This window comes from Streptomyces sp. NPDC087420, from assembly GCF_044744165.1.
Classification (GTDB): domain Bacteria; phylum Actinomycetota; class Actinomycetes; order Streptomycetales; family Streptomycetaceae; genus Streptomyces.
In genome coordinates, this window is record NZ_JBIUXU010000008.1 from 227,065 (window position 1) to 283,133 (window position 56,069).

Sequence of the window (56,069 nt, forward strand, 5' to 3'; positions counted from 1 at the left end):
TCGACCAGGACAAGATCGACCGGGTCCGGGGCATGGACATCACCGTGGTGACCACGGCGACCAACGACGACGAGGGTCGTGCCCTCCTTCGTCACCTCGGCTTCCCGTTCAAGGAGAACTGACCGTGGCGAAGAAGGCTTTGATCGAAAAGGCCGCCCGCAAGCCCAAGTTCGCGGTGCGCGGTTACACCCGCTGCCAGCGCTGCGGCCGGCCCCACTCCGTCTACCGCAAGTTCGGCCTGTGCCGTGTGTGCCTTCGTGAGATGGCCCACCGCGGCGAGCTGCCGGGCGTCACCAAGAGCTCCTGGTAATCCTCGTCAGAGGATCGACCTGGAACTCTCGGTAAGTACCTGGTTGGCGGGAGCCCTCCCCCAAATGCCGTAGGCTTGTGGGGTTGGGCGCCCGCCGTCCATAACGACTTACTACGCCGTAGGTCCCCGCACCGCACCCGTCCCGGCTCTGATCGGGGAGAGGGATGGCGCATACAGGAAACCCCGGCGAGAGAGGCCGAAGGCCAATACATGACCATGACTGATCCCATCGCAGACATGCTCACGCGTCTGCGTAACGCGAACTCGGCGTACCACGACGATGTCGTGATGCCGCACAGCAAGATCAAGTCGCACATCGCGGAGATCCTCCAGCAGGAGGGCTTCATCACCGGCTGGAAGGTCGAGGACGCCGAAGTCGGCAAGAACCTCGTCCTGGAGCTGAAGTTCGGCCCGAACCGCGAGCGTTCGATCGCCGGCATCAAGCGCATCTCCAAGCCGGGTCTGCGTGTGTACGCGAAGTCCACCAGTCTGCCGAAGGTTCTCGGCGGCCTGGGCGTGGCGATCATCTCCACGTCCCACGGCCTCCTGACCGGCCAGCAGGCGAGCAAGAAGGGCGTAGGTGGGGAAGTCCTCGCCTACGTCTGGTAGTCGGGAACGGAGAGGAAAGCTCATGTCGCGAATCGGCAAGCTCCCCATCCAGGTTCCCGCCGGTGTGGACGTCACCATCGATGGCCGCACGGTCAGCGTGAAGGGCCCCAAGGGCACCCTCTCGCACACCGTCGTCGCGCCGATCGAGGTCACCAAGGGCGAGGACGGCACCCTTCAGGTGCTGCGCCCCAACGACGAGCGTCAGAACAAGGCCTTCCACGGCCTGTCCCGCACGCTGGTGGCGAACATGATCACCGGCGTGACCCAGGGTTACGTCAAGGCGCTCGAGATCAGCGGTGTCGGTTACCGAGTCCAGGCGAAGGGCTCCAACCTGGAGTTCGCCCTGGGCTACAGCCACCCGATCCTCATCGAGGCCCCCGAGGGAATCACCTTCAAGGTGGAGACACCGACGAAGTTCTCCGTCGAGGGCATCGACAAGCAGAGGGTCGGCGAGGTCGCCGCCACAATCCGCAAGCTGCGGAAGCCCGACCCCTACAAGGCCAAGGGTGTCCGGTACGCGGGCGAGGTCATCCGCCGCAAGGTCGGAAAGGCTGGTAAGTAGCCATGGCATTCGGTGTGAAGATCGCCAAGGGCAAGGCCTACAAGGCCGCTGCCATCAAGCGCCGTCACATTCGCGTCCGCAAGAAGGTCTCGGGCACGCAGGAGCGCCCCCGCCTCGTTGTGACGCGTTCCAACCGCCACATGGTGGCTCAGGTCGTCGACGACATCGCGGGCCACACGCTCGCTTCGGCGTCGACTCTGGACACTTCGATCCGCGGGACCGAGGGCGACAAGAGCGCCCAGGCCAAGCAGGTCGGGGCCCTGGTCGCCGAGCGTGCGAAGGCCGCCGGTATCGAGGCCGTCGTGTTCGACCGTGGTGGCAACCAGTACGCCGGGCGGATTGCCGCTCTGGCTGACGCCGCCCGCGAAGCCGGGCTGAAGTTCTGAGCCCCGGTTCCGGAGCTAGCGGACGTAACAGAGAGAGGTAGATCCAATGGCTGGACCCCAGCGCCGCGGAAGCGGTGCCGGTGGCGGCGAGCGGCGGGACCGGAAGGGTCGCGACGGTTCGCCGGCCGAGAAGACCGCGTACGTTGAGCGCGTTGTCGCGATCAACCGCGTTGCCAAGGTTGTGAAGGGTGGTCGTCGCTTCAGCTTCACCGCGCTGGTCGTGGTGGGCGATGGTGACGGTACCGTCGGCGTCGGTTACGGCAAGGCCAAGGAAGTTCCGGCCGCCATCGCCAAGGGCGTCGAAGAGGCCAAGAAGGCCTTCTTCAAGGTTCCCCGTATCCAGGGCACCATCCCGCACCCGATCCAGGGCGAGAAGGCGGCGGGCGTTGTCCTGCTCAAGCCTGCTTCCCCCGGTACCGGCGTGATCGCCGGTGGCCCGGTGCGCGCGGTGCTCGAATGCGCGGGCGTCCACGACATCCTGTCGAAGTCGCTCGGCTCGGACAACGCGATCAACATCGTGCACGCGACCGTGGCGGCCCTCAAGGGCCTGCAGCGTCCCGAGGAGATCGCGGCCCGCCGCGGTCTGCCCCTCGAGGACGTCGCCCCCGCCGCCATGCTGCGTGCGCGTGCTGCGGGAGCGGGTGCGTAATGGCCCGTCTCCAGATCACGCAGACCCGGTCGTTCATCGGAAGCAAGCAGAACCACCGCGACACCCTGCGTTCGCTCGGCCTCAAGCGAGTGAACGACACGGTTGTCAAGGAGGACCGCCCCGAGTTCCGCGGCATGGTGCACACCGTCCGCCACCTCGTGACGGTTGAGGAGGTCGACTGACATGGCTGCAGACAAGCCGCTGAAGGCCCACGACCTCCGTCCTGCCCCGGGCGCCAAGACCGCCAAGACCCGTGTGGGTCGTGGTGAGGCGTCCAAGGGTAAGACCGCTGGTCGTGGAACCAAGGGCACCAAGGCCCGTTATCAGGTTCCGGCACGCTTCGAGGGCGGGCAGATGCCCCTCCACATGCGTCTGCCGAAGCTCAAGGGCTTCAAGAACCCGTTCCGCACCGAGTACCAGGTGGTGAACCTGGACAAGCTCTCCGACCTCTACCCCGAGGGCGGCGAGGTCACGGTGGCCGATCTGGTCACCAAGGGTGCGGTGCGCAAGAACAGTCTCGTCAAGGTCCTGGGCCAGGGCGAGATCTCCGTGGCGCTGACGGTTTCGGTGAACGCCGTTTCCGGCTCCGCCAAGGAGAAGATCGCCGCCGCGGGCGGCTCCGTCACCGAGCTCGTCTGAGACGACCCGATGACCTGAACACCCAACCGGGGGTGCCTCTCAAAAGGGGCATCCCCGGTTGGTCGTTCCATGGGAGGCACAGTCGCCGGTAAGGTGGCGTGCATTATTGCTGTATTGAAGCCGGGAGCCCGCTTCCGGTCCACCACCGCGGGATGTGTCCTCACGGGCACTTCACGCGGTGGCCGCTCGTTGACCCGCAGGACCCGCTCGTCCCTTATCCGTCGATCCTCAATACCGTCACCTCTGACGCAGTAGCGCGGGGGTCGCAGGAGGCACCGTGCTCACCGCGTTCGCCCGGGCGTTCAAGACGCCCGACCTGCGCAAGAAGCTGCTCTTCACACTCGCCATCATCGTGCTGTACCGGCTCGGGGCGCACATCCCCGTCCCCGGGGTCAGCTACGAGAATGTCCAGACATGTATCGACGCGGCTCAAAAGGGCAACAACAGCCTCTTCGGGCTCGTGAACATGTTCAGCGGCGGCGCGTTGTTGCAGATCACGATCTTCGCGCTCGGCATCATGCCGTACATCACGGCGAGCATCATCCTTCAGCTGCTGACCGTGGTCATCCCACGGCTGGAAGCCCTCAAGAAGGAAGGCTCGTCCGGCCAGTCGAAGATCACGCAGTACACCCGGTACCTGACCGTCGCTCTCGCCGTGCTCCAGGGCACCGGCCTGGTGGCCACGGCCCGAAGCGGCGCGCTCTTCAGCGGCTGCCCGGTGGCCGGGCAGATCGTCCCCGACCAGTCGATCTTCGTCACCGTCACGATGGTGATCACGATGACCGCGGGCACCGCGGCCGTCATGTGGCTCGGTGAGCTCATCACCGACAAGGGCATCGGCAACGGCATGTCCATCCTGATGTTCATCTCGATCGCGGCCGGCTTCCCGGGCGCCCTCTGGGCCATCAAGCAGAGCGGCACGCTCGCCAAGGGCTGGATCGAGTTCGGTACGGTCATCCTGATCGGCTTCGTCATGGTGGGCCTGGTCGTCTTCGTCGAGCAGGCGCAGCGCCGGATCCCCGTCCAGTACGCGAAGCGCATGATCGGCCGGAGGTCGTACGGCGGTACGTCGACGTACATCCCGCTCAAGGTGAACCAGGCGGGTGTGATCCCCGTCATCTTCGCCTCGTCGCTGCTCTACATCCCCGCTCTGATCGCCCAGTTCTCCAGCTCGCAGTCGGGCTGGAAGACCTGGATCGAGGCGCACTTCGTCAAGGGTGACCATCCGTACTACATCGCGACCTACTTCTTGCTCATCGTGTTCTTCGCGTTCTTCTACGTGGCGATTTCCTTCAACCCCGAAGAAGTAGCGGACAACATGAAGAAGTATGGTGGCTTCATCCCGGGTATCCGGGCTGGTCGCCCTACCGCTGAGTACCTGAGCTACGTGCTCAACAGGATCACTTGGCCGGGCTCGCTGTACCTGGGTCTGATTGCTCTTGTCCCGACGATGGCGTTGGCAGGCTTCGGCGGTGCGAACCAGAACTTCCCGTTCGGCGGGACAAGCATCCTGATCATCGTGGGTGTGGGTCTGGAAACCGTGAAGCAGATCGAGAGCCAGCTTCAGCAGCGCAATTACGAAGGGTTCCTCCGCTGATGCGAATCGTCCTCGTCGGGCCGCCCGGTGCCGGCAAGGGTACGCAGGCTGCGTTCCTCGCCAAGAACCTGTCGATCCCACACATTTCCACGGGCGACCTTTTCCGCGCCAACATCAGCCAGGGCACAGAGCTCGGCAAACAGGCGAAGTCCTACATGGACGCGGGAAACCTGGTACCCGACGAGGTCACGATCGCGATGGCACGAGACCGGATGGGCCGGCCGGACGCCGAGAAGGGCTTCCTGCTCGACGGCTTTCCGCGCAACGTGTCGCAGGCGGAAGCACTGGACAAGGCCCTGGCGGCGGACGGCGTGAAGCTGGACGCGGTGCTGGACCTGGAGATCCCCGAGGACGAGGTCGTACGGCGCATCGCGGGGCGGCGCATCTGCCGCAACGACAGCGCCCACGTCTTCCACGTCGCGAACCAGCCTCCTAAGAAGGAGGGTGTCTGCGACATCTGCGGGGGCGAGCTGTACCAGCGCGACGACGACTCCGAGGAGACGGTGCGCAGACGGCTGGAGGTCTACCACACGCAGACCGAGCCGATCATCGAGCACTACCAGGCCCAGGGCCTGGTCGTGACGATCTCCGCGCTCGGCAAGGTCACCGAGGTGACCGAGCGCGCGATGGAGGCGCTCCAGCGGGACCGGGCCTCGCAGGCCTGAGTCGCAGCACGATTCACGTGGGTAAGGCCGTGGCATCCCCAGGGACGCCACGGCTTTACTGTTGAGTTCCGGTCGTACGAGTCAGGTGGAAGGCAGCAGAGCCATGGTGGAGATCAAGACTCCCGAGCAGATCGCGAAGATGCGCGAGGCGGGGCTGGTCGTCGCCGCCATCCACGCGGCCACGGCGGAGGCCGCGGTGCCGGGCGCCACCACCAAGGACCTCGACATGGTCGCCCGCAAGGTGCTGGCCGCGCACGGCGCGAAGCCGAACTTCCTCGGGTACGGCGGGTTCCCCGCGACGATCTGCACGTCGGTCAACGAGGTCGTCGTCCATGGCATCCCCGACGAGAAGACCGTCCTCAAGGACGGGGACATCATCTCCGTCGACGCCGGCGCGATCGTGGACGGCTGGCACGGCGACGCGGCCTTCACGGCGTTCGTGGGCACCGGTCACGCTCCGGAGCTGATCGAGCTGTCCCGGGTGACCGAGGAGTCGATGTGGGCCGGCATCGCGGCGATGAAGGCCGGCAACCGCCTGGTGGACGTGTCCCGGGCGATCGAGACGTACATCCGCAGGCAGCCCAAGCCGGGCGGCGGGAAGTACGGCATCGTCGAGGACTACGGCGGCCACGGCATCGGTACGGAGATGCACATGGACCCGCACCTGCTGAACTACGTCTCCCGCAAGCGCGGCAAGGGCCCCAAGCTGGTCCCCGGCTTCTGCCTGGCCATCGAGCCCATGGTCTCGCTCGGTACGCCCCACACGGAGGTGCTGGCGGACGAGTGGACGGTCATCACGACGGACGGCACCTGGTCCTCGCACTGGGAGCACTCGATCGCCCTCACGGAGGCCGGCCCGCTGGTCCTGACGTCCCCGGACGGCGGCAGGGCGAAGCTCGCGGAGCTGGGTGTGACAGCGGCGCCGGATCCTCTGGCGTAGAGCCGGGGACCCCTGGCGCGGAGCCGGGCACGGGCGCTGTGAGGCCTTGTGCCGCTTAAGGATCTCGGGGCATGGGCAGACTGCACGGATTCGTCTTTTCGAGTGGGCTGCCGTAGACTGACGCGTCGGCTCTGGTGTACCCGTGTGTCCGCATACGGCCGCCGGAGACGATCAAGGTAGCCGATTCGAAGGGCGAAGCGTGGCCAAGAAGCAAGGTGCCATCGAAATTGAGGGCACCGTGATCGAGTCCCTCCCGAATGCGATGTTCAGGGTGGAGCTCCAGAACGGTCACAAGGTCCTCGCGCACATCAGCGGCAAGATGCGGATGCACTACATCCGAATTCTGCCCGATGACCGGGTTGTGGTGGAGCTGTCTCCGTACGACCTGACGCGTGGCCGGATCGTCTACCGATACAAGTAGATCTTGCAGTCGTCCCTGTCCAGGGGGCGTCCGCACTGACCCGGAGAACCTCAATTCCATGAAGGTCAAGCCGAGCGTCAAGAAGATCTGCGACAAGTGCAAGGTGATCCGCCGTCACGGCCGGGTCATGGTCATCTGCGACAACCTGCGCCACAAGCAGCGCCAGGGCTGACGCACGACCGCCTGCCTCTCGCAGTACTTCGCGTGACGCGAGCAACTCGTAATTACGCAGTGTCCGGCTCCTCGTAAAGAGGACCGACACCTCCGGCGGAGGCCGGGGACCCGGACCGTACGTACGCGTACGGCAGCCGGGACAGAGACTGCGGAAGACCTCCGAATCATCAGGAGCCATGAATGGCACGCCTCGCAGGCGTTGACCTCCCGCGCGAAAAGCGCGTCGAGGTCGCCCTCACCTACGTCTTCGGCATCGGGCGCACCCGGTCCAAGGAGACCCTCGCCGCCGCAGGTGTCAACCCTGACATCCGCGTCCGCGACCTTGCCGAGGAAGACCTCGTCAAGATCCGCGAATACGTGGACGCCAACCTCAAGACCGAGGGTGACCTTCGTCGCGAGATCGCCGCCGACATCCGCCGCAAGGTCGAGATCGGCTGCTACCAGGGTCTGCGTCACCGTCGTGGCCTGCCGGTGCACGGACAACGCACCAGCACGAACGCTCGTACCCGCAAGGGTCCGCGTCGCGCCATCGCCGGCAAGAAGAAGCCGGGCAAGAAGTAGTCCTCAGCGGACGCTCACCAGCGGTCTTCGCTGTAGGACCGATCACCTCCACGCAGGAGTAAATACATGCCTCCTAAGGGCCGTCAGGGCGCAGCCAAGAAGGTGCGCCGCAAGGAAAAGAAGAACGTCGCTCATGGGCACGCCCACATCAAGAGCACGTTCAACAACACGATCGTCTCGATCACGGACCCTTCGGGCAATGTGATCTCCTGGGCCTCCGCCGGTCACGTCGGCTTCAAGGGCTCGCGCAAGTCCACGCCCTTCGCCGCGCAGATGGCCGCCGAGTCGGCCGCCCGTCGCGCGCAGGAGCACGGCATGCGCAAGGTCGACGTCTTCGTGAAGGGTCCCGGCTCCGGCCGTGAGACCGCGATCCGCTCGCTCCAGGCCACCGGCCTGGAGGTGGGTTCGATCCAGGACGTCACCCCCACCCCGCACAACGGCTGCCGCCCGCCGAAGCGTCGCCGCGTCTGACTCCGTGCCCCCTCTGAGGGGGTGTGGCGCATGACTCGCGGGCGGTACTGCGCATTCGCGCCGTGCCGCCCGTACGCTTGTTCCGTTGGCATCAAATAGTGGGTGCCAAGACTGGAAGGTCAACAGAATGCTTATCGCCCAGCGCCCGTCGCTGACCGAAGAGGTCGTCGACGAATACCGCTCCCGGTTCGTGATCGAGCCGCTGGAGCCCGGTTTCGGTTACACCCTCGGAAACTCCCTCCGCCGTACGCTGCTCTCCTCGATCCCCGGTGCCGCTGTCACCAGCATCCGGGTCGACGGGGTCCTGCACGAGTTCACCACCGTGCCGGGCGTCAAGGAGGACGTGACCGACCAGATCCTCAACATCAAGCAGCTCGTCGTCTCCTCGGAGCACGACGAGCCCGTCGTGATGTACCTGCGCAAGCAGGGCCCCGGCCTGGTCACCGCCGCCGACATCGCCCCGCCGGCCGGTGTCGAGGTCCACAACCCGGACCTCGTCCTGGCGACGCTGAACGGCAAGGGCAAGCTGGAGATGGAGCTGACCGTCGAGCGCGGTCGCGGCTACGTCTCCGCCGTCCAGAACAAGCAGGTGGGCCAGGAGATCGGCCGTATTCCGGTCGACTCCATCTACTCGCCGGTGCTCAAGGTCACGTACAAGGTCGAGGCGACCCGTGTCGAGCAGCGCACCGACTTCGACAAGCTGATCGTCGACGTCGAGACCAAGCAGGCCATGCGGCCGCGTGACGCCATGGCGTCCGCCGGTAAGACGCTGGTCGAGCTGTTCGGTCTGGCGCGCGAGCTCAACATCGACGCCGAGGGCATCGACATGGGCCCGTCGCCGACGGACGCGGCGCTGGCCGCGGATCTGGCGCTGCCGATCGAGGAGCTGGAGCTCACCGTTCGGTCGTACAACTGCCTCAAGCGCGAGGGCATCCACTCCGTGGGTGAGCTCGTGGCGCGGTCCGAGGCGGACCTGCTCGACATCCGCAACTTCGGTGCGAAGTCGATCGACGAGGTCAAGGCGAAGCTGGCCGGCATGGGCCTGGCGCTCAAGGACAGCCCGCCCGGATTCGACCCGACCGCTGCCGCGGATGCCTTTGGGGCGGACGACGACGCGGACGCCGGGTTCGTGGAGACCGAGCAGTACTGAGCCCGGGGCCCCGGGGGTGAGGCTTTGTCCTCAATCGCCGGACGGGCTGGAAACAATCTTCCGCAGGGCGGCCGCCCTGGGGGAACTGACACCGGTACCTGATACGGCCGGTGCAGATATGAAGGAGTAACACCATGCCGAAGCCCGCCAAGGGTGCCCGTCTGGGCGGCAGTGCCGCGCACGAGAAGCTGCTTCTCGCGAACCTCGCGAAGTCGCTCTTCGAGCACGGCAAGATCACCACGACCGAGGCCAAGGCCCGTCGTGTCCGCCCGATCGCGGAGCGTTTCATCACCAAGGCGAAGAAGGGCGACATCCACAACCGTCGCCTGGTGCTTCAGTCGATCACGGACAAGAGCGTCGTGCACACGCTCTTCACCGAGATCGCTCCGAGGTACGAGAACCGCCCCGGTGGTTACACGCGTATCACCAAGATCGGCAACCGTCGTGGCGACAACGCACCGATGGCGGTCATCGAGCTGGTCGAGGCCCTGACCGTGGCGCAGGCCGCCACCGGTGAGGCCGAGGCGGCGACCAAGCGCGCGGTCAAGGAAGACGCCCTGAAGAAGGACGCGTCCGACGAGGCCGTCGAGGACGCCAAGCCGGTCGAGGACGCGAAGCCCGCCGAGGCGGCCGACGAGTCCAAGGACGCCTGAGCACACAGCACAGGCCGATGGCTGACGGACGGGTCCGCTCCCCACGGGAGCGGGCCCGTTCCGCATGAGGGGCTGAGGGACTGAGGGGCTTGGGAGGAACTTCGCGTGAGCGGTGACCTGGAGGCCGGGTCCGTACGGGTACGGCTGGACCTCTCGTACGACGGCAAGGACTTCTCCGGGTGGGCCAGGCAGGCCACCCGGCGGACCGTCCAGGGCGAGATCGAGGACGCGCTGCGGACCGTGACCCGCTCCTCGCGTACGTACGACCTGACCGTCGCCGGGCGCACGGACGCCGGGGTGCACGCGCGCGGGCAGGTGGCGCACGTCGACCTGCCCGAGGACGTGTGGGCCGAGCACGCGGACAAGCTGCTGCGGCGGCTCGCGGGGCGCCTGCCGCACGACATCCGGGTGTGGAAGGCCGAGGAGGCGCCGGCGGGGTTCAACGCGCGCTTCGCGGCGGTCTACCGGCGGTACGCCTACCGCGTGGGCGACCACGTCGGCGGGGTCGATCCGCTGCTGCGCGGTCATGTGCTGTGGCACGACTGGCCGTTGGACGTCGACGCGATGAACGAGGCGTCGGCCGGGCTGCTCGGGGAGCACGACTTCGCCGCGTACTGCAAGCGGCGCGAGGGCGCGACGACGATCCGTACGCTCCAGAGGCTGGAGTGGGTGCGGGGCGGCGACGGGATCGTCACGGCCACCGTGCGGGCCGACGCCTTCTGCCACAACATGGTGCGCTCCCTGGTGGGCGCGCTGCTGTTCGTGGGCGACGGGCACCGGCCGCCGGAGTGGCCGGCGAAGGTCCTGGCCGCCGGGGTACGGGACTCGGCGGTCCATGTCGTACGGCCGCACGGGCTCACGCTGGAGGAAGTCGGCTACCCGGCCGACGAGTTGCTGGCGGCCCGCAGCCGCGAGGCCCGCAACAAGCGCACGCTGCCCGGCGCGCCGCCCGACAGCTGCTGCTGAGGGGGAGACTGCGCCGGTCGCAAAGGGGCGGGGCCTGTGGGCCCCGCCCCTTTGCCGTGTCAGCCGCCTGCCGTGTCAGCCGCCTGCCGTGTCAGCCGCCTGTGGTGTCAGCCGCGTGTCGTGTCAGCCCCGGCGCAGGCGGCGGCCGAGGCGGTTCAGGAGGCCCGGCGCGGGGGCCGGGACCTTCGGGGCCGGGGGCGCGGCCACGCGCAGGGCCAGGTCCCGGTGGGGATTGGTCCAGTACGGCGTGACGAGCCGGTCCGGGGTGGCCGGATGGGGGACGGGGGTCAGCTCCTCGGCGACCTCGGGGGCGCGGTACGAGCCGAGCTTGGCGGTCTTCGTCCAGCCGAGCGCGGTCAGGCGTACGTACAGGTCCCAGGCGCCGTCCCGGAGCGGGGCGCCGCCCGCGGCGGTCGCCGGGTCGAGGGAGGCGCTTCCCCCGACGGTGAGCGTGCCGTCGGTGGGGTGGACCGTGGTGTCCGTCGTGAGCCGGTACTCGGCGCCGCCCGCGCGCTCCCGCAGCACGAGGACCGCGGACGCCGCGTCGGGCGCCGCGCCGCCGGTGAGCGGTTCGCGGGCGAAGCGGGCGACCAGGTCGTCGGACAGGCCCGAGGGGACCAGCGCCGCCGGTCCCTCGGCGGGGGAGGTGGCCCCCAACGGGCCCTCCGTGGCGAGCAGTTCCGCCGTGAAGGCCGTACGGAGCGTGCCGTCGTCCTGCCAGGACACCGCGTCCAGCCGGGCCCGGCACGCCACGGACGTCTCCCAGCGGGCCAGCGCCACCAGGTCGTCGAGGCGGTTGTCGGTGACCAGGCCGACGGCGACCCGGCGCGGGGCGGTCAGGGCCGCGATCGCCGTGTCCGAGATGCCGCCGTCCAGGAAGACGTCCCGGATCGCGTCGAAGAGCGCGCGCCGGTCGTCCTCGTCCCTCTCCAGGAAACGCTTGCCGGTCAGCTGGTCCAGCAGCTCCACACGCAGCCAGCGCCGGTGCAGACGGTCCCGGGTGCCGCCCGGCTCGGTGAGGCCCTCCACGGTGCCCACGAGGGCGCGCAGCGCCCGGTAGACGTCGGCGTGCGGGACGGCGGGGGTCTCGGGCTTGGGCCCGTAGTGGTAGCAGACCTCGCCGCCGAGGACGGCGGTGCGGCCCGCGCGCAGGGACGCCTCCGCCGTGAACGCCTGCTCGCCCAGGGGGAGGCCGGCCGCCGGGAAGCGGAGGCCGTGCTCGGCGAGGAACGCGCGGTGGAAGAGCTTGTTGGCGGTCAGGCTGTCCGCCAGCGGGTCCTTCGCGAACGTGGCGCGCGGCCGGTCCCGTACGAACAGCTCACGGGGGACGGCCCGGTCCTTCCCCGCCATCCGGCCGACGACGATGTCCGCGTCGTGCTCGACGCCGTACCCGTACAGCCGCTCCAGGGCGTCGGCGGCCAGGCGGTCACCGGCCCCCATGTACAGCAGGTACTCCCCGGTGCCGTGCTCGCCGGGGCCGTCGGGCCGCGCGGCCCGGGGCACCTGGAGGACCTCGAACTCCGCCGCCGGCAGCGTCTGCGCGGTGAGGGAGTCGAGCGTGTCCTGTACGGCGGCGGGCTCCGCGCCCTCGGTGGGCACCACCACGGTGACCTTCGGCGGGCGGGGGCCGGGGGGCGTGTCCGTCGTCCGTACGGTCAGGGTCAGCCCGTCCTCCAGGGAGCCGGCGACCTCCAGGCCGCCCAGGCCTTCCAGGACGGCGGGGGCGGGCAGGACGAGGTCCGGCCCTGCCTCGGGGCGCCCGAAGCGGTTCAGGCCCGGGCCCATGAGCCGTACGTGCACCTCCCAGGCGCCTTCGTCCAGCGGCCCGCCGCCCGCCGCGCGCGCCGGGTCGACGGCGACCGTGCCGCGCACGACGGGGCGGACGAGGACGTCACCGTCCTGGTGGCCGGCCCGGGTGTCCCGTACCGGCTCCTCCTCGAAGGACACGGAGATCTCGCGCGGCAGCAGCCACACCACCGAGGTGTCCCGGTGGCGCAGGCTCACGTCCGCGCGGAAGAGCTTCAGGTCGTCCGTGAGGTCGACGGGCCCGACCAGGCCGTCCGTGAGGGAGGGGTCGAGGAAGTAGCGGTCGCCCCGGCGCAGGAGGGTCAGGGGCGTCCCCTCGCCATCCGTTGCGAACCGCGCCTCGAACCGCGTCAGCAGCCGCCCCCGCCGCCACTCCGCCGACGTCAGCCGGACGTCCGCGTCCAGCCCCGCCGCCCGCCCGGTCAGCTCCAGCAGGGCGTCCGGCCGGTCGGTGCGTACGAGGTCGGCGCGGGCCCGCTCCAGGCCGGCCAGCCCCTCGTACACCTCCTCGGTCAGGTACTCCTCCGCCACCTCGCGCAGCGCCCGGAAGAGCGCGCCGCGCTGCTCCGGCCCGTACGTGGGGAAGATCGGCTCGCTCAGGTACTTGACCATGTCCGCGCGCCAGAAGCGGCGCAGCCACTTGTCGCGCATCGGGCCCGGCCCGGTCTCGGCGCGCAGCGCGTCGAAGATCTGGCGGAGGTTGGCGCTGTAGCTGACCGGATCGAGGTGATCGGGCGTGGTGTGGCCGCCGTCCTCCCGCTCCAGGTAGTAGTAGCAGGGGTAGTCGCCGACGACGGAGACGGACGCCGCGCGGAACACGGCGGGCACCATGAACAGCAGGTCCTCGCCGACGAAGTGCCCGACGGGGAACCGGATCTCCTGCTCCCGCAGGAAGGCCGTCCGGTACATCTTGTGGACCGTCAGGCTGTCGTGCAGGGGGGCCGTCTCGAAGGTGCACGACTCCCGCGTCCTGCTCATCAGGGCGTGCGGGATGCCGCGCAGCCGGAAGTTGCTGACGACCTTGCCGATGACGATGTCGGAGCGGTTGGCGTGGCCGAGGTCGTACATCCGCCGGAGCGCCTCGTCGCCGAGCAGGTCGTCGTGGTCGATGAACTGCACGTACTCACCGCGCGCCAGCTCGATCGCGACGTTGCGGGGCTTGCCGGGCCAGCCGGAATTGGGGATCTCGGTGAAGCGGAAGTTCGGGTGCTCCGCGACGAGGGCGGCGAGCTGGGCGGGGGTGTTGTCCGTCGAGCCGTCGTCGACGAAGAGCACCTCGAATTCCCCGGGGGGCATCGTCTGCCGGAGCATCGACTCGACCAGCGGTTTGATGAGCGGCCCCGAGTTGTACGTCGGGACCACCACTGTGACTCTGACCGCCATGCGCCACGCCTCCGGCTGTTCGACCTTGGGCCCCCAGTGTGACAGCGGGGCCCGGCCGCGAGCCTGCGAGCCTTACGCGTCGGGCTGTACCGCCGCCGCGGAGGCCTGGAGGCGCCCGCGCTGGTAGATCTGGCGGAAGGTGAACTCCGAGATGTCGTCGCCGGTGGTGAAGACGTCCTTGTCGGACTTGGTGACGTCCTTGCCCGAGGTGAAGCCGCCGACCGTGAAGTACACGTACCGGCCGAACGAGTTGGTCGTCTTGCGGCAGATCACGCCGTCCCGGCAGAAGGTCGGGACCCCGCCCCCGGACAGGGAGGCGATGCCGTCCCTGGCCTCGGCCTTCGCCTTGAGTGCCTGGGACTCCTTCCCGAAGACCGCGACACCGATCGTGACGGCGACCCCGCCCTTGCTGTACGTGGCGCGGATCACCTCGTCACAGCTGTTGGAGGCGAGGATCGAGCCGAGGGAGCCCTGCGCGGAGGCCGCGCAGTTGGTCGTACGGGTGGTCGCGCCCTTCTTGTACTCGCGGCCCTCCATCGTCAGCTTCGCGCCGGGGAACAGCGTGTCCGCCGACAGCGGCGCGGTGTCCTTGTCGGCGCTGGAGACGAAGTCCTTCGGGTCCGGCGGCGGCAGCGGGGACGCCGAGGGGAAGGACGGCTCGGGATCGGTCGCCTCGCTCGGAGTCGCGGCGGCGGGCGGCACGTCCTTGGACGCCTTCCCGGCCGTGCTCGTACCGCCGTCACCGCTGTTCATGGACACGATGACGGAGGCCACGACCGCGACGACGGCGGCCGTCGCGAGACCGCCGCCGCCCAGCAGCAGCCATCGCTTACGGCGGGCACGGCCGGCGGAGGCGTCGGCGAGCGCCGCCCAGTCGGGTGTCTGGGTGCCGTACGGGTCGGGTGCGGCGTACGGGTCGGGTGTGCCGTACGGGTCGTGAGGGTTCTGGGATCCGTGCGGGCTCTGTGATCCGTAAGGATCCTGCGATCCGTAAGGATCGTGTCCTGGTGTCGGTGAACCGGGGCTGCCCCAGGAGGGTCCCCCTTGCCCAAAGCTCATGCCGGGAGTTTAAGGCCGAGCGGGGCCCCCTCGTACCGGCGTGCGGCAGAAAACGATTGGGCCTGGGCCGCCGGGGGCCCGACAATGCGGACCATGGGACATCTTGAGGCAGGGCACCTGGAGTACTACCTCCCCGACGGACGGGTGCTGCTCGGCGACGCTTCGTTCCGCGTGGGGGAGGGCGCCGTCGTCGCCCTCGTCGGGGCCAACGGCGCCGGCAAGACCACGCTGCTGCGGCTGATCGCGGGGGAGCTGCAACCGCACGGCGGGACGGTCACGGTCAGCGGCGGGCTCGGCGTCATGTCGCAGTTCGTCGGCTCGGTGCGCGACGACCGCACGGTACGTGACCTGCTGGTCTCCGTCGCCCAGCCGCGCATCCGTGAGGCGGCGCGCGCGGTGGACGAGGCCGAGCACCTGATCATGACCGTCGACGACGAGGCCGCGCAGATGCGGTACGCGCAGGCGCTGAGCGACTGGGCGGAGGCGCGGGGGTACGAGGCCGAGACGGTCTGGGACATGTGCACGATGGCGGCGCTGGGTGTCCCGTACGACAAAGCCCAGTTCCGCGGGCTGACCACGCTGTCCGGCGGTGAGCAGAAGCGGCTGGTGCTGGAGGCGCTGCTGCGCGGGCCCGACGAGGTGCTGCTCCTGGACGAGCCGGACAACTATCTGGACGTCCCCGGCAAGCGCTGGCTGGAGGAGAAGCTCAAGGAGACCCGTAAGACGGTCCTCTTCGTCTCCCACGACCGGGAGCTGCTGGCCAGGGCCGCCGAGAAGATCGTCAGTGTCGAGCCGAGCCCGGCGGGCTCGGACGTGTGGGTGCACGGTGGCGGATTCGGTACGTACCACCAGGCGCGCAAGGAGCGCTTCGCGCGCTTCGAGGAGCTGAAGCGGCGCTGGGACGAGGAGCACGCCCGGCTCAAGGCGCTGGTGTTCCGGCTGCGGCAGCAGGCGGCGATCAGCCCCGACATGGCGTCGCGCTACCGGGCGATGCAGACGCGCTTCAAGAAGTTCGAGGACGCGGGACCGCCGCCGGAGCCGCCGCGCGAGCAGGAGATCACCATGCGGCTGAAGGGCGGCCGGACCGGCGTGCGGGCGGTGACCTGCAAGAACCTGGAGCTGACCGGGTTGATGAAGCCGTTCTCGCTGGAGATCTTCTACGGCGAGCGGGTGGCGGTCCTCGGCTCGAACGGCTCGGGGAAGTCGCACTTCCTGCGGCTGCTGGCGGGGCAGGACGTCCGGCACACGGGGGAGTGGAAGCTGGGCGCGCGGGTCGTGCCGGGGCACTTCGCGCAGACGCACGCGCATCCGGAGCTGCTGGGGCGGACGCTGGTCGACATCCTGTGGACCGAGCACGCGAAGGACCGGGGCGGGGCGATGAGCGTGCTGCGGCGGTACGAGATGGAGCGGCAGGGGGACCAGCCGTTCGAGAAGCTGTCGGGCGGGCAGCAGGCGCGCTTCCAGATCCTGCTGCTGGAGTTGCGGGGGACGACGGCGCTGCTGCTGGACGAGCCGACGGACAACCTGGACCTGGAGTCGGCGGAGGCGTTGCAGGACGGGCTTGAGGTGTATGACGGGACGGTGGTGGCGGTGACGCACGACCGGTGGTTCGCTCGCGCGTTTGACCGGTACCTGGTGTTCGGCTCCGACGGGGTGGTCCGGGAGACGCCGGAGCCGGTCTGGGACGAGCGGCGCGTGGTGCGGGAGCGGTAGGAAGAACAAGCCCGTCCGGCGATTGAGGACACCGTGCGGGAGGGGCCCCAGCCCTCGTTTTGACCCGTACGGGGGCACCCGGGTATTCTGCTGGTTCGTTATGCGTATTGGCTTGGTCGTTCTCACGCGAGGGGCCCTTACGCCGGTCCACCGGGCCGATGGACAGAGGCAGGTACACGGGTTGCGTCCCCGCTGTGCCGCCATGGCTGTCGTGATCGTCCGGGTGGCCTTGTCAGGTTCCCACTCACTGAAGAAGCGAAGGCTACGACCGTGCGTACGTACAGCCCCAAGCCCGGCGATGTGACACGCCAGTGGCACGTCATCGACGCCCAGGACATCGTCTTGGGCCGTCTGGCGACCACTGCCGCCAACCTTCTGCGCGGTAAGCACAAGGCGATCTACGCCCCCCACGTTGACACCGGCGACTTCGTCGTCATCATCAACGCGGACAAGGTGCACCTGTCCGGCAACAAGCGGACCCAGAAGATGGCGTACCGCCACTCCGGTTACCCGGGTGGCCTGCGTTCCGTCCGTTATGACGAACTCCTCGCCAAGAACCCCGAGAAGGCCGTCGAGAAGGCCATCAAGGGAATGATCCCGAAGAACACCCTGGGTCGTCAGATGCTCTCGAAGCTGAAGATCTACGCGGGCGACCAGCACCCGCACGCTGCCCAGCAGCCTGTCCCGTTCGAGATCACCCAGGTCGCGCAGTAGTACCGGCCACCCCCTAAGACATAAAGAAATCTGAGGAGAATCGTGGCCGAGTCCACTGCAGAAGCCCCCGTCGAGAGCGCCGAGGGTGAGGAGACCTTCGAAGCCGTGACGACCTTCGAGTCCGAGGTCCCCGTCGAGGGTGAGTACACCACCGAGTCCCTGGCGTCCCGCTTCGGCGACCCCCAGCCGGCCGCCGGCCTGGGCCGTCGCAAGAACGCCATCGCCCGCGTCCGGATCGTTCCGGGCAGCGGCAAGTGGAAGATCAACGGTCGCACCCTTGAGGGTTACTTCCCGAACAAGGTGCACCAGCAGGAAGTGAACGACCCCTTCAAGATCCTCGAGCTCGACAACCGCTACGACGTCATCGCCCGTATCTCGGGTGGCGGCGTCTCCGGTCAGGCCGGCGCCCTGCGCCTCGGCGTGGCCCGCGCGTTGAACGAGGCGGACCAGGACAACAACCGCGCCCCGCTCAAGAAGGCCGGTTTCCTTTCGCGTGACGACCGTGCGGTCGAGCGCAAGAAGGCCGGTCTCAAGAAGGCCCGTAAGGCCCCGCAGTACAGCAAGCGCTAATCACGCTGGTTGGTCTGTCTGTCTTCGAACGCCCCGGCGGCACTCCGTGCCGCCGGGGCGTTCGTTTTCTTGAACTACTCGGGCGTATAACAGCATCAGACGCTCAGTACTTTGGGTTTTGGCGTTTTCGGAGCTTTTACGTGCGGAGCCGGGACGGTTCCGTGCGTTTTTTGGAGGGAGAGCTGTGGGACGACTCTTCGGCACGGACGGCGTGCGCGGTGTCGCCAACGCCGATCTGACGGCGGAGCTCGCGCTCGGTCTGTCGGTCGCGGCGGCACATGTGCTCGGCGAGGTGGGGGCGTTCGAGGGGCACCGTCCCACGGCGGTGGTGGGCCGCGACCCCCGCGCCTCCGGCGAATTCCTGGAGGCCGCCGTGGTGGCGGGTCTCGCGAGCGCCGGTGTGGACGTCCTGCGGGTCGGTGTGCTGCCCACCCCGGCGGTGGCGTATCTCACCGGCGTGCTGGGTGCCGACTTCGGCGTGATGCTCTCCGCGAGCCACAACGCCATGCCGGACAACGGCATCAAGTTCTTCGCGCGCGGCGGTCACAAGCTCGCCGACGAGCTGGAGGACCGTATCGAGTCGCTGTACGAGCAGCACCGTACCGGCGAGCCGTGGGAGCGCCCGACGGGTGCCGGCGTCGGCCGGATCCGCTCGTACGACGAAGGCTTCGACCGGTACGTGGCCCACCTCATCGCCGTACTGCCGAACCGGCTCGACGGCCTCAAGGTCGTCCTCGACGAGGCGCACGGCGCGGCCGCCCGGGTCTCGCCCGAGGCCTTCGCGCGCGCCGGGGCCGAGGTCATCACCATCGGCGCCGAGCCGGACGGGCTGAACATCAACGACGGGTGCGGCTCCACGCACCTGGACCTGCTCAGGGCCGCCGTGGTCGAGCACGGCGCGGACCTCGGCATCGCGCACGACGGCGACGCCGACCGCTGCCTCGCCGTGGACGCGGCGGGCGAGGAGGTCGACGGCGACCAGATCCTCGCCGTGCTGGCCCTGGCCATGCGGGAGGCCGGCACGCTGCGCGGGGACGCGGTGGTCGGCACGGTCATGTCCAACCTCGGCTTCAAGATCGCGATGGAGCGGGAGGGCATCCACCTGGTGGAGACCGCCGTCGGCGACCGGTACGTCCTGGAGTCGATGAAGGCGCACGGCTACGCGCTCGGCGGCGAGCAGTCCGGCCACGTCATCGTCCTCGACCACGCCACGACCGGCGACGGCACGCTGACCGGCTTGATGCTGGCGGCCCGCGTCTCCGCGACCGGCCGTACGCTCGCCGACCTCGCGGGCGTCATGCACCGGCTGCCGCAGGTGCTCGTGAACGTCCCGGACGTCGACAAGGCGCGCGTGCACACCTCCCCGGACCTGGCGGCCGCCGTCGCCGAGGCCGAGGCGGACCTGGGCTCCACCGGCCGGGTCCTGCTGCGCTCCTCGGGTACGGAACCGCTGGTACGGGTCATGGTCGAGGCGGCCGACATCGAGCAGGCGCGGTCGGTGGCGGGGCGGCTGGCGGACGTGGTGAAGTCGGCGCTGGGCTGAGCCGTTGCCTGGCCGTGAGGCTTCGGGGACCGGCGGCCGTCAGAGTTTGCGCAGGGACAGCCGCTGGACCTTGTGGTCCTGGCCCTTGCGCACGATCAGCGTGGCGCGCCCCCGCGTCGGCGCCACGTTCTCCAGCAGGTTGGGCCGGTTGACGGTCCGCCACATCGTGCGCGCGTAGTCCAGCGACTCCTCCTCCGACACCTGCGTGTACTTGCGGAAGTACGAGGAGGGGTCCTGGAACGCGGTCTCGCGCAGCTTGCGGAACCGGTTCAGGTACCAGCTCTCGATGTCCTCGGCGCGGGCGTCCACGTACACACTGAAGTCGAAGTAGTCGGCGAGCCCGACCCGCGTCCTGCCGTCCTTGCCGGGCAGCGCCGGCTGGAGGACGTTGATGCCCTCCACGATCAGGATGTCCGGGCGCCGTACGGTCAGCACCTCGCCCGGCACGATGTCGTAGATCAGGTGCGAGTAGACCGGCGCCGTGACCTCGTCCTCCCCCGCCTTCACGTCGGCGACGAACCGCGTCAGGGCCCGGCGGTCGTACGACTCCGGGAAGCCCTTGCGCGACATCAGCCCCCGGGCCTCCAGCTCCCTCATCGGCAGCAGGAACCCGTCGGTGGTCACGCGCTCGACGCGGGGGTGCTCGGGCCAGCGGGCGAGCAGCGCCTGGAGGAGACGCGCCACGGTGGACTTCCCGACGGCCACACTTCCGGCCACTCCTATGACAAACGGCGTGCCGCGCTGCGCGCCGTGCCCGTTGCCCGCGTCCCCGAGGAACGTGTTGAGCGCGCCGCGCAGCTCCGCCGTGGCCTTGACGTACAGATTCAGCAGCCGGGAGAGCGGCAGGTAGACGTCCCGCACCTCGTCGAGGTCGATGACGTCCCCGAGCCCCCGCAGCCGCTCGACCTCCTCGGCGGTGAGCGGCAGCGGTGTCTTGTCCCGCAGGGCGCTCCATTCGGCCCGGCTGAGATCGACATAGGGGGTGATCATTCGGCCATTGTCACGCACAGGATCACTCGGGGGCCTCCCGGGTGGCGAGCGCCTTGCGCAGGACCTTGGAGAGGGCCAGTGAGCCGCCCAGCAGGAGCCAGTGGAGGACGACGAACGCGGTGCCCGGCCTCGGCTCGACCGTCCAGGTCAGCGTGACGGCGCGCAGGCCGAAGAACAGGGTGGCCGCGTAGGCCGCCTTCACACCCAGCTTCAGGAGCGGCGTGGGGATTCGGCGCCACCCGCCGGTCCCGGTCCGGCGTGCCGCCGCTTCGGACGCCGGTCGCGGCTGGGGGATCCGGTCCGGGGCGCGGACGGGGGCCCGTACCACCGCCGACGGGGGGACAGCCGCGTCGATCGTGGCGATCCTGTCCGGGGTGAGGTCCGCGTAGAGCGTGGGCTCCACGGAGATCTGGAAGCCGTCGTGGCCGGTGAGGCGGCGGCCGCCGTCGGGGTACGCGACCATCGCGGCGCACTGGTCGTACCGGACGGTGATCATCCCGTGGGGGTTGCTGAAACCGACCCCTTCGGCCGCCACCGTCAGCACCGTGCCCTTGTCCTCGTGCGACTGGTGCCGGGTGCCGGTGAGCCGGTCGCTGTCCGCGGAGTACTGCGGCGCCTCGGTGAAGCCCGCCCAGTCGGCGCCCCGGCCGGGGACCTGGAGCAGGGCCGTGGAGTGCAGCTCGCGGGCGACGTTGCCCAGGTCGTCCACGGTGACGGCGGCCAGCTCGGCGCGGTGTTCGTCGTGGGTCGCGTTGGCGTGGTCGACCAGCAGGTTCAGCGCGTACGAGGGCAGGCTCGCGGCGTGCACGTCGGGGTGGTCGAACTGCTTGAGGACCTTGTTGCGCGCCGCGTCCAGCTCCGACTGCTCGATGCGGCCGGCCCGCAGCCGGGCGAGGACGTCGACAAAGCCGCCGACCACGGCGTCCTGCTTCTGCGGGAGCGCGTCGGCGTAGGCGGTGATGGTGGCGAAGTCCGCGTCGCGCGGGCTGTAGTGCCCGGCGGTGGCGTACGAGTAGCCGCCCTTCTGGCGCAGGTCCGCGTGCAGCGCCCGGCCCAGGATCTCGGCGAACAGCGAGGCCGCGGTGGACCGGCGGACGACACCGTCCATGACCACACCGCCGTCGTCGCCGCTGATGTACGCCGGGGTGACGGGCAGCGCGGAGGTGACGGGCGGCATCGGGTGGCGGGGCCCGGGCGGCAGGTCGAGCCGCAGCCCCTCCGGCACGGTGTCGCTGGTGATCCACAGCACCGCGTTCTCGCGGGTGAAGCGGGTCGCGGCCCACTCCCGTACCGCGTCGGCGGTCAGGTGCCAGGCCCCGAGCTCGGTGTAACTCACCAGGCCGTAGCCCTGCGCGCCGTAACGCCACAGCGGGAGCTGGTGGTTGGGGCCGTAGGAGCGGCCCGCCGCTTCCGTGCGCAGGATCTCGCGCTCGGTCTCCAGCCGCTCCAGCGGCAGGTCGCGCAGCGCGTCGCAGACACCGCTGAGGTACGTGACGACCTCGTCGGCCGTGCCGGTGGCGTGGAAGATCGTGTACGTGGTGGCGGTGGCGCCGTTGTAGTGCAGGTCGGACACACCGTGGCGGAACAGCGCGAGGTGCTCGACGAGGTGGGTGATGCCGGAGGTGGCGTACGTCTCGTCGGCGGCGCCCACGCGGAAGACCAGCCCGGCGGTGATCTCGCCGCTGCCGGCGGCCAGGAGCGTCCGGACGCCGTCGACCTCGGTGAGGCGGATGCCGGGCGTCCCGGTGGGGGCGACCGCGGTGGAGGCGGCGGTGGCCGGGGCCGGGGCCGGGGCTGCGGGAGTGTGCTGGGACATCGGATCAGCCCTTCGCCAGTGCGAGCTTGCGGTGCTTCGTGAACACGGCTTCCTGGTCGCCCAGGTACGACCACGGGCGCGGCGTCGCGTTGTCGCCGATCGCGCGGAAGTGCGGTGCGGCCAGGGCGTGTTCACCGGCCGTCGAGAACACCATCGCGAAGTGGTTGTGCGCCTCGACCGAACGGAACGTCGGACGGTGGCCGGGGTGGAGCACGGACGCGGCCGCCGCGGCGGCCAGCTCGTCCCTGACGTCCGTCCGCGTGATGTACCGCGCGTCGTCGCCCGGGTCGAGGTCCAGCCAGTGCTCGATGTGGACCTGCGCGACGACTTCGCCCGCGTTGCTCCCCGTCGGCGCGGCGGCGGCGCGCTCACGGGCGAAGTCGTGCGCGGCCTCCCAGCTCCCTCCCCACTTGGGGCACAACTGCTGGAGCAGCGAGTTCTGGGCGGCGAGGTGGTGGGGGTGGTGCTCGGCGAGCCGGTCGTAACGGCGGCGCGCCTCGCTCTGCCCGAGCTCCAGACCGCGCGCGGTGGTCAGGCGTACGGACCAGGCCAGGGCGAAGTCGGGGTGCTCGGCGCAGACGTCGATCAGGAGCTGCTCGGCCTTGCGCAGCCAGGCGTGGAACTGGCCGAACTGCTGGCGCGACACGTTCTGCGCGCGGGCCCCGCTGCGGATGTTCCAGCCGATGACCACCTGACGGTGGGCGAGGAGGGTCCGGGGGAGCGGGGCGTCGGACCCCTCGGCCTCGATCCGCTCGAACAGCTTCTCCGTGCCGGTCAGTTCGGCGAGGAGCGTGGAGGCGTACGCCCGGTCGTCCTCGTCGGTGAGACCTTCGAAGAAGCTCTCCACGGCGGGCAGGTCGCCGCCCCGGGCGGCGGTGCGCAGGGGCACGAGCGCGGGTATGGCGGCGTACGGATGGAACTGGGGGCGAGCCAACGGCTCGGCTTGAGGCATGACGGTCCTCGGTACGGGACGGGCCGGGGGTGGGCGGCGGAAGAAGGCGCGCCGCGCGTACGGCCCTGGGAACGGGGTCCACACGATGTGTGCGTGAGGTGAAGGCGCAGGTTAGCACCGGGGACTGACAGGGGGTCGGGGAGTTTCCGGGGCCAGGCCTGTGAGGGGGTGGGTACGGGTGCCCGTCGCCGGGCGCGGGTCACGTACGGTCGCGGCGCTGGCGCCAGGCGCGGGTGACGCGGGTCGTCATCCAGAGCGCGGCGAGGGTGGAGTTGACCTCCCGGAGGAGGCCGATGTCCGGGGACCACCAGGCGTAGGCCGCGGCGGGCACGAAGAGGCACAGGCCCAGAACGTGGAGGAGCCACCAGCCCCGGGGGCGGGGAAAGGCGGCACGGGGGAAGACGGCGTGGGGAGGCCTTTTGCGCGCGGGCGCGCTCCCGGCGGGCGCGCTCCCGGCGGCCGACGACGTCGCCGATGCCAAGGACTCCTTGATGCCGGTCAACAGGCCCCTGCTGACCAGGACATGGGCGTCCGGCAGCGCGGCGAGGGCCTCGGGCCGGGTGCCGAAGGATTCGGGGAGCGGGGGCAGGCCCAGCAGTCCCAGCAGCGTCCGCTGCCGGTCCGCCGGGGCGTTGGCGCCGCGCAGGAGGGCGGTGAGGGGGCGCGGGTCGGCGACGCCGTACGTCTTGGCGAGGGCCGCCGCCGTGGCCGCCGCCGTCGCCTGGTCGGGGACCGGGGCCGCTTCGTCCCACTCGTGGGCGGCCACCTTCTTGCCCTTGCGGAGGAGGGTGAAGCCGTGGCGGTCGGCGGTGCGGTGGAGGACGAGGGCCGGCCAGCGTTCGCCCGTGGTGAAGGTGTCGGCGGCGGCGGTGAGCCCCTCCTCGCCGAGGAGCCGGGCGCGCCGGCCCGGGGTGGCGTTCGCGGCCAGCTCGACGTACGACATGGCGCCGTCGGCGGCCGGTGCGATCCGCAGGGGGACCCCGCAGAGCAGCGCCGCCTCCGCGACCCTGTGCGGGGGCGCGGCGACGACGGCGAGGGAGAAGGCGGCGGAGGCGGTGGGGAGGGGGAGCGCGGGCGGGAGCGGCGGCGGTACGGGTGTCGAGAAGAATCTGATGCGCGCCGCGACCTCCATCCGTACCCCCCTGCGGAAGTCCAGGAACTCCTCCCGCGCCTCCCCGAAGTACGCCCACGGAAGCTCCGTCGCGTGCGTGCCGATCCGCCTGAACTGCTCCAGCGCCTCCGCGTGCCGCCCGGCCAGGATCAGAGTCAGGGCGAGGTGGTTGCGTACGGTCGCGGCGTCCGGATCGCCCGGCGGGTGGGCGTCCGACAGCGCCAGGGCCCGTTCCGTCGCGGCGTGGATCCGGGTGCGGGCCGGGGTGCGGGAGGCACCGGAGGGGGTGTGGAGGGTGATGGCGGGGACAGGGCGGTTACGGGGCGCGCCGAGCGCGGTGTCGGCCGTCGCGGCGGTTGTCGTGGGGTCCGCCGCCACCTCGTACTCGACCGCCGCCAGCAGCGGCAGCGCGTGCAGCTGCGAGCCGGGGAGCGCCTCCGCGGCCGCCTGTTCCGCGAAGTCGAACATCTCCTCGTGCGAGCCGTGCCACTTCTCGCACAGGTACTGGAGCGCCGCGCGGTGGCAGCCGTAGTGGTGCGGCGCGCGGGCCGTCGCCTCCGCCCAGTACGCGGCGAAGACCTCGCGCGGCGCCTGACTGCCCGTCGCGTGGGTGAGCGCGATCTGCCACGGCACGGGATCGGTGGGGTTCAGCTCGGCCGCCGTACTGATCACCGGGACCGCGTCGTCCAGCAGCGCGAAAAACGCCTGGAACTGGTCCTTGGACACATCCTGGGCGCGCGAACCGGTCCGTATCTCCCAGGCCTGCGCCACACACAGCTCGGCCTTGACCAGCACCGCGTCCGGATCCTCCGGCGCCTCGGCCAGCCAGGCGTCCAGCCAGCCGCGGTGGTGCAGGGCGTTCCTGGCCAGCTGCGGTACGAAAATACCGCGCCGCTCCCACTCCGCGCCCCGCCGGGTGGCCGCCAGCAGATCCCGCGCGGGCCCGTGGTCGCTGCCCGCCGCCGCCCGGAGCGCGTCGCGCAGATCCGGGTGGACCGGGTCGAGGACGACGGCCGTGTCCGGCGGCAGGTCCGCGCCGACGGTGGCGCCGTGGCGCAGCATCCGGGGCAGGGCGATCAGCGTACGAAGTGTCACGAAGCCCCATTCAATGCTGTGGTGTCCGCACCGGCAAAGCCGGGGTGTCCGCACCGGCAGGGCTGGGGTGTCCGCACCGACAAGCCCGGGGCATCCCCACCGGCAAGGCCGGGGCCACCGTACGGGCCTGGCTACCCGGGGCCTGGCGTCCCGCGCCTTAGGCTGCCGACATGTGTGGAATTGTGGGTTATGTCGGTGGACAGTCGGCGCTCGATGTGGTCATCGCGGGCCTCAAGCGACTCGAATACCGGGGCTACGACTCGGCCGGGGTCGCGGTGCTCGCGGACGGCGGTCTGGCCACGTCGAAGAAGGCGGGCAAGCTCGTCAACCTGGAGAAGTCACTCGCGGAACAGCCGCTGCCGAGCGGTGCCACCGGCATCGGGCACACCCGGTGGGCCACCCACGGCGGCCCGACGGACCTCAACGCCCACCCCCACCTGGACAACGCCGGACGCGTCGCCGTCGTCCACAACGGGATCATCGAGAACTTCGCCGCCCTGCGCGCCGAACTGACCGACCGCGGCCACGGCCTGGAGTCCGAGACGGACACGGAGGTCGTCGCGCATCTGCTCGCCGAGGCGTTCTCGGCCTGCGGCGACCTGGCGGATTCCCTGCGCCAGGTGTGCCGGCGCCTGGACGGCGCCTTCACCCTCGTCGCCGTACACGCGGACGAGCCGGACGTGGTGGTGGGCGCGCGGCGCAACTCCCCGCTGGTGGTGGGCGTGGGCGAGGGCGAGGCCTTCCTGGCCTCGGACGTGGCGGCCTTCATCGCCCATACGCGGTCGGCGATCGAACTGGGCCAGGACCAGGTGGTCGAGCTGCGCAGGGACGGTGTGACGGTGACGGACTTCCACGGCGCGCCGGCCGAGACACACGCGTACCACATCGACTGGGACGCCTCGGCGGCCGAGAAGGGCGGCTACGAGTCCTTCATGCTCAAGGAGATCGCCGAACAGCCGAAGGCGGTCGCGGACACGCTGCTGGGGCGCATCGACGCCGAGGGCCGGCTGTCGCTGGACGAGGTGCGGATCTCCGCCGAGGTGCTGCGGGAGGCCGACAAGGTGGTCATCGTGGCGTGCGGGACGGCGTTCCACGCCGGGCTGATCGCCAAGTACGCCATCGAACACTGGACCCGGATCCCCTGCGAGGTGGAGCTGGCGAGCGAGTTCCGCTACCGCGACCCGATCCTGGACCGGCGGACGCTGGTGATCGCCATCTCCCAGTCCGGCGAGACGATGGACACGCTGATGGCGCTGCGACACGCGCGGGAGCAGGGCGCGAAGGTGCTGGCGATCTGCAATACGAACGGCTCGACCATCCCGAGGGAGTCTGACGCGGTCCTGTACACGCACGCGGGCCCCGAGGTCGCCGTGGCGTCCACGAAGGCGTTCCTCACGCAGCTGGTGGCGTGCTACCTGGTGGCGCTGTACCTGGGGCAGTCGCGGGGGACGAAGTGGGGCGACGAGATCCGGGCGGTGGTACGGGACCTGTCGCACATCTCGGGGGAGGTGGAGCGGGTCCTGGAGACGATGGAGCCGGTACGGGAGTTGGCGCGCTCGCTCAAGGACAAGAAGACGGTGCTGTTCCTGGGGCGGCACGTGGGGTACCCGGTGGCACTGGAGGGTGCGCTCAAGCTGAAGGAGCTGGCGTACATGCACGCCGAGGGGTTCGCGGCGGGCGAGTTGAAGCACGGGCCGATCGCGCTGATCGAGGAGGACCTGCCGGTGGTGGTCGTCGTACCCTCGCCGCGCGGCCGGTCGGTGCTGCACGACAAGATCGTGTCGAACATCCAGGAGATCCGGGCCAGGGGAGCGCGCACGATCGTGATCGCGGAGGAGGGGGACGAGGCGGTGGCACCGTACGCGGACCATCTGATCCGCATCCCGGTGACGCCCACACTGCTGCAACCCTTGGTCGCGACGGTGCCGTTGCAGGTGTTCGCGTGCGAGCTGGCGACGGCGCGGGGCAACGAGGTGGACCAGCCGCGGAACTTGGCGAAGTCGGTGACGGTGGAGTGAGCGAGTGAGCGAGTGAGCGAGTGAGTACGTGAGTACGTGAGTGAGGGAGTGGGTTCAGGGTGATCATCGGGGTGGGGATCGACGTCGCGGAGATCGACCGGTTCGGGGAGTCGCTGCTGCGTACTCCCCAGATGGTCGAACGGCTCTTCTCGGAGCGGGAGTTGCTGCTGCCGAGCGGTGAGCGGCGCGGTACGGCGTCCCTCGCGGCGCGGTTCGCCGCGAAGGAGGCCGTGGCGAAGGCGCTGGGCGCGCCCGGGGGGCTGCGCTGGCTCGACGCGGAGGTGTACGTCGAGGAGAGCGGGCAGCCGAGGCTGCGGGTGCTCGGGACGGTGGCGGCGCGGGCGGCGGAGCTGGGGGTACGGAACTGGCACGTGTCGCTGAGCCATGACGCGGGGGTGGCTTCGGCGGTGGTGATCGCGGAGGGGTGAGGGAGGGGGAGGGGAGGCGGAGGGGAGGGGACGGCGGTGGTGGTGGTGCGGGGGTAGGTCGGTTGGCTGGCGTGTGGGCCGGGTGTGGACGGAGAGATGGGCGTATGCGGACTGCTTACAGCGTGGAGACGGTACGGAACGCCGAGCGGGAGCTGATGGCCCGGCTGCCGGAGGGCGCGCTGATGCAACGCGCGGCGGCCGGGCTGGCGGCGGCCTGCGCGGACCTGCTGGGTGGTGGGTCGGCGGTGGGTCGGGAGTCGGCGGTGGGTCGGGTCTCGGCGGTGGGTCGGGTGTACGGGGCCAAGGTCGTCGTCCTGGCCGGGAGCGGCGCCAACGGTGGCGACGCGCTGTACGCGGGGGCGCGGCTGGCGGCCAGGGGAGCGCGGGTGTCGGCGGTGCTGCTGGCGCCGGACCGTACGCACGAAGGCGGTCTGTCGGCGCTGTTGGGCAAGGGCGGACGGGTCGTGGACGACCCGTTCGAGGTTCTGGCGGTGGCTGATCTGGTGCTGGACGGCATCACGGGCATCGGCGGGCACGGGGGGCTGCGCCCCGACGCGGTGCCGGTGGCGCGGGCGGCGCGTGGGGGGAGCGGGGTGATCGTCGCCGTCGACCTGCCGAGCGGGGTGGAGGCGGACAGCGGTGAGGTGATGGGGGAGGCGCTGCGGGCGGACGCGACGGTGACCTTCGGCGCGTACAAGCCGGGGCTGCTGATCGACCCGGCGCGCGAGTACGCGGGGGCGGTGCGGCTGGTGGACATCGGCCTGGGCCCGTACCTGCCGTCCGTACCGGAGGTGGAGGCGCTCCAGCACGAGGACGTGGCGCGGCTGTTGCCGAAACCGACGGGCGAGAGCGACAAGTACCGGCGGGGGGTGGTCGGGATTGTCGCCGGTTCCGCGAGGTACCCGGGTGCGGCGGTGCTGGCGGTGGCGGGAGCGCTGCGGGGTGGTGCGGGGGCGGTGCGGTACGTGGGGCCCGGCGGCAGCACGGTGATCGCCCGCTACCCGGAGACGCTGGTGCACGACGGCCCGCCGTCGAAGGCCGGCCGGGTGCAGGCCTGGGCGGTGGGGCCGGGGCTGGGCGACGGACCGGGCGTGGCGGACGTACTGGCCTCGGACGTCCCGGTCCTGGTCGACGCGGACGGCCTGCGGCTGCTGGACCCGGCGACGGTACGGGCGCGTACCGCGCCGACCCTGCTCACCCCGCACGCGGGGGAGGCGGCGGCACTGCTGGGGGTGGACCGCGCGGAGGTGGAGTCGGGCCGGCTGGCGGCGGTACGGGAACTGGCGGCACGGTACGGCGCGACGGTACTGCTCAAGGGCTCGACCACGCTGATCGCCTCCCCGGACAGGGCGGTGCCGGTACGGGTGAACCCGACGGGCACGCCATGGCTGGCGACGGCGGGCAGCGGAGACGTCTTGTCGGGCCTGGCGGGCTCGCTGCTGGCCTCGGGCCTGGAGGCAAGGGACGCGGCGTCGGCGGCGGCATATCTGCACGGCTTGGCGGGCCGCTTGGCGTCGAGGGGGGCACCGGTGGCGGCGCATGAGGTGGCGGAGGGGGTGGGGGAGGCTTGGAGGAGTGTGGTGGGGGGTTGAGGGTGGGGCGGGGGTTGAGGGTGAGGTGGGGATTGAGGGTGAGGTGGGACGGTCTAGTGCGGGTTCAGACCGAGGGGTACTTCGGGGCGGCCGGTCTTTTCTTCGTGACGTGGGGCCGCCCTGGTTGTTGATTGTCGCGGGGCCGGGTCGGGCGTCAAGGGCGCTCCTGCGTCGCGTCGGCTTCGCCGATGACCTTCGGTCACCCTTGACCCCCGCCCCGTCCCCGCTAGGGAAGGCCGAGGGGGGCGGCCCGGGGGAAGGTCCCCCGGTAATGCCCGGGGGAGGTTGGGGTTTCGTCGCGGGCCGCGCCTCTCGGCGGGGTGTTGCGCACCACTTGAATGGGGCGGTGGCGAGTCGTCTCGGCGGCCAACCACCGTCCGTCGGTGGGTGTGCAGGCACCGTGTCTGAGATCCGTGGTCAGCTGCGGGGCCAGGCGGGGCCGCACCCATCCCGGCGGCCAATATGCCCCATTTGCCTAGGTCTTGAGGCCCGTTGGGGGCTTCTCCCGCTGGGTCTTGTGTCCTGTGTTTCATCAAGGGGCTCTCGAAGCACACAACCCACCGAAGCGGGCCCGATGACCACCCCAGCAGGCGGCATCCGCCCCACCACTCACCCGGCCCGGGTGTGGTGCTTGCGTGCGGGCCGGTGGGTGCCAGCCGGCCGCCGGGACTGCCCACCCCCACCCCTAACAGGTCATATGCCCCATTTGCCCAGGCTTTGAGGCCTCCTGCGGGCCCTTCCTCCCCGGTCTTGTGTCCTGTGTTTCGTTAATGGGCTCTCAGAGCACACAACCCGCCGAAACAGGCCGGACGGCCGCCTCCCCCGCCACATCCGCCCCACCACCCACTCACCACAGACACGGTGCTTGCGCACCGGCAAACGGACGGCCCGCCAGCCGCCGAACTGAGACCGACTGCCCCATTCAAGTGGGGCGCAACACCCCGCCGAGAGGCGCGGCCCGGCGCGAAACCCCAGGAACAAACAGGCCCCCCGGGGGACCTTCCCCCGGGCCGCCCCCCCCAGCCTTCCCTTGCGGGGCCGGGCCGGGGGTCAAGGGTGAAGCGCAGCGCAATCGGCGAAGCCGACGCTCCGCAGGAGCGCCCTTGACGCCCGGACCGGACCCGCGACACTCAACAGCAAGGGGCGGCCCCACGCCGACCAACACAAGACCGGCCACACCCGACTACCCCTCGGCCCGGACCCGCGCCAGACCATCCCACCTCGGCCCACCTCAACCTCAACCCCCACAGCCCCCCGCTCTGAGAGACTGGCCCTGATGACCGGAAACATTCAGGCGCCCCAGGACCAGCCGCACGATCAGCCGCACGACGCGCCCCCACCCCCCCGCGCCCGCGCCGAGATCGATCTCGGTGCTCTGCGAGGCAACGTACAAGCGCTTCGCGCCCGTGCTCAGCCTGGTGCTGACCTGATGGCCGTCGTGAAGTCCGACGCGTACGGGCATGGGATGGTGCCCGTCGCCCGGGCCGCCCTCGAAGCCGGCGCCGGCTGGCTCGGCACCGCCACGCCGCAGGAGGCGCTCGCCCTGCGCGCCGCTGGGATCCGCAGTCGTGTCCTGTGCTGGCTCTGGACCCCCGGCGACCCCTGGCGCGCCGGTATCGAAGCCGACCTCGACATGGGTGTCAGCGGCATGTGGGCCCTGCGCGAGGTGGCCGCCGCCGCCCGGGAGGCCGGGCGGCCCGCCCGTATCCAGCTCAAGGCCGACACCGGCCTCGGCCGTAACGGCTGTCAGCCCGCCGACTGGCCCGCCCTCGTCGCCGCCGCCCTGGCCGCCCAGGACGCCGGCCAGGTCCACGTCACCGGCCTGTGGTCCCACTTCGCCTGCGCCGACGAGCCCGGTCATCCCTCCATCGGCGCGCAGCTCGACCTCTTCCACGAGATGCTCGCGTACGCGGAGAAGGAAGGCATCGAGCCCGAGGTACGGCACATCGCCAACTCCCCGGCCACCCTCACCGTCCCCGAGTCGCACTTCGATCTCGTACGGACCGGCATCGCCATGTACGGCATCTCCCCCAGCCCCGCGCTGGGCACCCCCCAGGACTTCGGCCTGCGGCCCGTCATGACCCTCTCCGCCTCCGTCGCCCTGGTCAAACAGGTCCCCGAGGGCCACGGCGTCAGTTACGGCCATCACTACATCACCCCCCAGCGCACCAACCTCGGCCTGGTGCCCCTCGGGTACGCCGACGGCGTCCCCCGCCACGCCTCGGGCCGTGGGCCCGTGCTGGTCGGGGGAGATGGAAGTGCGGGGGCGAGCGGCACCCCCTGGCGGCGGGTCGCCGGGCGGGTCGCCATGGACCAGTTTGTCGTCGACCTCGGCGACGACGTCGTCGAGCCCGGCACCCCCGCCGTCCTCTTCGGCCCCGGCGATCACGGCGAGCCGACGGCCGAGGACTGGGCCGAGGCCGCCGGGACCATCGCGTACGAGATCGTCACCCGCATCGGCGCGCGCGTTCCCCGCGTCTATGTCAACGAGGTCCACGACAACGAGACGACCACGAGGAGCCCACGGTGACCGAGAGCAGCGCGGCGGGCGACGTGGCGGAGGAAGTGGCCGCCCTCGCCTCGGCCGCGGGCAATTGGCGCCGGGCCGGGGTCGCCGGGGCCGCGATAGGCGTCATCGCCGCCGGCGCCGCCGCCGGTGTCGCGATCGAGCGCCTCACCGTCGGCCGGGGCATGCGCAAGAAGGCGCGGCTCGCGCTCGACTCGTCGGGGCCGTACGGCGGTCTGCGCGGCACCCCCGGCACGGCGCTCGCCGACGACGGTACGGAGCTGTACTACGAGATCGACGAGGCGGAGGCTGAGGAGAGCGGCAAGGCGGGCAAGGGGGCCAAGGACGGTAAGGCAGGAAAGGCGAGCGCCGCCGCGCCCCGGCGGCGCCGGCTCTTCGGACGGCGTACGCCCGCGCCCGTCACTGTCGTCTTCAGCCACGGCTACTGCCTCAACCAGGACTCCTGGCACTTCCAGCGCGCCGCGCTGCACGGACTCGTCCGTACCGTCCACTGGGACCAGCGCAGCCACGGACGGTCCGCGCGCGGCGCCTCCCAGCGGGGTCCCGGCGCCGTCCCGGTCACCATCGACCAGCTCGGCCGCGACCTCAAGGCGGTCCTCGACGCGGCGGCGCCCGAAGGGCCGCTCGTCCTTGTCGGTCACTCCATGGGGGGCATGACGATCATGGCCCTCGCCGACCAGTACCCCGAGCTGATAAGGGAACGGGTGGTCGGCGTCGCCTTCGTCGGAACGTCCAGCGGCAAGCTCGGCGAGGTCAACTACGGCCTCCCGCTCGCGGGCGTGAACGCCGTACGCCGGGTCCTGCCCGGTGTGCTCAAGGCGCTCGGTTCGCAGGCCGACCTGGTCGAGCGGGGGCGGCGGGCGACCGCCGACCTGTTCGCGGGGCTGATCAAGCGGTACTCGTTCAGCTCGAAGGACGTGGATCCGGCCGTCGTACGGTTCGCCGAGCGGCTCATCGAGGGCACCCCGATCGACGTGGTCGCGGAGTTCTACCCGGCCTTCACCGACCACGACAAGACGGCCGCGCTGGAGGTCTTCCTGGAGGTCCCGGCGCTGATCCTGGCCGGGGTGAGCGACCTGGTGACCCCCAGCTCGCACAGCGAGGCCATCGCCGGCCTGCTGCCGGACGCGGAGCTGGTGCTCGTACCGGACGCCGGCCACCTGGTGATGCTGGAACACCCGGAAGCCGTGACGGACCGGCTCGCCGACCTGCTGGCGCGCGTCGGGGCGGTGCCGACGGAGACTAACGTGGGCACTTATGGAACGACCGCACCACCCGGCAGCTGAGCCCGCCGTGGCAGCTGAGCCCGTCATGGGACCTGAGCCCGTCATGGGACCTGAACATGCCGTGGGACCTGAGCACGCCGTGGGACCTGAGCCCCTGGCATCCGACGGCCCCGGCGCCGCCCCGCTCGTCCTCATCGTCGACTCCCCCGAGCGCATGCGGGAGCTGGGCCTGGGGCTCGCCTCCCTCCTCCGCCCCGGCGACCTGGTCATGCTCACCGGCGAGCTGGGCGCGGGCAAGACGACCCTGACGCGCGGGCTCGGCGAGGGCCTCGGGGTCCGGGGCGCCGTGACCTCCCCGACCTTCGTGATCGCCCGCGTGCACCCATCCCTGGGGGACGGACCCGCCCTGGTCCACGTCGACGCGTACCGGCTCGGCGGGGGGCTGGACGAGATGGAGGATCTCGACCTGGACGTCTCGCTGCCCGACTCGGTGGTGGTCGTGGAGTGGGGCGAGGGCAAGGTCGAGGAACTGTCCGACGACCGGCTCCACGTCCTCATCGACCGCGTGGTCGGCGCCACGGACGACGACCGCCGCCAGGTCACCGTGACGGGCGTGGGCACGCGGTGGGCCGACGCGGACCTGGGGTCGCTGGTGCGCCCGGCGCACTGACCGCCGGACCCTTGACCGTTCGTACGAAATCTGTTGGCCGGGTACGGTACGGCCCCGCTAGCATCCCGACGATGACGCCCACCGGGAGAGCCACGGAGGGGCCCGGGTCGGCCGGGCCCGCGCCGGACGGGCCTCTGCTCGACGCCCTGCGACGCGCCGACGTGGGCCGGCTGTCCGCCCGGCTCGACGCGCGGTCCTGTACGCCGGACCTCTTCCGCCGACTCGTCGGGCACGACGACGCGCGGGTGCGGTACCTCGGGCTGGTCCTGCTCACCGAGCGCGTCCTGGCCGACGGCGGCAGCGCCCCACTCGCCCTGCTGCTCCCGGAGTCGGTCGAAGGACCCCCGGAGCGGACGCCGGAGGAGATGCTCGTCCTGGCCGGGCTGTACGCGCGCCTGGGGCCGTACCTCGGCGGTCGTCGACTCCCGTCGTGGCGGGCGGCCGACCACCTGCCGGTACGGGTACGGATCGCCTGGCTCCGCGCCGAACTCCTCAACGAACCCGGGGTGATCCGTGACGCCCCCGGCGAACTCCTCCACCGGGCCATACGCGACGTGACCGCCACCGACGCGCACCGGCCCGCGGACCTGGTGGCCGAACTGGCCCGCAGCGAGGACCCGTTGCTGCGGTCGGCGGCGCTGCGGCTGGCCAGGGAGGCACTGCACGCCGGCCTCCTCGCGCCCGCCACCGTCCGCGCCCACACGCTCCGCCTGACGGGCGGGGGCGGCGACCCCGCCGGGGACACGGTGGTGGTCGCCGCGCTGCGCGAACTCGCCCAGCCCTGGGCCGCGTTGGACCCCGTGCCGTCGGTACGGCTCACGCCCCACCTCACCGCCGTATCCGTCGCGGCCCGCCCCGAGGCCGCCGAGGCCGCGCTCACCGTGGCCGCCCACCATGGACACGGCGGCCTGCTGCGCCGGGTCGCCGGCGATTCCGAGCTGCCGCCCGGCCTGCGCAGACGCGCGATGGAGTCGCTGGGCGATCTGGTCGGGCGCGAGGACATCGGTGAACTGACCGCCCTCGCCGCCCGGGACCCGCTGCTTCTCGGCGGGTCGGTGGTGACGTGCCTGAGCGGGCTGCACCGGCGCGGACACTTCCCCGGCGACACGGACGTCCCGACCGTCATCGGCCTGGCGCTCGCCGATCACTCGATCGACCCGGGGGAGGTCGCGACGATCCTGTTCACCTCCCGGCAGACGATGCTCCAGGTGGTGCGGGACGCCGGCGCGAACGATCCGGGCTGGCCCCGCAGGCTGGCCCTCCTCGTCGCCCTGGCCGCGCAGGGGGCGGGCGATGGGGGAGAGGGAGGGCCCGTCGGGGAGGCGGTCACGCGGCTTCTTCCCTCGGCGCCCGCGCCCGCGCCGTTCCTCGACGCGATCCGCGCGCTGCGGCACACCGGGGCCGAGCACGCGGTGATCGCGCTGCTGCCCGTGGCGCCCACGGCCGCGCTGCGCGCGCTGGAGGCGATCGGCGGCGAGCGGACGGTGGCGGCCCTGCGGGAGGGGCTGGGGCTGGACCGCGCGTACGCGAGGGTGGGGCCCATCGCGCCCCACCTGCGCTCCGTACGGAACCACGCCCTGGAACTGCTCTGGCACCTCAACGACGACCCCGCCGTGCGCGGCGCGCTGCTGGGTCGTCTCGATCCCGTCGATCTGCCCGCGCGTGTCGCCGCCGATCTGGGCGGCCCCGACGCGGCCGAACTGGCGCTTCTCAGCTCGCACTTGGACCCCGGCGAGCCGAGGGCCGCGCTGCGCGGGCTGGCCGACCACGGCAGCGCGGGCACGCTGCCGGTCCTCTCGGATCTGCTGTATCGCGTGGTGGCCGATCTGGCGGAGGCGGGGGAGTCCGGGGAGCCGGTGGTGCCGGAGGCCACGGAAGCGGCGGAAGCCGCGAGGGACCCGTACCTCTGGGAACAGCCGGCAGGAACCACCCCGGGATCGGCGACCGGACAGCCCGTCGTACCCCAGAACGTCGTGGACGCGCTGCATGCCCTCGGAGGCCGTCTCCACGGGCGGCGGAAGATCAGACCGGTCTGTCTGCTCGACGCGGCGAACGCTGAGGAGGCCGGTCACGCGCTGGTCGCGACCCTGGCGCTGGATCTGCTCGACCGGCCGGGGGTGACGCCGGGCGAGCAGGTGATCCTCCTCGAACTGCTGCTCCGCGCGCCGTACCCGGGCACGCGCGCGCGTGTGCACCGGCTGCTGCGACACCGCGACCGGCATGTACGCAAGCAGACGATCGCGCTGTTCGCCCGCGATGTGGCGGAGACGGGCGGGGAGGACGGCGGCCGGGGCGGAGGGCGGGACGCGCGGGCGTTGTCCGCGTCCCTGATCGCGCTGACCACGGCCGCCGACATCCAGACCGTCCGGCAGGCGCTCCTCGCGCTCGGTCACGCGCGCGCCCGCTGGGCCGCCGTCGCGGTGGCCGCGTGTCTGGACCGCCCGAACATGAACATCAAGAAGACCGCCGCCCGGGTGCTGATCCGCGCGGGCGCCCCGGCGGCGGTCCCGAAGCTGCTTTTCTGGCTGGGGCGGCACAACAACCCGGGACTGCGCGAGGCGTTGGTGGAGGCGCTGCGCGCGATCCTCGGCGAGGCGTACGGGGCGACCGTTGTGGTCGCTGCGGAACGGAGTGCGGACGATCGTGCTCGCGGGTTGCTGCTGGAGGGCCTCGACGGCGTCCTGACGGCGCGGGCGGTTCTTGCGCTGGTGGCGCAAAAGTCGCCGGTGGCACGGGTGTTGCTCGCGCTGGTGGTGGCCGGGCGGGTACGGCTCGCGTCGGGGTCGGTCGCGGATCTGGCGACGGCGTTGGCGGAGCACGGGATGGACACGGGCCGGCCGGGGCCGGAGCCGGAACGGGACGCGGACGTGTGGGCGTTGGTGACGGGGGGCTGGGACCCGGCTGCCGCAGGTCGCGTGGCCGAGCGGCCTGAACTCCACTCCACGGAGGACCTGTTGGCGCTGCGCCCGCTGCTGGCGGACTGGCTCCGCCTAGCCGTCTCCGAACCTGCCGTCCGGAGCCGGCGGATCCTGAGGCTGGCGCTGAGGCTCTGCCCGGAGCCGTGGACGGACGGGGAACTGGCCGTGTGGGCGGGTTCGGTGGACGTCCTGCTCGGTGCGTTCGGTGCGTTCGGTGCGTTCGGTGCGCTCGGTGCGCGGGACAGCGAGGACCGGGGCGCCCTCCTCACGCTGCTCGACGCGGTGGCGCCGAAGCTCTCGGCCGTGGAGAAGCTGGTCGCCGCCGACTCCGTACGCGCGCTGCCTTGCGCCCCGGGGCCGTCGTCGCTCGCCCTGCTGCGCCGCCTTGGGGCGGTGCTGGTCCGGGCCGATGCCGATCGTGCGCTCACGGCGGCCCGGCTCGGGGCGGATCCCTGGCGGGCCGAGAGCGAGGTGCTGCGGGAGGCGTTCGCGGTGGGGGAGGCGGTGGTCGCCGGTGCGGTGGCGGTGGCGTGGCGGGGGGACCTTGGCGCTGCGGTCCGGTCGGCCGGCGCGTTGGAGGAATTCCGCGGCCGGGACGCCGTCACCCTGGAGCCCGGGGAGCGGCTGGCCGCGCTCATCGAGGCCTTCCCCTCGGCCGTTCCCGAGGCCAGGTCCGCTCTCCTCGACTGGATGACGGCGCTGCGACCGCTGGACGTACCGGACTGGACGCTTGCGGAGGAGGCCGGTCGCGCCGCGTTCCCGGCGCGGGCTGTGCGGGCCGACGATCTGGACCAGCCGCGTTCGGCCGCGTTGCGGGAGCGGCTGCTGGCGATGCTGGAGGCGGCGGACCCGGAGCGTCGTACCGCCGCGGCGGCGGCGCTGGCGGGGTGGACGGAGCCGGAGGCGGTACGGCCCGTCCTGCTGGCGTTCCTCCACGGCCGCGTGGACCTGGCGGTCGGCGGCGGTGGCTTGGCGGGTGCGCTGCGGGCCCTCGGCGAGGCTGACCTGAGGGCCGAGGGGATCCGGCACGACCGGGTCGCGCGCGTGTGCGCCCAGCTCGACGCGCGGGATCTCGTCCCCCTGGCCCCGGTGCTACTCGACTGGTGGGAGCAGGATCCGCCCGCGCTGGGGAAGGAGGTGGGGCGGGTGCTCCGGCGTGTGCCTGTCGACGACCTCGCGGAGATCTTGTGCCCTCGACTCGACGGGCGTGCGTGGGGGTTCCTGGACCTGCTGGACGGCCGTCGGCCGCTGCGTACTCCGGCCTTGGAGAGGACGTGCGGGTTGCTGCGGGCCGAGGGGCACGATTCTCTCGCGGATCGCCTGGATGCCTCCTTGGCGGAGGGGCCGTTGCGTGGCGCGGATGCGCGGGAGCGGGACGGGGATTTTTTGGCGGCGCTGACGGCGCGGCGCGTGCCCGGCGTGGCCGCGCGGGGGATCCGTCGCATGGATCCGCGCGAGCTGCTCGACCTGATCCGTGCGGGGGGCGCCGGCGCTCCGGAGCGGATACGGCGGGGGCTGACTCGGTTGACCGAGGCGTACGAGGGGATTACGGGGGGTGAACTGGGGCGCGACGAGCTCGACTTGATCGAGGAGCTCCTCGGGGGGTTGCTGACGCACCCCCGGCCCGGTGTCCGCCTGCACGCGCATCGGGCCTCGCGGGTGTTGCTGGAGCGGCGGACGTATCTGCGGTTCAGCGAGCGGCTGCTGGCCGATCCTCGGCCGGACGTGGTGCGGATGGCGATACGGGTGGTTTCGTTCGCCCACTGGGCCCCGGCTGCGGGGGCCCTGGTCGGGCTGCTGGAACATGGGGATCCGCTGGTGCGGGGGGCGGCGGTGGCCGGGCTGGCGGAGATGGGCGGTTGCTCGGTGTCGGCGTTGAGGTATGCGGTGGGGCGGGCGCGGCCGGATCGCCGTGGCCGCTATGAGGAGGCCCTCGCGGTGGTGTTGTCGGCCTTGCGTCGGTGACCGTTGCGGTCCGTGTTGTCCTCAATCGCCGGACGGGCGGTCTGGGGCCGGGGGGCCGCGCGTTCTCGGTGACCGCGTTGCGGTTCGTGTTGTCCTCAATCGCCGGACGGGCTTGGTGGTGCCGCTGCGGCCGGGTGGCCTGGGTGCGGGTCGGTTGCCGGGGGCCGGTCAGGGGTCGTGTCCTGCACTGCATGTTTTACGTCGCGTTCAGCAACTTGTCTTAGCAACGGTCGCCATGCGACACAAAACACGCTCTACGTTCCGGACACGACCCCTGCCCGTCCCCCTCCCAGGCCCGGGTCAGAACAAACCCAGCCCGTCCGGCGATTGAGGACATCAGTAAGCCGCGCGCATGCACTGCGCGGTAGAGGCTCCGGGGCGGGCGGGGTCGTTGAGTCTCCCGGCGGCGTGAGGGGGGTGGGGTCGGAGGAGGTGCGTGTGTCCGGACGTAGAGCGTGTTTTGTGTCGCATGGCGATCGTTGCTAATTGGACCGGTTGAACGCGACGTAAAACATGCAGTCCGGACATACGTGCCTCCGGAGGCCCCGCCCCCCGTCACCACGGCACACCCAAGCCCGTCCGGCGATTGAGGACATCAGTAAGCGCAACCAAGCACCGGGCGACACGTTCCGACAAAGCGTCGGGAAAATGTTGCGCGCGCCATGCCGAGCATGGTCACATGGTATCCAGAGGTGGTTAGGTCTACCTAACTTACGCTTGCCCCCGCAGCCCCAGGAGGCATCCATGCCGAAGCCCCAGCCGCCCCAGCCGGACCCGTCGCACCCGTCGCCCTCCGACGTGTCCATGCGGGACCTGCTCGCGTCCTGCGTGGCCGCCGCCGCGGTGTCGACCCCGCCGAAGTGGCCCGCGCCCACACCAGTGGCGACGCGCCCCGCCGCGCAGGCGCAAGCATCGGCGCAAGCGCAAGCGCAAGCGCAAGCAGCGGCACAAGCTACCGCCGCCTGACCCCCGTCAGGGGACCACCACCACGGTGGAGTTGATCGTCGCGAACGACCACAACGCCACCCCATCCGCCCGCTTCATCCGCACCCCACCCGTCTTCAGCGCCGGATTCGGCGTCGGCAAGGACCCGTCCACCGCCGCGCTGAAGCCGACCGTGACCCCCTCCGCCTTGGCGAACCGTACGACGTGTTCGACCAGGACCCCGTCCGAGCCCTGGACCTGGGCGGACCGGGAGCTGACGGTGTACGAGCCCGGTGAAGGGTTGAGCGTGCTCGGGACGACCGGGAACGTCCGCGTGGCCTGGTTGGTCTTGTCGACCAGCCACACCCGCCGGTCCTTCAGGCCATACACCACCCGCTCGCCCGTGCCCGACGCCGCCGGCACGGTCAGCGGGTCCTTCTTCGGCGCGGCGGAGCCCGACGCGGTCGGGGAGGCGCTCGGGGTGCCGTTCTTCCCGAGGGTGTCGGGCACGCTCGCCGAGGCCTGGTAAGCGAGGAAGGCGACGCCGGCGATGGCCGCCGCGGTGAGCCCGGCCACGATTCCCGAGCTGCTCCTGGACACCCTGTTCCACCTCTCGTACGTATGACTCCGTGGTGACGTTAGCAGCAGCGGAATGACGGGACTGGGCGCCGTGCCCCGCCGCCGGGAGCCGTAGGCTGTTTGCGTGCTTCTGCTCGCCGTTGATACCGCCACGCCCGCCGTCACCGTCGCTCTTCACGACGGCTCCTCCGTCCTCGCCGCGGAGAGCCAGGTGGACGCGCGCCGCCACGGTGAGCTGCTGCTGCCCGCCGTCGACCGCGTCCTCTCCGAGGCGGGGGCGGGGGTGGGGCTCGGCGCCGTCACGGACGTGGTCGTCGGGGTCGGGCCGGGTCCGTACACGGGGCTGCGTGTGGGGCTCGTCACCGCGCTGGCCTTCGGTTCCGCGCTGGGAGTGCCGGTGCACGGGCTCTGCACGCTGGACGGTCTCGCGTACGCCTCCGGCCTCGAAGAGCCCTTTGTCGTGGCCACCGACGCCCGCCGCAAAGAGGTCTACTGGGCGCGGTACGCGGATGCCCGTACCCGCGTGGGTGACCCCGCCGTCGACCGGCCCGCCGACCTCACCGAGCGGGTCGCCGGGCTGCCGGCCGTGGGTGCGGGCGCGTTCCTCTACCCGGCCACGTTCCGGGACGCCCGCGCCCCCGAGCACCAGTCGGCCGCCGCGCTCGCCGGGCTGGCGGCGGAGCTGCTGGCCGCGGGGCGGACGGAGGACTTCCTGCCGCCGCTGCCCCTCTACCTGCGCAGGCCCGACGCGGAGGTGCCCAAGAACTACAAGGTGGTCACCCCGAAGTGACCAGGGGCGAGGAGACGAACGAGGTGGGTGAGGTGGGCGAGGTGAAGGAGGCGTCGGGAGACGCCGGTGCGGCCGAACGCGGTGACGCACCCCAGGGCGCCGTCCTCCGCGAGATGCGCTGGTGGGACATCGAGCCCGTCCTCGCCCTCGAACACGACCTCTTCCCCGAGGACGCCTGGTCCCCCGGCATGTTCTGGTCCGAGCTGGCCCACGCGCGCGGCCCCGGCGCCACCCGCCGCTACGTCGTCGCCGAGACCGGCGGCCGTATCGTCGGGTACGCGGGCCTCGCCGCCGCCGGTGGCCTCGGGGACGTACAGACCATCGCCGCCGCCCGCGACCAGTGGGGCACGGGCCTCGGCTCCCGCCTGCTGACCGACCTCCTCCAGCACGCCAGCGCCGCCGAGTGTGAAGAGGTGCTGCTCGAAGTGCGGGTCGACAACATACGGGCGCAGAAGCTGTACGAACGGTTCGGCTTCGAGCCCATCGGCTTCCGCCGCGGCTACTACCAGCCGGGCAATGTCGACGCGCTCGTGATGCGCCTGCCGATGCAGGGGCTCCACATACAAGACGTCCAAGGAACTGGGATCAATGGCTGACGAACCTCTCGTCCTCGGTATCGAGACCTCCTGCGACGAGACAGGCGTCGGCATCGTGCGCGGTACGACCCTGCTCGCCGACACCGTCGCGTCGAGCGTCGACGAACACGCCCGCTTCGGCGGGGTGGTGCCGGAGATCGCCTCCCGCGCGCATCTGGAGGCGATGGTGCCGACCATCGAACGCGCGCTCAAGGAGGCGGGCGTCAGCGCCCGCGACCTCGACGGGATCGCGGTGACGTCGGGCCCCGGCCTGGCGGGCGCGCTGCTGGTGGGGGTGTCGGCGGCAAAGGCGTACGCGTACGCGCTCGGCAAGCCGCTGTACGGCGTGAACCACCTGGCCTCCCACATCTGCGTCGACCAGCTGGAGCACGGCCCGCTGCCCGAGCCGACGGTGGCGCTGCTGGTGAGCGGCGGCCACTCGTCGCTGCTGCTCGCGCCCGACATCACCTCCGACGTACGGCCGATGGGCGCGACCATCGACGACGCCGCGGGCGAGGCCTTCGACAAGATCGCGCGGGTGCTGCACCTGGGCTTCCCGGGCGGTCCGGTGATCGACCGGCTGGCCAAGGAGGGCGATCCGGCCGCGATCGCCTTCCCGCGCGGGCTGACCGGGCCGAGGGACGCGCCGTACGACTTCTCGTTCTCCGGCCTGAAGACGTCCGTGGCGCGCTGGATCGAGGCGAAGCGGAACGCGGGCGAGGACGTGCCCGTACGGGATGTGGCGGCCTCGTTCCAGGAGGCGGTCGTGGACGTGCTGACGCGCAAGGCGGTCCGCGCGTGCAAGGACCAGGGAGTCGACCACCTGATGATCGGCGGCGGGGTCGCCGCGAACTCGCGGCTGCGCGCGCTCGCCGCCGAGCGCTGCGAGCGCGCGGGCATCCGGCTGCGGGTGCCGCGCCCCGGGCTGTGCACGGACAACGGCGCGATGGTCGCCGCGCTGGGCGCGGAGATGGTGGCGCGGAACCGCCCGGCCTCGGACTGGGATCTCTCGGCTGACTCGTCGCTGCCGGTGACGGAACCGCATGTGCCGGGGCGTACTCGCGTCGAGGAGGATGAGCATGGTCGTACGCACGGGCATGCGCACGACCACGACCACGTCCACGAGCTGGCGAAGGACAACCTCTACTGATGACGGTCGCGCTCATGTGGGAGGCCAGGGCCACCGACGGCCGGGACGCGGAGCTGCTGGAATGGGCTCGCGCGCGGGTGGGGGAGCTGCCGTACGAGCCGCTCCGCCGCGAACTGCTGCGTGCCCCCGGCGGCCGGATCCTGGCCCTCACCTGGTGGGAAGGCCCCTACGACGCCGACGTCCCCGAACTGCCCGATCCCCCGGCGGAGTTGACCGCCAGGCCGGTGCACCGCTGGCGCTTCGAGTCGCTCGGGGACGACGGGCACGGCGGTCGGAGCGGCCGGGACGGCCAGGACGGCTAGGACGACTAGGGCGGCCCCGCTCGACAAAAGGGGCAGATCGCTACAAATGGATACAGGATGGGATGCGGGGGAAAATCGCGCGCGCCGAGCCGCGCGTATCGCATCTCGAAAGGCACGTTCGTATGACCTCGGCATCGAACCCCGTCTCCGGCCCCCGGCCGTTCTCCCCCCGCGACATCCGCACGCTGACCATCGATGTCGCGGGCCCCGTCTTCCTCCCCGGCGACGACGGCTACGCGGAGGAGGCCACCGGCTTCAACCGTGTGGTCACCCACCGTCCCGCCGTGATCGTCGGCGCCGCGGACGCGGCGGACGTCCTGAGCGCGGTGCGCTTCGCGGGGCGGTACGGGCGTCCTGTCGCCGTCCTCTCCACCGGGCACGGCCCCACGGGGGACGTCCCCGAGGACGCCGTCATGATCACGACCCGCCGGATGACGGGGCTGTCGATCGACGCCGGGGAGCGGACGGTCCGGGTCGAGGCGGGGGTGCGCTGGCGGCAGGTCGTCACCGAGGCGGCCGTCCACGGCCTGGCGCCGCTCGTCGCCTCCGCGGCGAACGTCGGCGTGGTCGGCTACACCCTCGGCGGCGGCCTCAGCGTGACGATGGGCCGGGCCTTCGGGTGGGCGGCCGACCACGTCCAGTGGATCGACCTGGTGACGGCGGACGGCGAGCTGCGCCACGCCTCGCGCGACTCCGAGGACGATCTCTTCTGGGCGCTGCGCGGCGGCAAGGCCAATTTCGGGGTGGTCACCGCCATGGAGTTCTCCCTCTTCCCGGTGACCCAGCTGTACGCGGGCGCCCTCTACTTCTCCGGTGACGACGCCCGGGAGGTGCTGCACGCGTACGAGCGGTTCACGACGACGGCCCCGGAAGAGGTGATGTCGTCCGCCGTCCTGCTGCGGCTGCCCGACCTGCCCACGGTCCCCGACTTCATGCGGGGGCGGCTGACGGCGGCCGTACGGTTCTGCTGGCTCGGCTCGGAGGCCGACGGCGAGGAGCTGATCGCACCGCTGCGGGCGGCGGCGCCGGTGTTGCTGGACACCGTGGCCCCGCGCCCGTTCACGGAGTTCGACGCCATCAGCGTGGATCCGCCGGACGGGATCAGCTCGGTCGAGCACTTCGCGGTGCTGGACGAGGTGACGCCGGAGACGATCGACGCCCTTCTCGACGTCGCGGGCCCGGAGTCCGGCGCCCGGGTCAACGTGGTGGACCTGCGCCAGCTCGGCGGCGCGCTGAGCCGCTACTCAGGCGCGCCGAACGTGGTCGGGACCCGGGACGCGGCCTTCGCCGTCTTCGCCTTCGCGTTTGTCCCGCCCGGCGAGGACCCCGAGGGGTACCGGACGGTCGGCGGTGAGGTGATGGAGCGGCTGGAGCCGTGGCTGAGCGTGCGCAAGCACACCAATTTCCTGGGGGCGGGCGATGTCACGGCGGAGCGGGTACGGCTGGCCTTCGACGCGCCCACGTACGAACGGCTCCAGGAGATCAAGGCGGCGCGCGACCCGGCGAACATGTTCCGGCTGAACCACAACATCCCGCCGGCGGGGTCTGGGTCTTGAGTCCGGGTCCGGGGTCCGGGTCCGGGGCGTAGAGGGATCTCTTCCGATTGATTTCCCGGCCCGTGTCGATTCCGGTGCCGGCCGTTCGACGTACAGGTGAGAGGCGGGAACGGCCCGCCTCACCACCGCCCCACCAGGCACCGAGGAGTCACCATGCCGCGCTTTCTGATGATGGTCCGCGTCGACGAGAACAACGCCCCCGCCGGCGGCCCCAGCGACGAGCTGATGCGGCGCATGGGCGAGCTGATCGAGGAGATGTCCAAGGCGGACGTCCTCGTGGACACCGCGGGGCTGCTGCCGACCGCGCAGGGGGTACGGGTCCGGCAGAGCGACGGCAGGATCACCGTCACCGACGGGCCGTTCACCGAGGCCAAGGAGGTTGTCGGCGGGTACGCGATCATCCAGGCCGGGGACAGGGACGAGGCGGTCGCGTGGGCCCGGCGTTTTGTGGAGATCCACGAGGCGGAGTGGGAGATCACGAGCGAGGTGCGCGAGATCGTGCAGGGATAGCGGGGGCCGGGGCGGGTCCGGGGCCCCTCTCGTGACCGGGGCCGGGGCCCCTCCCCCACCGTTTGCCCTCGCCTGCCCGTGGTGTTCTGATGGGTGGCCGTGGGAGCACACAGGTCGGGAGCGGAAGGGCCGGGAGCGGACGGGCCGGAGGCGAACGGGCCCCAGAGCCCGGGCAGCGCGGTCGAAGCGGTGTTCAGGATCGAGTCCGCGCGCATCATCGCCGCCGTCGCCCGCATCGTCCGCGACGTCGGCATCGCCGAGGAACTCGCGCAGGACGCCCTGGTCGCCGCGTTGGAACGATGGCCGGAGTCGGGTGTCCCGGAGAAGCCGGGAGCCTGGCTCATGGCCACCGCCAGGAACCGTGCCGTCGATCTCGTACGGCGCCGGGAGACGTACGCCCGCAAGCTCGCCGAGGTCGGCCGCACCCTGGAGGACGTCCCCCCGCCCGACACCGCGAACATCACCGGGATCGGGGCCGGGGCCGACGACATCGACGACGACCTCCTGCGTCTCATCTTCACCTCCTGTCACCCGGTCCTCTCCACCGAGGCCCGGATCGCCCTCACCCTGCGCCTCCTCGGCGGACTCACCACCGACGAGATCGCCCGCGCCTTCCTGGCCCCCGAGGCGACCGTGGCGCAGCGCATCGTGCGCGCCAAGCGCAGCCTGGCCAAGGCCGCTGTGCCCTTCGAAGTGCCGTACGGGGCCGAGCGCGCGCAGCGCCTCTCCTCCGTCCTGGAGGTCATCTACCTGATCTTCAACGAGGGTTACTCCGCGACCGCCGGTGACGACTGGGTACGGCCCGGACTGTGCGAGGACGCGCTGCGGCTCGCGCGGGTGCTCGGCGGGCTGATGGACGAGGAGCCCGAAGTCCACGCGCTGGCCGCCCTGTTGGAGCTCCAGGCGTCCCGGATGCCCGCGCGGACCGGCCCCGACGGCGAGCCGGTGCTGCTCGCCGACCAGAACCGCTCCCGCTGGAACCAGCTCCTGGTCCGCCGAGGCTTCGCCGCGCTCACCCGGGCGGGCGCGCTGGGCGGCCCGCCGGGCCCGTACGTCCTCCAGGCCGCCATCGCGGCGTGCCACGCCCAGGCCCGTACGTACGAGGAGACGGACTGGACGGCGATCGCCTCGCTGTACGGACAGCTCGTCGCCCTCACCCCGTCCCCGGTGGTCGAACTGAACCGCGCGGTCGCCGTGTCGATGGCCGAGGGCCCGGCGGTGGCTCTGCCCCTGGTCGACGCCCTGGCGGACGAACCGGCCCTGAAGGGCTACCACTTGCTGCCGAGCGTGCGCGGCGACCTGCTGGCACGACTGGGCCGTACGGAGGAGGCGAGGTCGGAGTTCGAACGAGCGGCGACCCTGACCCGCAACGCCCGGGAACGCCTCTTCCTCCTGGACCGCGCGGCCCGGCTCTGACCCGACGCCGGCCCGATCACCCGTAGCTCGACCACGCCCGAGGGGGACGGTCTCAGAAGTGCGTGGGTGCCAGCCACACGGCGGGCGGGAGCGGCGCGTGCTGCGGGGAGGCCTGGATCACCTGGATCACGAAGGCCGCGAAACGCCGGGAGGCCGCCACCTGGCCGGCGGCCGTGGCCGCGCGGATGCCCTGATTCCCCATGAGCATGAGGATCAGATCGTCCGGGACCAGGAAGTCAGGACGCAGGTGACCGGCTTCCTTCGCGCGCCGGGCCAGTTCGGTGACCGCCTTCACCGTGTACGCGCGGCTCGCGGTGACCTCCGTCGGTGTCGGGAAGGTCGCCATGAAGGCTTCGGTGAAGCCCCGGTCCCGTGCGTGCAGCTCGCAGATCTTCTCGATGACCAGGCAGAGACCGTGCCAGGGGTCGGGGTCGGCGCTCCCTTCGTCGACGATGGCGCGGCACGCGCGCATCTGGTCCGCGAAGGCCTCGGTGACCAGTGCCTGCTTGGTCGGGAAGTGGCGGTACAGGGTGGCGGGCCCCACCCCCGCGCGCCGCGCGACCTCCCGGATCGGCACGCTCAGCCCCTGGGCGGAGAACAGCGCGCGGGCCGCGTCGAGGATGCGCGCGCGGTTGTCCGCCGCGTCGGAGCGCGGGGCGGGCGGCACGTGAGGCAATCGGGTCGTCACCACTCTCACTTTAGCGAAACGGACGGGGGCGTCCGTTAGCGTCGCGAAACGGTCGAGCCGACAAGAAGGAGACCATGGTGAAGGCAGTTTCGATCCGAGAATTCGGACGTCCCGAGGGACTCGCGGTCATCGACGTCCCCGCCCCCGTTCCCGCCGCCGGACAGGTGGTGATCGCCACCGAGGCGATCGGCGTCGGCGGGGTCGACACCCTGATCCGGAGCGGGGTCCTGGCCGCCTACGGCTTCAAGGAGGGCCACATCCCGGGCGGTGAGGTGGCGGGCACGGTCACGGCGGTCGGGGAGGGCGTCGATCCGTCGTGGATCGGACAGCGGGTGTGGGGATCCACCGGCACCGGCGGAGGCTACGCCGAACAGGCCGTCGCGCCGGTCACGGAGATCCTTCCCCTGCCGGCGGACCTGTCCGCCACCGACGCGGTGACGCTCGGCAGTGCCGGGGTGGTGGCGCACTTCGGGCTCGCCCACGCCCGTTTCGTACCGGGGGAGACGGTTCTGGTACGGGGCGCGGCGGGCAGCCTCGGGATCATGGCGGTGCAGTTCGCGGCCCGGGGCGGGGCCGGTGCGGTGGCGGTCACCACGTCGTCGGCGGATCGCGGGGAGCGGCTGCGGAAGCTGGGCGCGACGCACGTACTGGACCGCGCCGGGTCCGGAGGCGTGGACGCCCCCGCGGGCTACGACGTCATCATCGACGTGGTGGCCGGTGAGCACCTGCCCTCGTTCTTCGACCGGCTCAACCCGAACGGCCGCATGGTGGTCGTGGGCATCGTCGCGGGTCAGCCACCGGCGGACTTCGGTACGAAGATGATGGCGGCGTTCCAGAGATCGCTCTCGTTCTCCACCCTCAGCACGGATACGGTCGCGGCGGCCGACCGGGCGGCCGTGCGCGCCGGGCACTTCGCGGCGGCGAGCCGCGGGGAGATCGAGGCGGTGGTGCATGAGCTGCTGCCGCTGGACCAGGCCGTGCTGGCGCACCGGAAGATGGACGCGGGCGAGGTCTTCGGCCGCGTCGTGCTGAGGCCGTAGCCCCTCCGAACGGCTGGCCCGGCGCCCACCCCAAGCCCGCGATCACGGAGGCGCCACCGGTGTGTCCGGGCTGTCCAGCCAGGCCGTCTGCCCCTCGGGCGTGACGGTCAGCCCGTAACGCCCGACCGCCGGCCGGCCGGTCTCCGTCCACCGGTCGTACGACGCGTGGATCTCGTCCCAGAGGCGGCGCGGTCCGTACTGGGCCGTGCGGAACGTCTCGCTCTGACGGCCGTCGTAGTCGACGCTCGCCCAACTCGTCGCGGTGGTGTCGGCGATCCACAGCCGGACGTGGGCGTCGGCGCACTCGGTGTCCCACGAGTACCAGGCTCCCGGGACGGTCAGCCCGAGGCGGAAGTCCAGGGCGGGGTCCGCCCCGGCGACGGACCACGGGGAGAGGGCGGTTGCCCCCGTGTCGGGCGTCTGACCCTCGCGCAGGACGTCGCGGAACAGCTCGACGTCGGTGCGCTGACCGTTGATCAGCATGTACGAGCCGTACGCGGCGAACGTGCCCTCCGCGCGGCCGTCCTGGAGCTTCGTCAGGCGAAGAGTGCCGTAACCGCACCACGCGCTGTCCCAGGGGGTGACGATGCGTCCGCCGGGAGCTGTCTGCTCCAGCCAGGAGGCGGGCACCGAGCGGACGGAACAGGTGGCGAGGATCCGGTCGTACGGGGCATGGCGAAGCCAGCCGTTCGCGCCGTCGGTGGCGATGACGGCGGGGGAGTACGACAGGGCGGCCAGATTCTCGCGCGCACGGTCGGCGAGGGGCGCGTCCACCTCCACGGAGGTGACCGGGCCGTCGCCCAGGCGAGCACACAGGAGTGCGGTGTTGTAACCCGATCCGGTGCCGATCTCCAGCGTCCTCGCGCCGGGGCCCAGTTCGGCGTCCTCCAGGAGGCGCAGGACCATGCTGGGCATGGACGCGGACGACGAGGGCGAGCGGGTGCCGTCGGACTCAGTCACGAACTGGGTGACGAGAGGCGCGTCGGAGTACGCGGCGGCCATCCACCCGTCCGGGTCCTGGCGTCTGTCGCACGGCACATACCCGCAGTCACCGTCCCTCAGCCAGACCTCGTCGGGCAGGAAGGCGTCGCGGGGGACGCGTAGCAGAACGTCTGCCCACTCGGCGGTAATCGGTTCCGTACGGGTCTGTTGGACCGTACGCAGCAGGCGTCGGGTACCCGCCGTCCGGGCGGGAACGTCCGGGTCGCGGAGCGGCGACGGGTATGTCTGTGCCATGCCTGCTCCTCACGCTCAGGCCGGGCGGCCGGTCGTCACGCTCCGTAGTCTACGGTGGCGTGGCGTGAGAGGGGAGTAACACGTCCGGGTGAACTACGGGTCCGGCGCCGTCAGTCGGCGCTTGTGGGGGTGACCGTCACCGCTACCGCGCGTTCGCGGAGGGCGGTGGCCAGGTGCTCCATTTCGACCAGGGTGCCGAGCAGACCCGTCGTTCGTAGTTCGGCGGCCATCGTTCGGGCCTCGCCCAGGGACAGGCCCTGGGTCCGGCTCAGGACGCGGGTGACGGAGATGAGGTTCGCCGTGCCGTCGGTGAGGGTGAGCCGGGCCGGGCCGTGTTCCGTGAGGAGGAGTTGGCGGATCTCCTCGGGGGTCGTACCGGGGGTGGGTGGGGTGGAGTCGCCTGCCCGGCAGCCCGCGCACGTCGTCTCCGTCTCCCACCGCACCTCGTCCTGGTCGATGTGCTGACCCACGTTCCGGGTCAGCACACCCCCGCACGCCCCGCACTCGCCGGTGACGCTCGCGCCTTGACTGGTCATCGAACTCCTCGCTGTCATCCCGTCCATCATGCCTGGCGGGGGGAAACGGCGGGGAGGCCCGTAGGTGCGGAGCCCTTACGAGCCGCTGCGTTCCGGGACCGGTGTCGGGTGGTCGTCGGACGGCGTGGCGGCGGACGTGGCCAGGGGCGTGGCCGCCACCCGCGTGCGGCCCGGGATCGCCACGACCACCAGCGCCGCGATCAGGGCGACCCCGCCGCCGATCACGAAGCCCGTACGGAATCCGCTCTCGGAGGGGACGGTGAAGCCGCCGGCCGAGACGGTCATGTGTGCCAGGACCACGCCCAGGACGGCGCTGGAGACCGACGTACCGATCGATCGCATCAGGGCGTTGAAACCGTTCGCCGCCGCGGTCTCCGACACCGGCACCGCGCTCATGATCAGCGCCGGCATGGCCCCGTACGCGAAGGCGATCCCCGCGCTGCTGACGCAGGTGAAGATCAGCAGGCCCCAGGTGGATCCCATCAGGACCAGCGCCAGGGCGTACCCGCACATGATGATCACCGAGCCGGTGAGCAGGGAGACCTTCGGGCCGCGCGCGGCGGAGAGCTTCGCGCCCAGCGGGGAGACGCCCATCATGACCAGGCCGGCCGGGGCCATCCACAGACCCGCCGCGACCATCGACTGGCCGAGGCCGTAGCCGGTGGCGGAGGGCAGCTGGAGCAGCTGGGGGACGATCAGCGACTGGGCGTACAGCGCGAATCCGACCACGACGGACGCAAGGTTGGTCAGCAGCACCTGGCGTCTGGCGGTGGTGCGGAGGTCGACCAGCGGGTCGCGTGTACGCAGCTCCCACACGCCCCACACGAGCAGGACGACCAGCGCCGTGCCCAGCAGGCCGAGCGTGGTGCCGCTGCCCCAGCCCCAGTCGGTGCCCTTCGTCACGGCGAGCAGCAGGGCGACCAGTCCGGCGCCGAGGCCCAGGGCTCCGACGAAGTCGAAGCGGCCGGCGGCGCGGACCGGCGCGGCCGGTATGAAGAGCAGGATGAAGACGCCGAGCACCAGGCCGAGGCCGGCCGAGCCCCAGAAGAGGGTGTGCCAGTCGGTGTTCTGGGCCACGACCGCCGCGAGGGGCAGGCCGAGGGCGCCGCCGATGCCGAGCGACGAGCTCATCAGGGCGATGGCGGAGCCGACCCGTTCGGGCGGCAGGATGTCGCGCATCATGCTGATGCCGAGCGGGATGATGCCCATGCTCGACCCTTGCAGCGCCCGGCCCGCGACGGCGGGGAGCAGGGAGTCCGACAGGGCGCACACCACCGAGCCGCCGACGAGCAGCAGGACGCAGACGAGCATCAGCCGCCGCTTGCCGTACAGGTCGCCGAGCCGGCCCGTGACGGGGGTGGCGACGGCGCCGGCCACCAGGGTGGCGGTGATCACCCAGGACGCGTCGGCCGGGGTGGTGTCCAGGAGGCGGGGCAGCTCGCCGATGAGGGGCACGACCAGGGTCTGCATCAGCGCGGCGACGATGCCGGCGCTCGCCAGGACGGCGACGACGGCGCCCGTACGGGATGCGGGGGGCGCCGCGAGGGCTGTCGCGGGCGGCGGAACGGTGGGTTTCACAGCGTCTCCTGTCAGGGGCGTGACGTGATGCACTGTGTAGCGTACATGCTGTATGTACGGGGCATATTGCGCTGATATACATGCAGGTGGGTGTACGGGTGGGTGGGGTGCCGAGGATGTGTGGTGCCGAGGACCGACGGACCGACAGGAAGAGGTTGCCGTGGTGCGTGAGGCGAGCGAGAAGATCCAGCTGGAGATGACGCTGCTGGCGCGTTATCGCTACATGGCTCTGGCGCCCAAGGCGCGGCTCGACCGCAGCGCGTACCTCCTGCTCAGCCGGATCGAGGCCGAGGGCCCGCTGTCCATCGGGCAGCTGGTCGACGCGCTGGGCCTGGAGACGTCCACGCTCAACCGGCAGACGGCCGCGATGACCCGTGCGGGTCTGGTGGAACGCATCCCCGACCCGGAGGGCGGGATCGCCCGCAAGTTCCGTATCACGGACGAGGGTCTGGGCAAGCTCCACGCCGACCGCGAGGACGGGGTGCGGGGCCTGGAGACGGTCCTGGCGGAGTGGAAGCCGGAGGAGGCGGCGGCGTTCGCCACGGCGCTGGAACGCTTCAACTCCAGCATCGAGAACCTGATCGGCCACACCTGGCCGCGCGGCTGAACGAGGCTGTCTGCCGGTTGAACATGTACGCCCTACCGGGCGGACTCCAGCAACTCCTTGAGCCGGGCCAGGTCGGCGGCGACCGTGTCGGCGTCACGCTCGAAGTCGGCGTCGCTCATCTCCGCCTGCCGGCGGAGGGTGAACACCACCTCGCTCCCCGCCCCGTCGGCGATCACACGGACCGGGTTGTACACGGTCTGCCCGGAGGGCAGCGTGACGTTGTGGTCGAGCACTCCCAGCTCGTTACGGGGGGCGAAGACGACCACGACGCGCCCCATGGGGGAGGACTCCGCGACCCACTCGTCCCCACTGCGCTCGATGGTCCCTCCCAGACCGTGGGCCCACGCGGGCAGGTTGGCCGGGTCCGAGGCGTAGGCGTAGACGTCGCCCACGTTGCGGTCGACGTGGACGCTGACGTGGCGCGATTCATTGTGGATGCTGTTCATGGCGGCGACGGTAGCGGGCACCGGCCGCCACCGTCTTGAACGAAACGGACGCGCGTGGCGCGGCGACCGGTCCGCAGGGCGACGACCCGTCCGAAGCGAAGGCCCCGGGGACCCCTAGGGGGCGACCGGGTCCCCGTCGCCCAGTTCCACCCACCACACCCCGTCGGCGCGCGTCAGGCCCAGAAGCTCCACCGGACCGCTGCCGAACCGCAGTTCGGCGGTGGCCTGGTCCGGTACGACCACGTCGCGCACCAGCACGGACGCGGGAGCGTCTCCCGCCCCGCGCCCCTGGTGCGCGGTGATCGCCTCCCGCGCGGCGGCGGGCCGCCCCTCGAACCACGGGGCGCCCAGAGCGGCCAACTCCCGCGCGTCCCCCGTCCGTAGCCGCTGTACGTACGCCTTCACCAGCGGCTCGACCTCGCGGGTCACGTCGTCCACCTCGCCGTAGGCGGACGCCTCGGCGACGACGTCGACGTCCACGACGGGCGCGGCCCGCGGCGCGTACGGCGGGGAGCCCGGGTGCGCGGAGTTCCACAGGTCGGTCCCGTGGCCCAGCGCGAGGCCCAGGCCCAGCACGGCGAGGACGCCGGCCACCCGGCCTCGGCGTGTGCGCGACGTGCGAGGCGTTCTGGTTCGTGGCGTGTGCCGCATTCGTATACCCCCCGGCACGACCTGACGGTCCGAGCGCCCATTCTGTCGTCTCCGTACGCTCAGGCGCCCACCGTCCCGTCGATTCCCTCGCGCAGGAAGTCCGCGTGGCCGTTGTGGCGGGCGTACTCGTGGATGAGGTGCAGCATCACCATGCGGAGCGAGACGTCCTCCTCCCACTTCGCCGCGTAGGCCGTGACGTCGAGGGACTCCGCCTCCTCCTCGATCCGGCGGGAGTGGGCGACCTCGGCCTCCCAGGCGGCGAACGCCTCGGAGCGGGTGGCCGTACGGGCGTCGTACGCCACCTGGAAGTCGCCGGTGTCGGACCACACCAGGGCGATGTCCTCGCCGTTGATTACCCGGCGGAACCACGCGCGCTCGACCTCCGCCATGTGCCGTACGAGCCCGAGGAGGGTGAGCGTGGAGGGTGGCATCGAGCGGCGGCGCAGGTCCTCGTCCGAGAGACCGTCGGTCTTCATGGCGAGGGTCGCCCGGTGGTAGTCGAGAAAGGCGCGCAGCATGACGCGCTCCCCGGCGGCGGCGGGGGGTCCGATGCGTTCCGTGGTCATGGCCGGGGCCTTCCGGGGCGGTGGGCGGGACGGTGGCTGGGCGGTGGATGATCGTCGCAGAGGCTACCGCCGCTACCCTCTGCCGGGTGATCAACCGCCTCGCGCTTCCGCCGTACCCTCCGGAGCCCCCGCCCGAGGAGGGGTTCGAGGCGTGGGCGGGGGAAGAGGCCGATGCCGGCGTGGAGGACGGGTTCGGGGGGCTCTCCCCCGAGCTGCTCGCCGAGCGGGACGCCACCGTCGTGGTGCTCGCCGAGCGTGCGCTGGCCGTCCGGCGCCTGCTGCTCCTCTGGGGGATCGCCGCCGTCGCCGTGCTCGGGTGGGCCGCGGTGGGGCTCGCCGTCCGGAGCATCGAGGACGGCGGGCTGGGGCTGCTCAGCGGGCTTGTCGCGCTGGTCCTCGCGGCCGTCCTCCTGATCCCCGCCGCCGTCGCGCTGGGGCTCTGGGTGCGCCGGAACCAGGACGTACGGGACCGGCTGGACGCGTGGGCGTATCTCGGCCCGGAACCCGTCACCGACGAGCGGGTGCGCGCGCACGGCAGGTCCGTTCTCTGGCTGCTGCCCTCCGTCGTGCTGTGCCTGGCCGGTACGGCGGTCGCGGGCCGGGCGGTGACCCGGATGGATACGGTCACGCTGAGTGCCACGGCGTACGCGCTGGGTCTCGGGGGCACCCTCCTGGTGACCGGTCTGCTGGGACTTGTCCGGTCCGTCGGGCACCAGCGCTGGGCTGGGCGTTTGCTGGATCCGGTGCCGGTCCGCAGGGGTGGCGGAGCCCACCGCTGAGGTGCTTCCTACAGCCCGAGACCTATCCTGGAGAGGGAACGCATGCGCCATTCAGGGTTAAGGGGCGGCGGATGGAATGGATTTGGTGGCTTTTCGTCTTCTTCATCGTGGGCGGCTTCGGATGGGTGGCCGACACGGGCCGCACGGCGTTGCACACGCGTCACGAGCGAATAATGGAACGCCTCAAGCTGGCCGAGGACGAACGGAAGGCGCTTGAGGCGGCCCACAAGCCACCCGTGCCCGTCTGCGGGTGCTCCCACCACCTGGCGAAGCACGACAAGCGGGGAAAGTGCCACGAGGACGTCGAGGTCGCGACGGAGTGGGACGAGGACAAGAAGCCGCTGAAGTATGAGCGCAGGCAGTGCAACTGCCAGCAGTACATCGGGCCGCAGCCGCTCTCGAAGATCTACGCCGACGAGTTGACGGACCTGGAGTAGTCCGGCGAGTCGTACGGGCCGGGATGTGTGGCGCTGACAGGATGCAGCGCCATGCAGCTTTTAAGACAAAAGCGAGAATGTGGACACGCGCGTGTCCTGGTGGCCGCCCTGCTCGTCGCCGCGCTCGGTTCCGGCTGCACCGGAGAGCCGAACGGTGGCCGTGCCTACGCGCCTCAGGGGCACCCGGCGCCGCAGGCTCCGAAAGCCGGCCAGGTGCAGAAGGCCCCCGGCGCCCCCCGGCGCGGCCCCGCCGGCGCCCTCGCCGCCTACGCCGAGAGGCTCCGCCGCGCCCAGGCCGTCCGTATCGCCGCCGCCAAGCGGTGGAAGCTCGCCGGGACCCCCCTGACCGCGCCCCCGCCCCCCGCCGTCAAGCCCGTGATCAAGACCCGCAAGGGCTTCGAGGTCTCCGGCGGTGCCACGCTCCCGCCCGTCTTCACCACCGTGCCGGTCAAGGACAAGATCGTGTTCCTGACCATCGACGACGGCGCGGAGAAGGACCCCGAGTTCCTCCGCATGATGGCCGAGCTGAAGATCCCGTACAGCGCCTTCCTCAGCGACTACGTGATCAACGACGACTACAACTATTTCCGGCTGATGCAGGGCAGGGGGGTCGCGCTGCACAACCACACCCTCAACCACCCGTACCTGCCCGGCCTGTCCTACGACCGGCAGAAGCGCGAGATCTGCGGCCAGCAGGACAAGATCCAGAAGCGGTACGGGAAGCGGCCCCGCCTCTTCCGTCCGCCGTACGGCAACTACAACGGCGACACCCTGCGCGTCGCCAAGTCGTGCGGTATCACCGCCGTACCGCTGTGGGCGGCCGAGGCGTTCCCCGACCACATGGAGTGGCGCGA

General features: G+C 71.3%; 56 protein-coding genes (2 of these 56 only partly in view). 42 read left to right on the top strand and 14 right to left on the bottom strand.

Annotated features, from left to right (window positions below):
- From rplE to truA, 18 genes are all read left to right on the top strand, one after another.
- Positions 1-122, top strand: the final stretch of a protein-coding gene (gene rplE, locus ACIO1C_RS18490) for a 50S ribosomal protein L5 (RefSeq protein ID WP_161311153.1). The gene continues 436 nt to the left of window position 1, outside the view; 122 of the gene's 558 nt are visible here — the last part of the coding sequence; its start codon lies off the left edge, out of view; it ends in the stop codon at positions 120-122.
- Positions 123-124: 2 nt separating this feature from the next.
- Positions 125-310 carry a type Z 30S ribosomal protein S14 gene (locus ACIO1C_RS18495; RefSeq protein WP_161311152.1) on the top strand — a complete coding sequence of 62 codons (186 nt, stop codon included), beginning with the start codon at positions 125-127 and terminating at the stop codon, positions 308-310.
- Positions 311-520: 210 nt separating this feature from the next.
- The gene (gene rpsH, locus ACIO1C_RS18500; RefSeq protein ID WP_041985707.1) at positions 521-919 is read left to right on the top strand and encodes a 30S ribosomal protein S8; all 399 of its coding nucleotides are present in this window, start codon (positions 521-523) and stop codon (positions 917-919) included.
- Between the two features lie 22 nt (positions 920-941).
- The gene (gene rplF, locus ACIO1C_RS18505; RefSeq protein ID WP_401864615.1) at positions 942-1,481 is read left to right on the top strand and encodes a 50S ribosomal protein L6; all 540 of its coding nucleotides are present in this window, start codon (positions 942-944) and stop codon (positions 1,479-1,481) included.
- Positions 1,482-1,483: 2 nt separating this feature from the next.
- Positions 1,484-1,867, top strand: a complete 384-nt coding sequence (gene rplR / locus ACIO1C_RS18510; RefSeq protein ID WP_040024292.1) for a 50S ribosomal protein L18 — start codon at positions 1,484-1,486, stop codon at positions 1,865-1,867.
- Positions 1,868-1,913: 46 nt separating this feature from the next.
- A complete protein-coding gene (gene rpsE, locus ACIO1C_RS18515; protein WP_327234978.1) occupies positions 1,914-2,516 on the top strand; it encodes a 30S ribosomal protein S5 in 603 nt (200 codons plus the stop codon).
- Positions 2,516-2,698, top strand: a complete 183-nt coding sequence (rpmD, locus tag ACIO1C_RS18520; RefSeq protein ID WP_161311147.1) for a 50S ribosomal protein L30 — start codon at positions 2,516-2,518, stop codon at positions 2,696-2,698. Before rpsE ends, rpmD begins: the two co-directional genes overlap by 1 nt.
- Position 2,699: 1 nt before the next feature.
- Complete coding sequence (rplO, locus tag ACIO1C_RS18525) at positions 2,700-3,155, top strand: 50S ribosomal protein L15 (RefSeq protein WP_327234977.1); 456 nt, start codon at positions 2,700-2,702, stop codon at positions 3,153-3,155.
- Positions 3,156-3,432: 277 nt separating this feature from the next.
- Entirely contained in the window at positions 3,433-4,752 is a 1,320-nt protein-coding gene (gene secY, locus ACIO1C_RS18530) for a preprotein translocase subunit SecY (protein WP_161311145.1), read from the top strand.
- Positions 4,752-5,417 (top strand): adenylate kinase, encoded by a 666-nt coding sequence (locus ACIO1C_RS18535; RefSeq protein ID WP_401864620.1) that lies wholly within the window; start codon positions 4,752-4,754, stop codon positions 5,415-5,417. The genes secY and ACIO1C_RS18535 overlap by 1 nt, the downstream gene beginning before the upstream one ends.
- Before the next feature lie 103 nt (positions 5,418-5,520).
- Positions 5,521-6,357: a type I methionyl aminopeptidase gene (gene map / locus ACIO1C_RS18540; protein ID WP_401864623.1), complete on the top strand. Its 837-nt coding sequence runs from the start codon at positions 5,521-5,523 to the stop codon at positions 6,355-6,357.
- Between the two features lie 199 nt (positions 6,358-6,556).
- A complete protein-coding gene (gene infA / locus ACIO1C_RS18545) occupies positions 6,557-6,778 on the top strand; it encodes a translation initiation factor IF-1 (RefSeq protein ID WP_014047798.1) in 222 nt (73 codons plus the stop codon).
- 58 nt (positions 6,779-6,836) lie between these two features.
- Complete coding sequence (rpmJ, locus tag ACIO1C_RS18550) at positions 6,837-6,950, top strand: 50S ribosomal protein L36 (RefSeq protein WP_003956441.1); 114 nt, start codon at positions 6,837-6,839, stop codon at positions 6,948-6,950.
- Positions 6,951-7,132: 182 nt separating this feature from the next.
- Positions 7,133-7,513 carry a 30S ribosomal protein S13 gene (gene rpsM / locus ACIO1C_RS18555; RefSeq protein ID WP_161311142.1) on the top strand — a complete coding sequence of 127 codons (381 nt, stop codon included), beginning with the start codon at positions 7,133-7,135 and terminating at the stop codon, positions 7,511-7,513.
- A 66-nt stretch (positions 7,514-7,579) separates the two neighbouring features.
- Entirely contained in the window at positions 7,580-7,984 is a 405-nt protein-coding gene (gene rpsK / locus ACIO1C_RS18560; protein WP_003956432.1) for a 30S ribosomal protein S11, read from the top strand.
- A 127-nt stretch (positions 7,985-8,111) separates the two neighbouring features.
- Positions 8,112-9,134, top strand: coding sequence for a DNA-directed RNA polymerase subunit alpha (locus tag ACIO1C_RS18565; protein ID WP_401864625.1), 1,023 nt, complete (start codon positions 8,112-8,114; stop codon positions 9,132-9,134).
- 134 nt (positions 9,135-9,268) lie between these two features.
- The gene (gene rplQ, locus ACIO1C_RS18570; protein WP_401864628.1) at positions 9,269-9,787 is read left to right on the top strand and encodes a 50S ribosomal protein L17; all 519 of its coding nucleotides are present in this window, start codon (positions 9,269-9,271) and stop codon (positions 9,785-9,787) included.
- Positions 9,788-9,904: 117 nt separating this feature from the next.
- Positions 9,905-10,753, top strand: coding sequence for a tRNA pseudouridine(38-40) synthase TruA (gene truA / locus ACIO1C_RS18575; RefSeq protein WP_401865084.1), 849 nt, complete (start codon positions 9,905-9,907; stop codon positions 10,751-10,753).
- Positions 10,754-10,876: 123 nt separating this feature from the next.
- Here the strand turns inward: truA and ACIO1C_RS18580 are convergent, their stop codons facing one another.
- Both ACIO1C_RS18580 and ACIO1C_RS18585 read right to left on the bottom strand, forming a co-directional pair.
- Positions 10,877-13,942, bottom strand: a complete 3,066-nt coding sequence (locus ACIO1C_RS18580; protein WP_401864631.1) for a glycosyltransferase — start codon at positions 13,940-13,942, stop codon at positions 10,877-10,879.
- A 72-nt stretch (positions 13,943-14,014) separates the two neighbouring features.
- On the bottom strand, positions 14,015-15,001 hold the full coding sequence (locus ACIO1C_RS18585; RefSeq protein WP_401864633.1) for a hypothetical protein: 987 nt from the start codon (positions 14,999-15,001) through the stop codon (positions 14,015-14,017).
- Between the two features lie 93 nt (positions 15,002-15,094).
- On the opposite strand from ACIO1C_RS18585, the gene ACIO1C_RS18590 reads away from it, so the two are divergent.
- The 4 genes from ACIO1C_RS18590 to glmM all read left to right on the top strand — a co-directional run bounded on the left by ACIO1C_RS18590 (position 15,095) and on the right by glmM (position 19,541).
- Positions 15,095-16,714 carry an ABC-F family ATP-binding cassette domain-containing protein gene (locus ACIO1C_RS18590; RefSeq protein WP_401864636.1) on the top strand — a complete coding sequence of 540 codons (1,620 nt, stop codon included), beginning with the start codon at positions 15,095-15,097 and terminating at the stop codon, positions 16,712-16,714.
- A 270-nt stretch (positions 16,715-16,984) separates the two neighbouring features.
- Complete coding sequence (gene rplM, locus ACIO1C_RS18595; RefSeq protein ID WP_161311135.1) at positions 16,985-17,428, top strand: 50S ribosomal protein L13; 444 nt, start codon at positions 16,985-16,987, stop codon at positions 17,426-17,428.
- Between the two features lie 42 nt (positions 17,429-17,470).
- Positions 17,471-17,998 carry a 30S ribosomal protein S9 gene (gene rpsI, locus ACIO1C_RS18600; RefSeq protein WP_401864639.1) on the top strand — a complete coding sequence of 176 codons (528 nt, stop codon included), beginning with the start codon at positions 17,471-17,473 and terminating at the stop codon, positions 17,996-17,998.
- Positions 17,999-18,182: 184 nt separating this feature from the next.
- Positions 18,183-19,541 (top strand): phosphoglucosamine mutase, encoded by a 1,359-nt coding sequence (gene glmM, locus ACIO1C_RS18605; protein WP_401864642.1) that lies wholly within the window; start codon positions 18,183-18,185, stop codon positions 19,539-19,541.
- Between the two features lie 39 nt (positions 19,542-19,580).
- Here the strand turns inward: glmM and coaA are convergent, their stop codons facing one another.
- From coaA to ACIO1C_RS18625, 4 genes are all read right to left on the bottom strand, one after another.
- The gene (gene coaA, locus ACIO1C_RS18610; RefSeq protein ID WP_401864644.1) at positions 19,581-20,531 is read right to left on the bottom strand and encodes a type I pantothenate kinase; all 951 of its coding nucleotides are present in this window, start codon (positions 20,529-20,531) and stop codon (positions 19,581-19,583) included.
- Between the two features lie 22 nt (positions 20,532-20,553).
- On the bottom strand, positions 20,554-22,347 hold the full coding sequence (locus tag ACIO1C_RS18615) for a M16 family metallopeptidase (RefSeq protein WP_401864646.1): 1,794 nt from the start codon (positions 22,345-22,347) through the stop codon (positions 20,554-20,556).
- A gap of 4 nt (positions 22,348-22,351) precedes the next feature.
- Positions 22,352-23,299, bottom strand: a complete 948-nt coding sequence (locus ACIO1C_RS18620) for a hypothetical protein (RefSeq protein WP_401864649.1) — start codon at positions 23,297-23,299, stop codon at positions 22,352-22,354.
- Positions 23,300-23,498: 199 nt separating this feature from the next.
- Positions 23,499-25,505 (bottom strand): hypothetical protein, encoded by a 2,007-nt coding sequence (locus ACIO1C_RS18625; protein ID WP_401864652.1) that lies wholly within the window; start codon positions 25,503-25,505, stop codon positions 23,499-23,501.
- A gap of 170 nt (positions 25,506-25,675) precedes the next feature.
- Between ACIO1C_RS18625 and glmS the strand changes: the two genes are divergently transcribed.
- The 8 genes from glmS to ACIO1C_RS18665 all read left to right on the top strand — a co-directional run bounded on the left by glmS (position 25,676) and on the right by ACIO1C_RS18665 (position 39,815).
- Positions 25,676-27,523 (top strand): glutamine--fructose-6-phosphate transaminase (isomerizing), encoded by a 1,848-nt coding sequence (glmS, locus tag ACIO1C_RS18630; protein ID WP_401864655.1) that lies wholly within the window; start codon positions 25,676-25,678, stop codon positions 27,521-27,523.
- Between the two features lie 59 nt (positions 27,524-27,582).
- Positions 27,583-27,951 carry a holo-ACP synthase gene (locus ACIO1C_RS18635; RefSeq protein ID WP_161308771.1) on the top strand — a complete coding sequence of 123 codons (369 nt, stop codon included), beginning with the start codon at positions 27,583-27,585 and terminating at the stop codon, positions 27,949-27,951.
- Positions 27,952-28,055: 104 nt separating this feature from the next.
- The gene (locus ACIO1C_RS18640; protein WP_401864658.1) at positions 28,056-29,543 is read left to right on the top strand and encodes an NAD(P)H-hydrate dehydratase; all 1,488 of its coding nucleotides are present in this window, start codon (positions 28,056-28,058) and stop codon (positions 29,541-29,543) included.
- Between the two features lie 1,276 nt (positions 29,544-30,819).
- On the top strand, positions 30,820-32,073 hold the full coding sequence (gene alr / locus ACIO1C_RS18645; protein WP_401864661.1) for an alanine racemase: 1,254 nt from the start codon (positions 30,820-30,822) through the stop codon (positions 32,071-32,073).
- Positions 32,070-33,356 (top strand): alpha/beta fold hydrolase, encoded by a 1,287-nt coding sequence (locus ACIO1C_RS18650; protein ID WP_401864664.1) that lies wholly within the window; start codon positions 32,070-32,072, stop codon positions 33,354-33,356. The genes alr and ACIO1C_RS18650 overlap by 4 nt, the downstream gene beginning before the upstream one ends.
- Positions 33,328-33,966 carry a tRNA (adenosine(37)-N6)-threonylcarbamoyltransferase complex ATPase subunit type 1 TsaE gene (gene tsaE / locus ACIO1C_RS18655; RefSeq protein ID WP_401864665.1) on the top strand — a complete coding sequence of 213 codons (639 nt, stop codon included), beginning with the start codon at positions 33,328-33,330 and terminating at the stop codon, positions 33,964-33,966. Before ACIO1C_RS18650 ends, tsaE begins: the two co-directional genes overlap by 29 nt.
- A gap of 71 nt (positions 33,967-34,037) precedes the next feature.
- The gene (locus ACIO1C_RS18660; RefSeq protein WP_401864668.1) at positions 34,038-38,849 is read left to right on the top strand and encodes a HEAT repeat domain-containing protein; all 4,812 of its coding nucleotides are present in this window, start codon (positions 34,038-34,040) and stop codon (positions 38,847-38,849) included.
- A gap of 744 nt (positions 38,850-39,593) precedes the next feature.
- Positions 39,594-39,815 carry a hypothetical protein gene (locus tag ACIO1C_RS18665; RefSeq protein WP_401864671.1) on the top strand — a complete coding sequence of 74 codons (222 nt, stop codon included), beginning with the start codon at positions 39,594-39,596 and terminating at the stop codon, positions 39,813-39,815.
- 6 nt (positions 39,816-39,821) lie between these two features.
- Here ACIO1C_RS18665 and ACIO1C_RS18670 read toward each other — a convergent pair whose 3' ends face one another.
- Positions 39,822-40,373, bottom strand: coding sequence for a hypothetical protein (locus ACIO1C_RS18670; protein WP_401864673.1), 552 nt, complete (start codon positions 40,371-40,373; stop codon positions 39,822-39,824).
- A 103-nt stretch (positions 40,374-40,476) separates the two neighbouring features.
- Here ACIO1C_RS18670 and tsaB point away from each other — a divergent pair, with 103 nt between their 5' ends.
- From tsaB to ACIO1C_RS18705, 7 genes are all read left to right on the top strand, one after another.
- Positions 40,477-41,142: a tRNA (adenosine(37)-N6)-threonylcarbamoyltransferase complex dimerization subunit type 1 TsaB gene (gene tsaB, locus ACIO1C_RS18675; protein ID WP_401864676.1), complete on the top strand. Its 666-nt coding sequence runs from the start codon at positions 40,477-40,479 to the stop codon at positions 41,140-41,142.
- A 113-nt stretch (positions 41,143-41,255) separates the two neighbouring features.
- The gene (gene rimI / locus ACIO1C_RS18680; protein WP_401865086.1) at positions 41,256-41,738 is read left to right on the top strand and encodes a ribosomal protein S18-alanine N-acetyltransferase; all 483 of its coding nucleotides are present in this window, start codon (positions 41,256-41,258) and stop codon (positions 41,736-41,738) included.
- Positions 41,731-42,867, top strand: a complete 1,137-nt coding sequence (gene tsaD / locus ACIO1C_RS18685; RefSeq protein WP_401864679.1) for a tRNA (adenosine(37)-N6)-threonylcarbamoyltransferase complex transferase subunit TsaD — start codon at positions 41,731-41,733, stop codon at positions 42,865-42,867. Before rimI ends, tsaD begins: the two co-directional genes overlap by 8 nt.
- Entirely contained in the window at positions 42,867-43,169 is a 303-nt protein-coding gene (locus tag ACIO1C_RS18690; protein WP_401864681.1) for a hypothetical protein, read from the top strand. Before tsaD ends, ACIO1C_RS18690 begins: the two co-directional genes overlap by 1 nt.
- A 122-nt stretch (positions 43,170-43,291) precedes the next feature.
- Complete coding sequence (locus ACIO1C_RS18695) at positions 43,292-44,725, top strand: FAD-binding protein (protein WP_401864683.1); 1,434 nt, start codon at positions 43,292-43,294, stop codon at positions 44,723-44,725.
- A 153-nt stretch (positions 44,726-44,878) separates the two neighbouring features.
- Positions 44,879-45,235: a YciI family protein gene (locus ACIO1C_RS18700; RefSeq protein ID WP_401864685.1), complete on the top strand. Its 357-nt coding sequence runs from the start codon at positions 44,879-44,881 to the stop codon at positions 45,233-45,235.
- A gap of 189 nt (positions 45,236-45,424) precedes the next feature.
- A complete protein-coding gene (locus ACIO1C_RS18705) occupies positions 45,425-46,651 on the top strand; it encodes an RNA polymerase sigma factor (RefSeq protein ID WP_401865089.1) in 1,227 nt (408 codons plus the stop codon).
- Between the two features lie 52 nt (positions 46,652-46,703).
- Here ACIO1C_RS18705 and ACIO1C_RS18710 read toward each other — a convergent pair whose 3' ends face one another.
- Positions 46,704-47,339, bottom strand: coding sequence for a TetR/AcrR family transcriptional regulator (locus tag ACIO1C_RS18710; RefSeq protein WP_401864688.1), 636 nt, complete (start codon positions 47,337-47,339; stop codon positions 46,704-46,706).
- A 77-nt stretch (positions 47,340-47,416) separates the two neighbouring features.
- Here ACIO1C_RS18710 and ACIO1C_RS18715 point away from each other — a divergent pair, with 77 nt between their 5' ends.
- Positions 47,417-48,379 carry a zinc-binding dehydrogenase gene (locus tag ACIO1C_RS18715; protein WP_401865092.1) on the top strand — a complete coding sequence of 321 codons (963 nt, stop codon included), beginning with the start codon at positions 47,417-47,419 and terminating at the stop codon, positions 48,377-48,379.
- A 42-nt stretch (positions 48,380-48,421) separates the two neighbouring features.
- Here ACIO1C_RS18715 and ACIO1C_RS18720 read toward each other — a convergent pair whose 3' ends face one another.
- The 3 genes from ACIO1C_RS18720 to ACIO1C_RS18730 all read right to left on the bottom strand — a co-directional run bounded on the left by ACIO1C_RS18720 (position 48,422) and on the right by ACIO1C_RS18730 (position 51,729).
- Complete coding sequence (locus tag ACIO1C_RS18720; protein WP_401864689.1) at positions 48,422-49,615, bottom strand: methyltransferase; 1,194 nt, start codon at positions 49,613-49,615, stop codon at positions 48,422-48,424.
- A gap of 110 nt (positions 49,616-49,725) precedes the next feature.
- Positions 49,726-50,151: a hypothetical protein gene (locus ACIO1C_RS18725; protein WP_401864692.1), complete on the bottom strand. Its 426-nt coding sequence runs from the start codon at positions 50,149-50,151 to the stop codon at positions 49,726-49,728.
- Between the two features lie 75 nt (positions 50,152-50,226).
- Entirely contained in the window at positions 50,227-51,729 is a 1,503-nt protein-coding gene (locus ACIO1C_RS18730) for an MFS transporter (protein WP_401864693.1), read from the bottom strand.
- A gap of 196 nt (positions 51,730-51,925) precedes the next feature.
- On the opposite strand from ACIO1C_RS18730, the gene ACIO1C_RS18735 reads away from it, so the two are divergent.
- The gene (locus ACIO1C_RS18735) at positions 51,926-52,336 is read left to right on the top strand and encodes a MarR family winged helix-turn-helix transcriptional regulator (protein ID WP_161311098.1); all 411 of its coding nucleotides are present in this window, start codon (positions 51,926-51,928) and stop codon (positions 52,334-52,336) included.
- A 32-nt stretch (positions 52,337-52,368) separates the two neighbouring features.
- Here the strand turns inward: ACIO1C_RS18735 and ACIO1C_RS18740 are convergent, their stop codons facing one another.
- The 3 genes from ACIO1C_RS18740 to ACIO1C_RS18750 form a co-directional block, all read right to left on the bottom strand.
- Positions 52,369-52,782 carry an SRPBCC family protein gene (locus ACIO1C_RS18740; RefSeq protein WP_401864696.1) on the bottom strand — a complete coding sequence of 138 codons (414 nt, stop codon included), beginning with the start codon at positions 52,780-52,782 and terminating at the stop codon, positions 52,369-52,371.
- A gap of 114 nt (positions 52,783-52,896) precedes the next feature.
- A complete protein-coding gene (locus tag ACIO1C_RS18745; protein WP_401864699.1) occupies positions 52,897-53,376 on the bottom strand; it encodes a hypothetical protein in 480 nt (159 codons plus the stop codon).
- Positions 53,377-53,492: 116 nt separating this feature from the next.
- Positions 53,493-53,999, bottom strand: coding sequence for a DinB family protein (locus tag ACIO1C_RS18750; RefSeq protein ID WP_401864701.1), 507 nt, complete (start codon positions 53,997-53,999; stop codon positions 53,493-53,495).
- A gap of 86 nt (positions 54,000-54,085) precedes the next feature.
- Between ACIO1C_RS18750 and ACIO1C_RS18755 the strand changes: the two genes are divergently transcribed.
- The 3 genes from ACIO1C_RS18755 to ACIO1C_RS18765 form a co-directional block, all read left to right on the top strand.
- A complete protein-coding gene (locus ACIO1C_RS18755; protein WP_401864703.1) occupies positions 54,086-54,778 on the top strand; it encodes a hypothetical protein in 693 nt (230 codons plus the stop codon).
- Between the two features lie 71 nt (positions 54,779-54,849).
- Entirely contained in the window at positions 54,850-55,215 is a 366-nt protein-coding gene (locus ACIO1C_RS18760; RefSeq protein WP_161311085.1) for a hypothetical protein, read from the top strand.
- 51 nt (positions 55,216-55,266) lie between these two features.
- Positions 55,267-56,069, top strand: the 5' portion of a protein-coding gene (locus tag ACIO1C_RS18765) for a polysaccharide deacetylase family protein (protein ID WP_401864705.1). It continues 154 nt past the right edge of the window; 803 of the gene's 957 nt are visible here — the first part of the coding sequence; the start codon lies at positions 55,267-55,269; its stop codon lies off the right edge, out of view.

Bases quoted from the DNA above. Each gene is read 5' to 3' on its own strand.
- rpsH (WP_041985707.1), top strand. From the start codon at position 521: ATGACCATGACTGATCCCATCGCAGACATGCTCACGCGTCTGCGTAAC.
- rplF (WP_401864615.1), top strand. From the start codon at position 942: ATGTCGCGAATCGGCAAGCTCCCCATCCAGGTTCCCGCCGGTGTGGAC.
- rplR (WP_040024292.1), top strand. From the start codon at position 1,484: ATGGCATTCGGTGTGAAGATCGCCAAGGGCAAGGCCTACAAGGCCGCT.
- rpsE (WP_327234978.1), top strand. From the start codon at position 1,914: ATGGCTGGACCCCAGCGCCGCGGAAGCGGTGCCGGTGGCGGCGAGCGG.
- rpmD (WP_161311147.1), top strand. From the start codon at position 2,516: ATGGCCCGTCTCCAGATCACGCAGACCCGGTCGTTCATCGGAAGCAAG.
- rplO (WP_327234977.1), top strand. From the start codon at position 2,700: ATGGCTGCAGACAAGCCGCTGAAGGCCCACGACCTCCGTCCTGCCCCG.
- ACIO1C_RS18535 (WP_401864620.1), top strand. From the start codon at position 4,752: ATGCGAATCGTCCTCGTCGGGCCGCCCGGTGCCGGCAAGGGTACGCAG.
- map (WP_401864623.1), top strand. From the start codon at position 5,521: ATGGTGGAGATCAAGACTCCCGAGCAGATCGCGAAGATGCGCGAGGCG.
- rpmJ (WP_003956441.1), top strand. From the start codon at position 6,837: ATGAAGGTCAAGCCGAGCGTCAAGAAGATCTGCGACAAGTGCAAGGTG.
- rpsM (WP_161311142.1), top strand. From the start codon at position 7,133: ATGGCACGCCTCGCAGGCGTTGACCTCCCGCGCGAAAAGCGCGTCGAG.
- rpsK (WP_003956432.1), top strand. From the start codon at position 7,580: ATGCCTCCTAAGGGCCGTCAGGGCGCAGCCAAGAAGGTGCGCCGCAAG.
- ACIO1C_RS18565 (WP_401864625.1), top strand. From the start codon at position 8,112: ATGCTTATCGCCCAGCGCCCGTCGCTGACCGAAGAGGTCGTCGACGAA.
- rplQ (WP_401864628.1), top strand. From the start codon at position 9,269: ATGCCGAAGCCCGCCAAGGGTGCCCGTCTGGGCGGCAGTGCCGCGCAC.
- ACIO1C_RS18580 (WP_401864631.1), bottom strand. From the start codon at position 13,942: ATGGCGGTCAGAGTCACAGTGGTGGTCCCGACGTACAACTCGGGGCCG.
- ACIO1C_RS18585 (WP_401864633.1), bottom strand. From the start codon at position 15,001: ATGAGCTTTGGGCAAGGGGGACCCTCCTGGGGCAGCCCCGGTTCACCG.
- ACIO1C_RS18590 (WP_401864636.1), top strand. From the start codon at position 15,095: ATGGGACATCTTGAGGCAGGGCACCTGGAGTACTACCTCCCCGACGGA.
- coaA (WP_401864644.1), bottom strand. From the start codon at position 20,531: ATGATCACCCCCTATGTCGATCTCAGCCGGGCCGAATGGAGCGCCCTG.
- ACIO1C_RS18615 (WP_401864646.1), bottom strand. From the start codon at position 22,347: ATGTCCCAGCACACTCCCGCAGCCCCGGCCCCGGCCCCGGCCACCGCC.
- ACIO1C_RS18620 (WP_401864649.1), bottom strand. From the start codon at position 23,299: ATGCCTCAAGCCGAGCCGTTGGCTCGCCCCCAGTTCCATCCGTACGCC.
- glmS (WP_401864655.1), top strand. From the start codon at position 25,676: ATGTGTGGAATTGTGGGTTATGTCGGTGGACAGTCGGCGCTCGATGTG.
- ACIO1C_RS18640 (WP_401864658.1), top strand. From the start codon at position 28,056: ATGCGGACTGCTTACAGCGTGGAGACGGTACGGAACGCCGAGCGGGAG.
- alr (WP_401864661.1), top strand. From the start codon at position 30,820: ATGACCGGAAACATTCAGGCGCCCCAGGACCAGCCGCACGATCAGCCG.
- tsaE (WP_401864665.1), top strand. From the start codon at position 33,328: ATGGAACGACCGCACCACCCGGCAGCTGAGCCCGCCGTGGCAGCTGAG.
- ACIO1C_RS18660 (WP_401864668.1), top strand. From the start codon at position 34,038: ATGACGCCCACCGGGAGAGCCACGGAGGGGCCCGGGTCGGCCGGGCCC.
- ACIO1C_RS18665 (WP_401864671.1), top strand. From the start codon at position 39,594: ATGCCGAAGCCCCAGCCGCCCCAGCCGGACCCGTCGCACCCGTCGCCC.
- rimI (WP_401865086.1), top strand. From the start codon at position 41,256: ATGCGCTGGTGGGACATCGAGCCCGTCCTCGCCCTCGAACACGACCTC.
- tsaD (WP_401864679.1), top strand. From the start codon at position 41,731: ATGGCTGACGAACCTCTCGTCCTCGGTATCGAGACCTCCTGCGACGAG.
- ACIO1C_RS18690 (WP_401864681.1), top strand. From the start codon at position 42,867: ATGACGGTCGCGCTCATGTGGGAGGCCAGGGCCACCGACGGCCGGGAC.
- ACIO1C_RS18695 (WP_401864683.1), top strand. From the start codon at position 43,292: ATGACCTCGGCATCGAACCCCGTCTCCGGCCCCCGGCCGTTCTCCCCC.
- ACIO1C_RS18700 (WP_401864685.1), top strand. From the start codon at position 44,879: ATGCCGCGCTTTCTGATGATGGTCCGCGTCGACGAGAACAACGCCCCC.
- ACIO1C_RS18720 (WP_401864689.1), bottom strand. From the start codon at position 49,615: ATGGCACAGACATACCCGTCGCCGCTCCGCGACCCGGACGTTCCCGCC.
- ACIO1C_RS18725 (WP_401864692.1), bottom strand. From the start codon at position 50,151: ATGACCAGTCAAGGCGCGAGCGTCACCGGCGAGTGCGGGGCGTGCGGG.
- ACIO1C_RS18735 (WP_161311098.1), top strand. From the start codon at position 51,926: ATGACGCTGCTGGCGCGTTATCGCTACATGGCTCTGGCGCCCAAGGCG.
- ACIO1C_RS18740 (WP_401864696.1), bottom strand. From the start codon at position 52,782: ATGAACAGCATCCACAATGAATCGCGCCACGTCAGCGTCCACGTCGAC.
- ACIO1C_RS18750 (WP_401864701.1), bottom strand. From the start codon at position 53,999: ATGACCACGGAACGCATCGGACCCCCCGCCGCCGCCGGGGAGCGCGTC.
- ACIO1C_RS18760 (WP_161311085.1), top strand. From the start codon at position 54,850: ATGGAATGGATTTGGTGGCTTTTCGTCTTCTTCATCGTGGGCGGCTTC.